Raw genomic sequence first — 54214 nt, forward strand, 5'->3', positions numbered from 1 at the left:
CATGGTTGGAAGGCGGAGTTTCCGGGGGCAGGATGTCGAAACCATCCTCGAGCGGATCTCCGGTCTGTCCGGCGCCGGGCAGCTTTGTGACCGATGAGGTCAGCGAGAAGTGCAGCGCTTTCTCGTTCCGGGCGATTTCGGCCTCGGTGACATGAAACGGCGTCAACTGCATCCGCAGCGCGGCGGCGCGGTTGGTTTCCGAGATCCGGGCAACGGCGCGGTGCACCAGCTCTTCCGACAGGGCCGCCGCGCGGCGGTGCTGAATGCGAAGGGCGCGACAGGCCTCCTGCCAGTCGGTGTAACGCATCCCGTCAAACCCGCGATGATTGCAGGTTGCGGCATGCCAGGCGGTGCCGACCTTGACCGCGATCCACCCCAGATCGAAGAGATCGGCGCGGATTTCGACGTCGCGCTCGGGCGAATGCAGGAAAGCCTCGCGCAGGGCATCGCAGCTATAGGACAGACCCGCGAAGAGAACGCCGTCACCGCGCAAACGCCGCTTCATCGGGCGGCCGAACGCCTTGCGCAGCGTCAGCCCGTCCGGCACCGGCAGCAGCCCCGGCTCAGTCGCCAGCCGTTTCCAGCAGTTCGCCGGGGTCTCGCCCTTCAGTGAGCCATGGAGCTCGTTGTGGTAGATGTCCACGACGAAGGTCAGCAGGATGCGGATCAGATCATCGTCATCCAGACAGGCCAGCTGTTCGGAGGGGTAATCGCCGCGCTCGACCGGGCTGAAGAAGGTGCGCCCCGACAGAAGCGGCATGAGTCTGTGCCCGACCGTGCGGAAGAAGCTCTCGATATTGCCGCGCATCTGCGGCACGCCCGCCGGTGGGAAATGCATCGTCAGGCCGAGCGACGTGGCAACCGCACGGAACTCCTCCGAGATAAAGGCCGATCCCTGATCGGTGACCAATGTGCCGATCCCCGCGACCTGATCCCAAGGGCTCTCGCATCCGGCGGCCAAGGCATATGCCGTCCGGTCGCGGAATACGTCCCGCAGGGTGCGGATTGCGTCCTGCGCGTTCGGGGTTTCCGCGAGCCGCATCGCCAGAATGCATTTGGTCGCGCAATCCTTGGCCACATAGAGCCAGCGCCGCCCTTTCAGCCGTTCGATTTGCTCGGGCGGAAGCAGATCGAGCAATCCGAAGATTGCCAGCAGCGAGATGACGTCGAGGCGGTTTTCGTCCATCTCGACGCGCTCGCCCGGGAACAGGGTCTCGACGCCGGTCTCGAACAGGTTGAATTTCCGGTTGGCCGCATCGATGCCCCATCGCCGCGCGTAGATGTAATAGGGATCTGCCAGGGACAGACGCCGCAGGAGGCTGCGCTCGGAGGGAAGGGCGAGCTCGGCCATACCCTCGCTGCGCCTGCGCTGGTTCTCGGCTTTGATCAGATTGCGGACTTCGACCACCGCCTGCCGTTTGGTGGGGCGTTGCGTGCTCGCGTAGAGCTCGATGACCTCGCACGCCATCGCCTCGGTCCGCGGGCACCAGCGCAATCCCCGATTGCCGCTGCGATGGGTGCGCGGCAGGAGCGCCAGCGGGTCATACCCGCCCTCCTCATAGGCCCGGAGCCAGCGCAGGATGGTTTTGGCGCATGGGAGCTTGCGCGAGACGAGTTTTGCGCCCGCCCGGCGCGCACCCCGCTCGGCGCTGTTCTGTCCTGACCTCCGGCGGACCTCGTAATCGAGCGTGGGGAGAATGGCATTGACCGAAGCATAGGTTCTGGCAACCCGGTCCTCCTGTTCGAGCTTCAGCACGCTGTCGCATATCGCCTGCCGCCAGAGAACGATGGATCGGGCTTCGTCCTCGAGGTCCATCACCATGTCGACCGGACGGTTTTTCCGGTCCCGGCTGCGGGCGAAGTCGAAATATCCGGCCTGATAGCGCGTGTCCGACGACCGCAGCAGGGCGTGAACTTCCGAGTGGGTAAAGCTCTGGGTGATCCCGGGCTGATCGGCGCGCTCAAGGGTGATCGCATCGGTCAGGACTTCGACGGGTCGGTAAGGAATGCCGCCGAGGGTCAGCAGGTCGGAGCGTGAAAGGCGAAGGCGCATGGTCATGCTGCAACCTCCGTCAGAACAGGGCGGTTACGCATGATCTGACGGGCCGCTTCGGCCGCTGCGCGACGGTCCAATTGCTCGTCGGTCACGAGCTTGATGCGGTTCGCGAAGTGTTTCGGCGTGGCGGCGGCGACATGGCGCAGCTCCGTGATGAAGTCGCGCTGGATCACCCGCTCCGCCGGCTTGATCGCAACGGCGATCCGCTCGCCACTGGTCAGCGTGACGAGGAAGTCAAAGACATGACTCGCTGTGGTGCCGTCGGCGCGGCGATAGCGGATCGCCGGCGGCTGTTCGAGGATGTCGTGGACATCGGGACGCAGCAGCATCAGGCACAGAAAAAGGAATTCCAGCAGGCTTTCGTACTGGATCATCCTCGGGCGTTCAAACGCCGGGAGCATTGCCATCACGCTGCCGCGCAGGCTTGCCTTCGAGCGGCGCACAACGTCCCGGCTCGCGCGGCTCGGTTCTGGCGCGCGGTAGATCAGGGAGTGGTTCATATGGGTATCGGAGCGCGTGATCTTCCATGCCGCGGCCTTCCGGCGCGGGGAAGAGGCGCTTCCGCCTCCTTTCAAGGGATGCAGGGATTGACCCCGCCGGAACCACTCCGGCGGGTTGACTTTTTCTGCGTCTCGGGGGAAGAAAGAAGGGTAGCCGCAAAACTACACCGAAGTTTCTATAGGCCCTCCTGTTGACGCAGGAGGGCCTTCCCTTTCGACGGGATGCTATTCGGCGGCGCGCCCCTCCTGTGCTGAATACCGTTCCGGGAAAAGCTCTTGCGGTGTGAGCCCGAGTGCCGCGGCGATCGCCGCCTCGATCCGCTTCGACCGCCGATAGCCCTGGCTCACCACGGTCACGGTCGATTGCAACACGCCGGTCTCATTGGCGATCTGGGCCAGCGAGCTGCCCCGTTCCCGCAATCTGAGCTTCACGTCGCTGTGGCGCAAAAGATCGACCGACATACCACTTGTCTCCATTTGACTTGGACCAAGGTTTCGTCGAGGAGCACTATATGTTGTGCCGCCTCGGCGCCTAGCGAATCATAAAACCGATTCGCGTGTCAAACGAAGAATCCTCAAAGAAACGCAATGTTATCAAAGTCAAAAAAGAGTTTTGTGAGCAATGAAGAGTATCGATTTCAATGAAGAGTATTGCACAAGATGTTGTGCCTCCTTTGTTCTAGAACCGAACGGCGTCAGGACAGCCAGGTTAGAAAGGCGCCCGTGGCAAGGCCGAGCAGAACAATCGCAACGCCAGCCAGCATAGGTTGCCAGATTGGCCGTTGGCGGAGGCGCGCAGTGTCATGAATGAGCGCGGCGATCTCAGCCCGCATCAGTTCGTCGGTTTGGTTCACGCTCGTCCCCGTCAATCTAGCCTGCGGTCTGATCGCCGAGCCCCTATCGTGCTTCAGTCCTCACCCCAGAGTTCATCCATGAAAGCCTTGTCGGCCTCGGGGGAGGCGGCACCTCTGACGCCGAAGCCAGCCCGTTCCACCCGCTTCTGGATCTCGTGCACACGCTCTTCGAGCCTCGTCGCGGAATGAGGGCAAGGGCCTCGGGTTGGTTGCTGGCGATCGTTTTCCATTGGGGGAAAGATAACACGGCCCGAGGTGCGGGGGAACGCAAGAGGAGGTTTAGGGTGCTGTGGGGTTGGTGGCCTGTTCGCGAAACCGCACAAAGGGCGGGAAGCGGCCCGATGCATGTGCGGCGTAGCATCCGCAGCAACCCGCAATAGCGGCCATTCGCGACTCCTCCGGGCGGCGACGCGATGCGCAACGGCGAACTCAGAGAACCCTGATCATAGTATTCCGATCAGCCCTGCTGACTGCGCTTGTAGAGTTCAATGATCCACGGCGAGGGATTGCCGCCCTGATAAACGATCGCCAGTTCCTTTCGAGGCCGTGTCACGCCGACATAGAAGAGCCGCCGCGCTTCTCGCAGCGCAGCTGGCGTCTTCTGGTCGCGTTGGCTTGGGATGGCCCCAGCGTTCATGCCAAAGAGGATTACCGCGTCGAACTCGCGACCCTTCGCGCTGTGCAGCGTGCTCAAGCTGACACGTCCCGTGCCCTCGACTCGGCCAGCAAAAATGTGAAGATCGATATCTTTACCTCGCGCCGGATCGGTCCGCGTGAGGATCTCGGAACAGACGTCCCATTCGTCCTGTGGGTTGCGCGCGACTGCGCGCCAAGGCGCAATCAGTTCACGCCCAAATCTCTGGATCCAGGTATGGGTAGTCTCGCCGCTATCGATCCCACTTCGCAAAAATGCGATCAGTTGGCCTGACAGCATCTGCTCTTCCGTGTTGCTGCATCGTCCGCCGAATACCAAAGCCTTGGCCTGTGAAAGCAAGCGCGAATAAGGGGGATCGGCCTCGCGCCAGCCGCCAGTGGTCCAACGGGCGCAACCTTCGATGAACCGTGCGAACCGCGAGCTGCGCTTGATCAATGCGTTGTTGTCGGTGCGGACATAGGGGATACTTTCGGCATCCAACTCGGTGGCGATCTTGTCGCCCAGCCACGCCGCGCGATAGAGAATGGCAACTTCTTCGGCGGGATGGCGCTCGAGAAGCGAAGGCAGGATCCGATTGCCGATCGCATGCGCTTGAGCATCGATGTCGCCATTGACCTTCGAAAAAAACAAGTCGCCGTCGGGCGCGCCGTCGCGACCAAGATAGTCGCGCTCCTCGCCGAGTGCGCCCAGCGAGGCGCGAATGATCTTGTTGCCGGACCGGTAGTTAAACCGCAAGCGAATGACGCGGACATCAGGACGCGCTACCAAGCTTTGCAGCAGTTCGGGATTAGCGCCGGTAAAGCCGTAGATCGATTGGTCCGCGTCCCCTACCGCGAACAGGCGCATTCCGCCGGCGAAACACAAGAGAAGCACCAGTTCGTGCAGCGCATGGCCGAGATCCTGATATTCGTCGACGAATAGCACCGGAAATCGCGCTCGCAGTGCGGCCCGAATCCAGGCATGCTGCTGAACCATGCGAAAGGCGATCAGCGGCATGTCGTCGAAGTCGATCAGATTGCGGCGGCGCAGTTCCGCTTCATAGGCTTCGATGAAATCTGCAAGCTCGGGATTTCGGCCGCGCCAATCAGGCAGCAATCGGTCGACGTTTTGCCGACGCTTCTCTTCGGCAAAGCCCCAGCGATAATGAGGGTCGAGCGGGTCATTAAAAATCTGCGCATAAGCTACTTCAACCGCAGCACGGCATTCCGCCCTGCTGGCAACGCGGAACTCATCTGGCAGCAGTCCGGAAAGACAGCGAGCATAGGGCAAGATTACCTGCGTGAGCGCAAAACTGTGGACGGTGCCGATGAAGGCGCGATCGTTGCTAGGAACACCGAGCGCGGCGAGACGCGTCTCAAGTTCAATCGCGCACTCATTATTGTAGGTAATGCATGCGACCCCGCGTGGGTCGACGACATCTTCTACGAGGCTGCGTGCCATCGCCGTAGTCAGGGTTTTGGTCTTGCCGCTGCCTGGTCCGGCCAAGACAACGCAATGGCCGCGCTCCTGAACAGCCATGGCCTGTTCGGCGTTTTCAGCAAGATCGGCCAGCGCTCGAGCCAGTGCGAGATGGTTAGACACGGTCGGCCACAAACTTAATGGCTGCGGTGATATATGCGGGTGGATGCTGGCCCGTCGGTAGTTTGCGCGCAAACTTGGCGCTCAACCTTCCCTTGCCTATATCCGCGATCATCGCGAGTAGCTGGGCAGGATCGACTGGCGTGCCGGAACGCCAATCCGCGATGCGCTTGGTGCGGATGGAGCCGAAACCCTGTTCTGACAAGATATCGAGTAGTGTGCCGAGCAAGGCAGGCGTGTTCGCGATCGAAACTTCGAATGTCTGATCGTTTAGAAAGACACCCCACTGCTTCCCGCTTTCGCTAAACCAAGCAAAATCGGAAGCGCTGTAATCAGCGCGCTGTTCGGCAGTAAGCACTTGTTGCCCCGACACCGACGCATAGGCATCCCAAATGTCCAACATGCGGGCCTTACCAAGCGGTGGCTTCGAGCCGTCCAAGGGATCCCAGTCGGTGACAACAGAGAAAGGCAGGCCAAGACCGGCGGCAAGCTTGACATAGGGCGTGAAATTGACGCCGGCGACGTTGCATACTGTGATCCCAAGCAGATCAAGCTTATACCCAAGTGCATCGGCGAATGCTGGCAGCAGCGTCTCCTCGGCATCGCCCTCGACGAAGATGACGCCGCGCGAGAACAGCAGCTCGGAGCGCGTGGCGGTCAAGTAGCGTTCGATGTCATCAAGTTCCTCGGGCGTAACAGGAAGGTTCGCAAGCGAATAGGCGTGCGTTTTTCCGCCTTGCGCTTTGAGATGCACAATCCCACGAAGTGGTGCGACAGCGGCGAGGGTTGGCGAGTGGCTTGTGACGATCAGCGCCTGGTTAGGATCACCAGATTTGAATAGCTTGTCGAATACCCCGCGTTGAAGTTGGGGGTGGAGATGGGCTTCAGGCTCCTCGATACACAGCAGCGAATAGTTGCGTTCATTTTTTGCCCGCCGCCACGCGAACTCAGCTAGTTTGAGCGCGATCAGCGCTACATTTGCTGAACCGAGGCTCGCCTCGGAGAGGCCTCGCTTGCCATTGTCGATGAACATAGAGATTGAACGAAACAAGCGGAGTGGGTCAGCTGGTGCAAAACGCAGACGTGCATCAATGTCGTGGACCTTACCAGCGAGTTCGAGAATGCCACCGCGCAATTCATCCTCGAGCGCTTTTACTGTGGGAAAGGCTTCGAGCGCTTTGGTGGCGCGGTCGAGGTCGGCGGCTACGGCGTCGAGTGATGCGCGATCAACGCCGGAAATCGCATCTTCGAGCAATGGACGCAGCGGTGAATTGCGCCATGATCCAAGTTGGCCTTCCGCATCGCGCAGGGCTTCAAGCATGTCGAGTGCGATCCGTCGCCGCAACCGACTGGGGATGGGGCGCGCTTCGTCGCCACCGCCGAAAACGACAAACTCGTAGTCTGCATCGGATTGTGGCGATCCAGCGACCTCTGGCTTTTTACGAAAGACATAACTGAGTCTGGCGATCCTGGGATCGCCTGCGATACGAAAATCCGTAAGCAGGGCCGCTTGCGCGTCATCGGCATCGAACTCGGCGAAATCGAGATGCACTTCGATCTGGGGGCTTTGTGCGAGATCGCATCCGTCCCAGAAATCCGAAAGTTTTAGCTGGCGCGCCGCGTCAGGGAGCGTCGGGTCAAGGACGAGGCGAATGGCGAAAAGGAGATTGCTTTTGCCGACGCGGTTCTCACCCAGCAGCACGACATTGCCAGCGAGCGCAATATCGATCGTCTCAAAATTGCGGAAATTCCGGATGTTCAACCTGGCTAGTCGCATCAAAACTCCTTTTTTTGCGATGAGGTTGTTCGTTGCCTGGAAGTGGTCATGCGGACGAACTGAAGTCAATTAATCTCTGGGTACCAACATGGAGGCAGCAGAGTGAACTGCAAAAACGGTAGTTTGAACTGATGCGGTGGATGCACCCACCCAACGGCATCAGTTCACAAAGCCGGCCTTGGCTCAAGCCTTGGTCGCGACCAAAGGCATCTGAAATAACAACGCGATTTTGAGAAAGGCCTTGCGATCTTATTTCAACGCCTTGAGATTTGCTACACAGTAGAGAATGGTTAGCTTGCACGTCCGGAGGTACTCGCATGGCCGCCTCAACACCGAGCTTCAGTGCAGCCCCATCCGCTGCGGGGTACCTCTATCAAGCCCGTTTGGCGTTGGCACTGTGCCTGAAATACGTGAACACTGAAGCTAGTGTCGAGGTGGGGATCGAGCGACTGGATGACGTCTCGTTCGCGACCAATGGAACGGCGCTGGAACTTCTTCAGGCAAAGCATCACATCAATCGGGTGGCTAGCCTCACCGACAAGAGTGTCGACCTCTGGAAGACACTGCGCGTCTGGAGCGAGGCCGCCGCAAAGGATCCGTCTCTCCCCGCGCGTACCCGCCTGGCCCTTGTGACCACAGGTTCCGCGCCCGATCACAGTGCAGCTGGGAAGCTGCGTCCGGCGAGAACCTATCCAGCCGGAGAAGTGCGAGACCCTAAAGCAGCGACCGTACTGCTTGAGGCGGTCGCGGAAGCGGGAGGCAATCAGGAACTGAAGGCAGCCTATGCGGCGTTCCTGGCACTCGGCCCCACCATGCGGATTTCGCTCCTAAGCTCGATCGAAATCTTGGATAATCAGCCGTTAGTCACTGACTTGGGCGAGGCAATCGAAAAGGAACTACGCCTGCTCGCGCCACGAGGCCAAGCCGCAGTCGCCCGCGAGCGATTGGAGGGCTGGTGGTGGCCGCGCGTATGCAAGGCGCTCATAGCCAGCCCAGCAGAGTCCATCGCGGTATTGGAGATCGAGGCAAAACTTGACGACATCCGTGACGGCCTGAAGCGCGACGCATTGGTTGCCGATCAAGAACATGTCGATCCTCCCATTGACGAGATCGCCGACTACGAAGGGCGCCCCTTCGTCAGACAACTGAAGGTGGTTGGCGTCGGTGGAAATCGCGTCGAGTATGCCAAGAGAGACTACTATCGGGCATTCACCCAGCGATCAAAATGGGTCCGTGAGCACTTAGTGTTCGACGGCGAGATCGCAAGATATGAGCAAGCCCTTATCGAGGAATGGCAGCCCCGGTTTCAGCAGATGCGCGACAAGATTGGGGATGGAGGAATCACCGATACGGCGCGCCGCCACGCCGGCCAGGAACTTTACAGTTGGGTAGAGGCAGATGCCCGTTTTCCGTTCCGGACAGTCAGCCACCGCTTCCTCACCGTCGGTTCATACCACATTCTAGCCAACGACATGCGTGTCGGATGGCATCCAGATTTCGAGACGGCTTGTTCCGACGAGGAGGTCTAGCAGTGGCTTCGCGCTGGAATTTAGCTTGGCGCGATCGGCCTGCTGAGGAAGCGGCCCTTCTTAACCCAGCTTTCTGCGGCGAACTGATTGCTCGCGCCACCAAGGATTACGAACGGATCCGCGCGGCGGCATTTCCGCTTCCTTTGGGCTTTGTGGTCCTCCCCCTGGTGTTGCACCCGCCAACCCTTTCAGCATTACCCGGTCGGGCGAACACAACCTTCGCCACCTGGTCGGCAAACAATGAGGCGCTGCTTGCCGAACTGCCGGAACGTACCCTGCGTCTTAGACCGATTAGCCGTGAAGCCCTGCTCTTCCTCACGCAGCATCGAGCCCTAACGGTAGACGGTGCGGGGCTACGGACGGGTGAGAAGCCCATAAGACTTACTGCGAAAGCCGAGACGACAACGCCAGCTGTCGACGACATCCGCCGCGCAGCCAGCCTGCTTGGCCGATGGTTCGCCAACCAAGGCGCGCCGGTCCAAATCCACCAGACTACAGTCCAAATCCTCCAGACTATGGGAGTGACGCCATGATCCTGCAGTTGCGAGCGATCGCAATGTACTCCCACGATGGCGAGCGGCGCGACATTGAGTTCGCTCTTGGGCGACTGAACATCGTCACCGGAGCCTCGAAGACGGGCAAGTCGGCCTTGCTCGATATCGTCGACTACTGCTGGGGCCGTGGCGAATGCACTATTCCAGAGGGCGAAATTCGGCGCAGCGTGTCTTGGTTCGCCATCCTGTTGGACCGCGACGGCGAAGGCATTCTTATAGCCCGACGCAATCCGGGGCCAGCCGGCAAGGCCAGCGATGAAATCTTCTTCGAACGTGGGGTTGCGGGATTTCCCGACTCCCCGCAACCCTTCACCAAGAATGTGACCGCCGATGGCCTGCGCACCCGGCTCTCGATGGTATTGGGCATCGCTGAGAACAAGCACATTCCCGAAGCCGGATCAACTCGGGCGCCGCTGGAGGCCTCGTCCAGCCAGGCGATCTTCTTTTGCCTTCAAGCTCAGGATGAAATCGCCAGCCGCCGCCTGCTTTTCCATCGCCAGGGCGAACAGTTTATACCCTCACACATCAAGGACACGCTGCCGTATTTCGTCGGCGCAATGGGCGAGGACCATTACCTGCAGCGCATGCGCTATGATGAGGCTCGGGCGCGCCTGCGTAAACTCGAACGCGACTACTCCGAAGCTCGCACGTTGGCAAATGAAGCATCCGGCACCGCCCAATCGCTTCTTCAGGAAGCAAAGCGAGTTGGCTTGTTGCCCTTCGATGTCTTCGCTGACACGCCGGCTGGACTGCGCGCACTTTTGACGACCGCTGCGTCCCCCCGCGAACTTGCCTACGCGCACAATGACGATCCGGCATCGGACCTAACAGACATGGAAAGTCGCCGTCGGCGCCTGCGCGGCGAAATGCAAGAGGTGCGTGAAGAGATCGCCGACGTCCAAAGGCTTGAACGAGAGGCATCGGAATTTCAGGTTGAGGCTCGGGAGCAGGAAGCTCGCCTAGCCTCGATCGGCTTGCTTACTGATGACAGCGGCGACGCCGAGACTTGCCCGCTTTGCGACAGCCACTTGGCAACCCCCATCCCATCGGTCAACGAAGTTCGCAGATCGCTCACCGCGCTTGAAGGCCAGCTACGATCAGTGCGTCGAGACAACCCACGCCTTCAGGCCCGACAAGCGCAGCTTGAAGCACGTCGGAACGCGCTCGATGAGCAGTTGAGAACTGTCCAGGCTGACATTCTCGCGCGAATATCGGAAAATGAACGGCTCAGGATCGAACAGGACCAGTTCACCGAACAAGCTCGCGTCGCCGGCCGCATCGGCTACTATCTCGAGAATGCTCGGGCTGTTACTTCCGATGAGGGCATTCGACTGGCGATCGCACGGGCAAGAGCTGAGGTGTCCGAACTCGAACAGCTCCTTGATCAGGAGGCGCTCGAAGAAAGGCTTACCACCGCATTGGGCCTCGTGGGTCGAGATCTCACCCGGTATGCGCGTATCTTAAACCTTGAGCATGGCGACAATGCGCTGCGGCTTGATCGGAAGAATCTCACCGTTGTCGCGGACACGATCGATGGCCCCTTGGCCCTCCCGCAGATAGGAAGCGGTGAAAACTGGGTCGGCTATCATGTCGCCGCCCACCTCGCGCTCCATGGGCTGTTTCGTGCCCGCAAGCGACCGGTCCCCGCATTCCTGATACTCGATCAGCCGTCTCAGGCGCATTACCCGCCCGAACGGGACGTCGGGGAGATTGACCGCAATGGTGACGAGGACCAAGCTGCCGTCGCTCAACTGTACAAGCTTCTCTACGACTATTGCACGGAGCACTATCCAAACATGCAGATCATCGTCATGGACCATGTCGAATTGCTAGAGGATTGGTTCCGAGAGGCCATGGTCCAGCGCTGGCGGGACGGTATCAAGCTGGTGCCTGTAAGCTGGCTACGGTCGTCGACCTAGCACCAACGGACGGGAACGCTTCATGGATGTGATCCCGAAGTTTACCAATAAGCGCGACGTCGAGTTCGCGCGGATCGATTTCCTGGCGCTCGCACCCGGAAAGCGCTTGGCTTTTCTTTCGGCCCAATCGCAGTCGCTGTTCAAGCTGCGGTCAATAGCAGCTTGCTCCCGCATCACGACTGTGCCGACGGGGACTTCGCTGCGCCGCGTCTGAGCGGCGGCTATTGGGAATACTGCCCCACAGAAGAGGTTACGCCTGACCGCCTGCAAAGGGCCGTTCTACACCCGAAGCAAACCTATTTGCATGAGTACGCATCCGCATGACTGACAGTACCATCTGCATCAGAAACGGTCTGCGTCAAGACAAAGGCATTCCCGCCGATTTCCGCCACCGAGTTTCGAACTTTATTAAGAGCGCTTCGCGCATCCCCAGCAACAGTAAGGCCGAAAAACTCTGACCCAGACACCGGACCAAGGAAACTGCAATTTTCCGCGCCTGCCAGTGAGATTTGCCGAACCGAGACAGCTTGGTTCGTGAGCTCTGTGCTGCAGGCGGATAGGAAAGCCACGGCAGTAATCATCGAATAGAAAGTCTTCATCACTGATGTCCAAAAAGTTCCTTTATGCGACTTTGCAGCACAAGCCTAGGTTCGGCAACCATAAGTCTTGTCGTTGAAATGCTCCACTTGGGCGGCGCCATTGGTCGCTGAACGTGGCGTCTCCGATGCGCCGCATATCTGATAGCGAAAGTCGGGTTTGACGTTCTGCAGTGCGGCAATGTGAAGAGGGGCCAAGGTCAGCAAAGGGCCGAACAGGTCGACGCGGCGGCGCTGCGAGAAAGGCTCGCAGCGCCGCCGCATGACGGCTCCGAGCCCATTGCGGTCTTTAGCATTCAAATGCAATGGTCCCGCCATGCCCAAGATGATCCTGCATATCCTCAATGGCCGCCATCAGCTCGCCGACATGGAAGAATGGCTCTCGGACCGGCTGAACGAGGCCTTCTCGGTGTCGGCGCTGCATTTGCCGCTGCAGGATACAGACGTGATCGTGAAGGCCGGACAGGCCGTCATCCCCGAGAAAGGGCACCTAGGCTATGCCCCGGAGAAGGGGCTGATCTTCGTCACCGTAGATCCGGGAAATTCTGTCTTGCGGGCAAATCCATCGCAGTCGTTGGAACGCATGCTGGCGCATGAGCTGCATCACGCCGCGCGTTGGGACGGGCCTGGCTATGGCAAGACGCTTGGCGAGGCGCTTGTGTCCGAGGGGTTGGCCGGGCACTTCGCGCAGGAAGCCTATGGCGGCGCGAGCGAGCCTTGGGAGCAACTGTCCGTCAGCGCCGTGCGTCGGTACGTTGCCAAGGCTCAAGCTGAATGGTCAAGCCCCGAGTATAACCACGCTGAATGGTTCTTCGGGTCAAAGGACGTCCCGACATGGGTCGGATACTCCCTTGGGTATCACGTGGTCGGGCGTTATCTTGCCGCGCATGGCGATGCTCGAGCTTCCAGGTTAGTCCACGCGGAGGCTGTTGATTTTCGTACCTTCCTCGAGGCGGTCTGACCGTCCGCTCTGCCGACGTGAGATCGTTGGAAATGCTGCGCCGGGGCCCGAACGGCCGATTTGGTGAAGCCGCGCCGCGGCGCCCACCAGAGCACCGAGTGTCCGTTCAGGGCCGGATTCGCTGAAGTCGCGCGATCAAAGTGACGGGATGAAGGGCGGCGAAGCGATCCTTTGGGGCTTACGCTGCCTGCACTCTCTTAGAGCAACAAAAAAAGCCAGCAGAGCGATCTCTACGGGCTTCGAACGCCTGACGCGCACAGATTTCCCAATAAAATGGACAATCTTCCGTCATTCATGGAAGATCTATCCGTCACTTTTCATTGGGAATTTGGTGGAGCCTAGGGGGATCGAACCCCTGACCTCTTGCATGCCATGCAAGCGCTCTCCCAGCTGAGCTAAGGCCCCGTCGCTGTTTCCAGCGTGCCGTTTCCGGCGGTGTGGGCGTCGTTTACGGAACGGCGCCGGGATGTTCAAGCGAAAAAATCATCTTTGTGACAGGATTTTTCGCGGGCTGTAAAACCGGCCTGAAATGCCGGGGGTCGGTCGGGGCGGATACCTGAATATCCGCCCTGAGCTGGTTACGCTTCGTCGTCGTCCGAAGACATGTCGGCGATATCGTCGAGCGAGACGTTGTCTTCGTCGTCGTCGTCGAGAACATCGTCCCCCAGGTCCATATCGACCGCGTCGTCCTCATCATCCAGAACGACATCGTCCTCGTCCATCGCGTGGGCTTTGGCCTTCACGGTTGCTGCGTCTTCGGCATCTGCGGCAATCATCCGGCTCTTGCCGATATCAAGTTCGACGATCTCGCCCGTGTAGGGGCTGACGATCGGATTCTTATTCAGGTCGTAGAACCGTTTGCCGGTGGTCGGGCAAACGCGTTTTACGCCCCATTCTTCCTTGGGCATGTGAAATCCCCTCGATTATCTGCTGAGTCGTGTCGACGATTCCGTGCACCTGCCATATGAGGTAGGTACTGTCAAAGCCTTTGCGACCTCGGATTTCGAACTGATGAGCGAGTATTTTCTGGATGGGGCGCCCCCCGTCCCCCTGACCTTGCGCCGATCCGCCCAGGCGAGGCGGATCAGCCTGCGGATTTCGCAGCTTGACGGGCGGGTGACGCTGACCCTGCCGGCCCGCATCCCCGAGGCCGAGGCGCTGGCTTTCGCACAGGAGAAAGAGGACTGGATTCGCCGGCATCTCGCCGCCCGGAGCGAAGACGTCGATATCGCGGCCGGAGCCATGATCCCGGTCGAGGGGGTGGCGCGGCGGATTGTCTTTTCGACGGGGCGGCGGGTGGTGCTGGAGGCCGAGCGCATCGCCGTGCCGGGGCCGGCGGTGGCGGCGCGGCTGCAGTCCTGGCTGAAGGAACTGGCGCGCGACCGGCTGGTGGGCGCCTCGGACAGCTATGCCCGGGTGCTGGGGCGGAGCTATACGCGGGTGTCGCTGCGCGATACCCGGTCGCGCTGGGGCTCGTGCTCCTCGCATGGGGCGCTGATGTATTCTTGGCGGTTGATTCTCGCGCCGCCCGAGGTGCTGCGCTATGTCGCCGCGCATGAGGTGGCGCATCTGGTCGAGATGAACCATTCGGCGGCCTTCTGGAGGCAGGTGGGGCGGCTTTACGGGCCCTATGAGGCGCCGCGACAGTGGTTGCGCGCCCATGGGGGGGAGTTGCATCGTTATCGCTTCACCAGGTGAGGCGCGCGGCGGGGTCCTTGACGGCGGCGGCCTTTGTGATCACATGAGGCCCATGTTGATCCAGTCCCGCACCTCAGACCCGCTGCTTGCCGCTCATGATCGGGTGTACCGCACCTTGAGATCGCGAATCATGCATGGGGAAATCGCCCCGGGCACGGCGCTGACGCTGCGTGGCATCGGCAAGGAGTTCGAAGTGTCGATGACGCCGGCGCGCGAGGCGGTGCGGCGGCTGGTGGCCGAAGGCGCGCTGCTGCTGTCGAGTTCGGGACGCGTCTCCACCCCCGATCTCAGCCCCGAGCGGATCGAGGAACTGGCGGCGCTAAGGGCGCTTCTTGAGGTGGAATTGGCCAGCCGGGCGTTGCCGCGGGCGCATATCGCGCTGATCGACCGGCTGACCAGCATCAATACGGTGATCGCCGAGCGGGTGCAGAAGCGCGATGCGGTGGGCTATATCCGCTCGAATCTGGAGTTTCACCGCACGCTCTATCTGCGGGCCCAGGCGCCGGCGATGCTGGCCATCGCGGAAACCGTCTGGCTGCAGCTCGGGCCCACCATGCGGTCGCTCTACGGCCGGCTGAACCGGACCGAGCCGCCGCATTTCCATCGCTTGATCATCGCCGCGCTGAAGGCGGGGGACGAGCCGGGGCTGCGGCTGGCGGTGCGCTCGGACGTGACCCAGGGGTTGCGGCTGCTGGCGCGCTGAGATCGCGCCCCTGACGGGGCGTGAGCCTCCGGCGGGGATATTTGCAGCTAGAAAAAGGGCAGGTCGGTCGGGCCGGCGCCTTGTCGCGCAGCCGGAGCGGGGGCGGGGGCATCGGCTTGGGGCCCCTGCGGATTTGCGCTAGCTTGCGTCAAAATCACGTGAGGAGTTGGGCAGATGATGAGGATGACGCGGCGGATGTTCGGCCTGACGGCGGCGGCGGGGGCGCTTGCGGCCTGTTCGGGCGGGGTGCCGCGGGCGACGGCGCCGGTGACGATGCGGCCGGTGCCCAATGCGGGTTACGATGCCTGGGTTGCTGGGTTTCGTGGCCGCGCGGCGGCGAAGGGCATTTCCCCCGAGGTGATGGCGCGCGCCTTTCGCGGCGCCGGTTATCTGCCCGGGGTGGTCGAGCGCGATCGCAACCAGACCGAATTCACCCGTTCGCTCGAGGATTACCTGGCGATCGCCGCCTCCGACGAGCGGGTGTCGACCGGTCGGGCGATGCTGCAGCGGCATGGGGCGGTTCTGCGGCAGATCGAGGATCGCTATGGTGTCGAGTCGCGGGTGGTCTGTGCCATCTGGGGGCTGGAGAGCCGATATGGCGAGCGACGCGGCGATGTGCCGGCGGTCTCGGCCCTGTCGACGCTGGCCTATGACGGGCGGCGCGGCGCGTTTTTCGAAAGCCAGCTGGTGGCGGCACTGAAGATCCTGCAGGCGGGCGACGTGAGCCCCGAGCGGATGACCGGAAGCTGGGCCGGGGCGATGGGGCACACCCAGTTCATTCCCACGACCTATCTGGCCTATGCGGTGGATTTCGCCGGTGACGGGCGGCGCGACATCTGGTCGGACGACCCGAGTGATGCGCTGGCCTCGACGGCGGCCTATCTGTCGCGCTCGGGCTGGCGGCATGGTCAGCCCTGGGGGCTGGAGGTGGCGCTGCCCGCGGGCTTCGACGCCGGGCTGACCGGGCGCGGGAGCACGCGCAGCGTTGCCGCCTGGCAGGCGCTGGGGGTGCGGCCGGCGGCGGGGGGCGTTCTGCCCGATCACGGCGAGGCGGCGGTGCTGGCGCCGGCCGGGACCGGGGCGCCGGCCTTTCTGGTCTATCGCAACTACTGGGTGATCCTGCGCTATAACAATTCCGAGAAATACGGGCTGGGGATCGGGCATCTGTCGGATCGGATCGGTGGGGCAGGGCCGCTGCGCGGGACTTTCCCGCCGGATGCGACCGGTCTGACCCTGGCCGACCGGAAAGAGCTTCAGCAGCGGCTGACCCGGGCGGGATTCGATACCGAGGGCGCCGACGGGGTGATTGGCGACAAGACGCGGGTGGCGGTCGCGGGCTATCAGCGCAAGTACGGCCTGTCGGAGACCGGAGAGCCTTCGGCGGCGCTGTTGCGCCATCTGCGGGGGTAACTCGCCGCAGCCCTCCCCCCGCAAGGGGGGGGAGGGCGATGCGTCAGGCGGGGCGGTTTAGGCCGCTAGCCCCTGCTTGCCCATGTCGAGGAATTTCTGCCGCCGATCCTTGATCAGGGTGGCGGGTTTCTTGCCGTCCAGCTCGGCCAGCATGGCGCGCAATGTCCTGCCAACCGCCGCGATCGCCTCTTCCCGGTGACGGTGGGCACCGCCCATCGGTTCGGGGATCACCCGGTCCACCACCTTGAGCTTGAACAGATCTTGCGCGGTCAGTCGCATCGCCTCGGCGGCCTCGCGCATCTTCTCGGCGTTCTTCCACAGGATCGAGGCGCAGCCTTCCGGCGTGATCACCGAATAGACGGAATGTTCCAGCATCGCCACGCGGTCGGCGGTGGCCAGCGCCACGGCGCCGCCCGAGCCGCCTTCGCCGATGATGACCGAGACCAGCGGCACGCCGATCTGCAGGCATTTCTCGGTCGAACGCGCGATCGCCTCGGACTGGCCGCGTTCCTCGGCCCCCTTGCCGGGATAGGCGCCGGGGGTGTCGACCAGGGTAATCACCGGCAAGCCGAACTTATTGGCCATCTCCATCAGCCGAACCGCCTTGCGATAGCCTTCGGGCCGGGCCATGCCGAAGTTGTGCAGGATGCGCCCCTTGGTGTCGTCGCCCTTCTCCTGGCCGATCACCATCACCGGCTTGTCGTCGAAGCGCGCGAGCCCCCCCATCACCGCATGGTCGTCGGCGAAGTTGCGGTCGCCGGCCAGCGGGGTGAATTCGGTGAACAACGCCTCGATGTAATCGCGGCAATGCGGCCGCTGCGGGTGGCGCGCCACCTGGCATTTCCGCCAGGGCGTCAGCGTCTGATAGAGCTCGGCCAGCATCTTGTCGGCCTTGGCGTCAAGCGCTGCCGCCTCGTCCTCGACGTCCATCTCCTCATTGGCGCGGGCCAATGCGCGCAGCTCCTCGGCCTTGCCTTCGATCTCGGCCAGGGGTTTTTCGAAATCCAGATATTGGGTCATCGGGCCTCTCGCTGCGGAACCAAATGCGCTGTGTTGTCAGGCGCTATATGACCTTGCGACAGCGCAGATGCAACTCAGCAAGATTTATTGAGGGGTCGCGGGCGATGACATCTTGGCGAAACCAAGGTGGGTCAGCGATGCCGGAGCGCCATGAGGGCAGGATGTTGCAGGGGGCTGAAGCATCGTCGCCGACCGGGGGCGACCTGTCTGGGAAGGCACGGGGGCGGTGTCGCGACGATGAGCCGGTTTTGCCGGCGCTGCCTGGCCTCAGACGGCCCTGAGCACCGGATAGAGCGAAGCGACCAGCATGGCCGCCATGGTCCAGTTGAAGGCCGTCAACCGGCGCGGGTTGGTCAGGAGGCGGGCCATCTGTTGGCCGAGAACGGTCCAGGTGCTGATCGAGGGCAGGTTGATCGCGCCGAAGACCAGCGCCACCAGCAGCGTCGCGCCGATCGAATGGTCGGGGGTATAGGCGCTGATCGCGGTCAGGGCCATCGCCCAGGCCTTGGGGTTGACCCATTGGAAGGCGGCGGCCTGCAGGAAGCTGAAGGGGCGGCCGTTGCTCTCTCCGGTCTGGATCGGGGCGGCATGGGCGATTTTCCACGCCAGCCACAGCAGATAGGCGACCGAGACGATCTTCAGGCCCGCATAGCTGTAGGGCACGGCGTCGAAGACCTGCGCCAGCCCGGCGCCGACCATCAACACCATGAAGGTGAAGCCCAGCCCGATCCCCAGCATATGGGGCAGCGTGCGGCGAAAGCCGAAATTGGCGCCCGAGGCCATCAGCATCAGGTTGTTCGGCCCCGGGGTGATCGAGGAGACGAGGGCAAAGAGCGCGAGCGCGAGGAAGAGATCGTAGGTCATGGCGTGGAATCTTGCGCATCAGCGCCGGAATTAAATTGCGTTTTGTTGTTCCGCAGCGAAAGATGCGCAACAAATGACGAAGATGGATCAAATAAACCACTGGATATTGCGAGAGCTGACGCGCGACGGGCGGATCAGCAATCTCGATCTGGCCGAACGGGTGGGGCTGTCGCCCTCCGCCTGCCTGCGTCGGGTGCAGGAGCTGGAACGCGCGGGGGTGATCGCCGGCTATCGGGCGGTGCTGAACCCTGCGGCCATGGGGATCGGTTTCACCGCCTATCTGGGGGTGGGGCTGGGCGAACACACCAAGGCGGCGCAGGAGGCCTTTGAGCGCGCGGTGGCGCGGGCGCCTGAGGTGGTGGAATGCCATAATGTCACCGGCACCATCGAATATCTGCTGCGCGTCGAATGCGCCGATCTGCCGTCCTACAAGCGGTTTCATACCGATGTGTTGGGCACGCTGCCGCATGTCACCTCGATCACCTCCTATGTGGTGATGGATTCGCCCAAGGATGCCCGGGCCTGATCCGCGCAAGGGGCTTGCCCGGGAACGCCGGCCTGCCTAGGCTCAGGATATGGTCAGGACCGGCCGGGCCGGTCGCGAAAAGGGATGCCTAGCATGAAGATCGCAAGTGTCGCGGCCTTGGCCGCCTGGGCCTTGGGGGCTGTTGCGGCCGTCGCAGCGCCGCTGAAATTGACCCCGGCCGAGCCGCAGCCCTCCGGGCTGAAACCGGGGCTGGCGGTGAAATACGCCTATCTCGGCCCGCCGCCGCAGAAGATCCAGAGCATGTCGATGGCGCTGCAGATGCTGAATTCTGCCAAGCCTGGCCAGCCGTTGAAGGGGCTCGACTATCGCGACACCAACGAAGGTGATCCGGTTCTGACCCACAGCCAGGCCTTCAACGTCGCGGCGGCGATCACCGGCTTCATCCGTTTCGACGCGCCGGGTGTCTATGAGATCGAGACCTGGTCGAACGATGGCGTCGCGGCGCGGATCGGCGGTGCGGTGGTCGGCGATTTCGACGGCCGCCAGGGCTGCGAGGCCAATCAGCGGGTCGAGGTCGAGGTGCCCAAGGCTGGCTGGTATCCGCTGGATTTCGCCTATTTCCAGAAATACGGCAGCGCTTGCCTGATGATGAAATGGGGCAAGTCCGGGGAAAAGCTGAAATGGGTGCCGGACGAGGTCTTCGGCTGGAAGTAAGCCGGGCTATTCCAGCTCGAGCGCGGCGCGCAGGGCGGTTTCGGGCGAGCTGAGCACCGGGACCGCCGTTTTCAGATGGGCCGCCGCCCCGGCCATCGAGGCCTGCGCCAGCACCACGCAGGCGATTTCCGGGGCTGTCCGCAGCGCCTCGGCGATCCCTGCGGCCAAGGTGGCGGCAAAGCTTTCGGTTTGCCCCGTCTCGAACAGGCGCCAGGCCGCGCTGAGGTCGAGCAGGCGCAGATCGGAGGCCTTTCCGGCGGCCGCAAAGGCGGCCTCCAGCAGCGTCCGCGACGGCGTGCGGGTGCTCTCCAGGCAAAAGGCCATCAGGACCGGCCCGCCGATCCGCGCGGCCTGCGCCATCATTGGCGCGTCGATGCGAATCGCGCCTGCCTCGGCCGCCAGCGGCCCCAGCGTGGTGCAGGTGCAAAGCACCCGGCCCGGCGCGGTGCGGATGGTTTCGGTGATCTCTGCCGCCAGATCGGCGCCGATGCCGCCCTGCGCGCGCGCCAGCCAGTCGGGCCGCACGACATGGGCAAGGTGCGCCCCGGGGGCGACGCGGGCCGCAAGCCGGTCGAAGGTGGCGCGATGCACCTCAGCGGTATGGATCAGGGTGAGATCGGCCATGTGATCCTCAATGAAAAAGGGGGCGCCGGTCGGACGCCCCCCGAAATCGCTTGCGGCCTGGTCGGGCTCACTTGCCGGCGATCAGCTCGGCCTGGGCGACGATCACCTCGGCCTGCTTGATGCTGGCGATATCGACCAGACGGCCCTTGTAGACGGTGGCGCCTTCGCCGCGCGCCTTGGCGTCTTCCATCGCGGCGAGGATTTCGCGCGCCTCGGCCACGGCGGCCTCGGACGGGGTGAAGACCTCGTTGGCCAGGGCCACCTGTTTCGGGTGGATCGCCCATTTTCCGACCATGCCCAGCGTCGCGGACCGCAGCGCCTGGGCGCGGAAGCCGTCATCGTCCGAGAAATCGCCGAACGGCCCGTCGACCGGCAGCACCCCATGGGTGCGGCAGGCGGCGACGATGGCAGCCTGGGCCCAATGCCAGGGATCCGACCAGTACTTTGCGCCCTCGCGCAGCATGTAATAGTTTTCCTGGGTGCCGCCGATGCCGGTGGTCTGCATCCCCATCGAGGCGGCAAAGTCGGCGGCGCCGAGGCTCATGGCGACGAGGCGGGGCGAGCTGGCGGCGATCTCTTCCACATGGGCGATGCCGGCGGCCGATTCGATGATCACCTCGAAGTTGATCTTCTTGCTGCGGCCCTTGGCGGTTTCCACTGCGGTGGCCAGCGCGTCGACCGCATAGACGTCGGCGGCGCAGCCGACTTTCGGGATCATGATCTGATCGAGCCGCTCGCCCGCCTGCTCCAGCAGGTCGACCACATCACGATACCAATAGGGGGTGTCGAGCCCGTTGATCCGCACCGAGAGGGTCTTGGTGCCCCAGTCGATCTCGGAAATCGCCTGGATGATATTGGCGCGGGCGGAAGCCTTGTCGGAGGGGGCCACCGAATCTTCGAGGTCGAGGTTGATCACATCGGCGGCGCTGGCCGCCATCTTGGGAAACAGTGCCGGGCGCGAGCCGGGGCCGAACAACTGGCAGCGATTGGGGCGCGCCGGGGCGGCGGGCTGGATGCGAAAGCTCATGGACGGAACCCTCCGGGTAATGATGTTGCTATTTTTCTGGCTCTGGGCGTATTAAATTGCGTCTCTTCCTGCAAGGAGATTGTGCGGATGCAGAAATTTCCGCACGGGCGAAAGGCTGGAGGAGATTCGCGGCTTTCTGGCGGACTTGCGTAAATATTCTTCATTTTTGTCGAACTGGTGAAGAATCTTGCGCATATTCGCGAATGCATCGTGGAAAACGCGATACATTCCGGCTTTTATTTCGCTAGCGTAATCGGGAATAACGATGGAGACATGCGCAATGATCGAGACCCCGTATCTGCTGTTCCTGGGCGACGCTCCCGACCAACTCGCCGCCAAGGTGGCGCAGGGCATCAAGGACTGGCGCCCGGAGAATGCTGTGGGCCAGTTCCGCATGGAAGGCTGCAAGGCCGATCTGGGCCTGGCCGACATGAGCCTCGCCGAAGCCAAGGCCGCCGGAGCCAAGACGCTGGTGATCGGCGTCGCCAACCGTGGCGGCATCATCAGCCAGGAATGGAAAAAAGTGCTGGTCGCGGCGCTGGAAGAGGGCTTCGATCTCGCCTCCGGCCTGCACAACCTGCTGCGCAACGAACCTGACCTGGTCGCCGTGGCCGAAGCCACCGGCCGGAAGTTGCACGATGTGCGCATCCCGACCGTGCAATATCCGATCGCCAATGGCGTGAAACGGACCGGCAAACGCTGCCTGGCCGTCGGCACCGACTGTTCGGTGGGCAAGATGTACACCGCGCTGGCGATGGATGCCGAAATGCGCGCCCGCGGCATGCAGTCGACCTTCCGCGCCACCGGCCAGACCGGCATCCTGATCACCGGCGGCGGCGTGCCGCTCGATGCGGTGATCGCCGATTTCATGGCCGGGTCGATCGAATATCTGACCCCGAACAACGACCCCGAGCATTGGGATCTGATCGAAGGCCAGGGCTCGCTGTTCCACGTTTCCTATTCCGGCGTGACGCTGGCGCTGGTGCATGGCGGTCAGCCGGATGCGCTGGTCCTCTGCCACGAGCCGACCCGCCCGCATATGCGCGGCCTGCCGGGCTATACCCTGCCGTCGCTGGAAGATCTGCGCGACGTGGCGCTGAAGCTGGCGCAGGTTGCCAACCCCGCCTGCGTGGTGGCCGGGATCTCGGTCAATACCCAGCACATGGGCGAGGACGAGGCACAGGCCTATCTCGCCAAGCTCGAGGCCGAGATGGGCCTGCCGGCGACCGACCCGTTCCGCTATGGTGCGGGCAAGCTGGTGGATGCGCTGGCCGCGATCTGACCTTCGGGCCGAGAAGAAGACAGGGGGCGTGCCGCGATCGGCGGCGCGTCCGCGCCCCTTCGGGGGATTGACGTTTCAAGTGAAGAGGGGGCGCCCGCAGGTGTCCCGACAGGGGGACCGGATGACCATCGACGTGACGCGCGACGTCTTCAAGCTGGCGCAGGTATTCACCATCAGCCGCGGGTCGCGCACCGAAGCCAAGGTGCTGACGGTGCGGGTGACCCGGAACGGCATCACCGGCTGGGGCGAATGCGTGCCCTATGCCCGTTATGACGAGACGCTGGACAGCGTCGAAGAGGAAATCCGCGGACTGCCGTCGGATGTGACCCGCGCGGCGCTTTACGACCTGCTGCCGGCGGGGGCCGCCCGCAACGCCGTCGATTGCGCGCTGTGGGACTGGGAAGCCAAGAGTGCCGGCAAACGGGTCTGGGAATTGGCGGGGCTGGCCGCGCCGGGGCCGGAGATCACCGCCTATACGCTGTCGCTGGACACCCCCGAGGCGATGCAGGCGCAGGCCGCCAAGAACGCCTTCCGCCCGCTTCTGAAGATCAAGCTCGGCACGCCGGACGACATGCCGCGGCTGGAAGCGGTACGCGCCGGCGCGCCGAAGTCCCGGATCATCGTCGACGCCAACGAGGGCTGGTCGGCCGAGGTCTATGCCGATCTGGCGCCGCATCTGGTGCGGCTGGGGGTGCAGCTGGTCGAACAGCCGCTGCCGGCCTCGCAGGACGAGGCGCTGATCGGAATGGAACGCCCGGTGCCGGTCTGCGCCGATGAGAGCTGCCATGACCGCGCCTCGCTGCCCGGGCTGAAGGGCAAGTACGATGTGATCAACATCAAGCTCGACAAGACCGGCGGGCTGACCGAGGCGCTGGCCCTGCGTCAGGCGGCGTTGGCCGAGGGCTACAAGGTCATGGTGGGCTGCATGGTGGGCAGCTCGCTCGCCATGGCGCCGGCGACGCTGGTGGCACAGGGCGCGGCGGTGGTGGACCTTGACGGGCCGCTTCTGTTGGCAGAAGACCGCGACCATGCGCTGTGCTTCGACGACAAGGGTGTGCATCCGCCGGATGCGGCGCTTTGGGGCTGAGAGACCCCTTTCGGAATTCATCATATCACCCGCCCTTGGCCAGACCCCGGGGGAGGGCGCGAAGGACAAAGGTTAGGAACGCGAAATGAGCCGGACTGTCTATCTGAACGGAACCTATCTGCCCGAGGAAGAGGCCCAGGTGTCGATCTTCGACCGCGGCTTTGTCATGGGCGATGCGGTCTATGAGGTCACCTGTGTGCTCGATGGCAAGCTGACCGAGTTCGACGGCCATATGGCGCGTCTGCAACGGTCGCTGAAAGAGCTGGAGATGGTCTGCGACATCACCCGCGACGAATGGCTGGAGATTCACCGCAAGCTGATCGAGCTGAACGGTGTCGAAGAGGGCGGCGTCTATCTGCAGGTGACCCGGGGCAATGCCGGCGATCGCGATTTCCATTACCCGCCGGCCGGCACCCCGCCGACCGTGGTGCTCTATACCCAGTCCAAGCCGGGTCTGGTCGAGGATCCCAAGGCCGACAAGGGCATCAAGGTGATCTCGGTTCCCGATCTGCGTTGGCATCGCCGCGACATCAAGACCGTGCAGCTGCTCTATGCCTCGATGGCGAAGATGGCGGCCGAGAAGGAAGGCAAGGACGATGCCTGGTTCGTCGAGGACGGCTATGTCACCGAAGGCTCGTCGAACAATTGCTATATCGTGAAGGGCGGCAAGATCATCACCCGCGACCTGTCGCATGACATCCTGCACGGGATCACCCGCGGCTCGGTGCTGCGGATGGCGCGGGAGGCGCAGATGGTGATCGAGGAGCGCCCCTTCACCATCGCCGAGGCGCAATCGGCGGACGAGGCCTTCTATACCTCGGCCTCGGCCTTCGTGATGCCGATCGTCGAAGTCGACGGCGTGGCGCTGGGCGACGGCAAGCCGGGCAAGGTGGCCAAGCGGCTGCGCGAAATCTATATCGAGGAAAGCCGCAACTCGGCGATCTGATCCGATTTGATCGGGACCGGGAAGGGGCGGGCATTGATCCGCCCCTTTTTGTTGTGTCTTCGGGGGGGCGTCAGGCAACCGATGCTTTCTCGGCGTCATGGCCGATGTGCCGATCGGCGACGAAGGCCTTGTCGTTCTTCAGGTGGCGCGCCGTCAGCTGGCGGGCCTGCCGCCCGGAGATCAGCGGCCGGGCCGGTGGGGGCATGCGGCCCTGCTCTCGAAAGGTGGGGAACAGGCGGAAGATTTCGGCCTGCGCCTTCGGTGAGAGCGCCTGCAGCGCCATGGGGCCGGTATAGAGAGATTCCGCCGCGGTTCCGTTTGCGATCAGCACCTCATGCCGGTCGAAGAGGATATGGAAATACCAGACCTCCTCCAGCTCCTGCACGATTTCGATGCCGTCGGCGCGCAAGAGCGTTTTGGCCGACAGCAACACCTCGGGTTCCCCGAACATCCTCTGGGCGATTGGGGAGCGGATCAGGAGGCGATGTTGCGGGGACACCACGAGATCGGTCTGCGGCACCCCCCTGCCAAGGGCTCCGGCCTGGATGCGGATCGGGCGGATTTTCTCGGACAGTTGCAGCTGGTCTGAGGTGATCTTGACCGAGCCGATCCAGCGGATTGGCTGCGGGCCGTGATCCAGGGTGTGGACCAGTTCGCCCTCCGTCAGCTCTTCGATCGGGATGCTGCCACGGGGGGTCTCAAGCCGAGTGCCGCGGGTGAAGCAGATGACGTTCGTGGAAGGGAAGGTGAATGTATCGGCGGTGATCAGGTCGTTCGAGGGATCGCTATCATTGAGTGAGGCGGTTATTGCCGCGTAATCCTCAGGGGTTACACCCGAAACGTCGACCCAGACGCTCTGCACCAGAAGGCCGGTGTAGCTGCCGTAATGCAGTGTCAGAGTTTGGTTGTTCTGATCATAGCTTGATATCGACAGGTTGTTGGAGATGCCGGTGATGCTTAAGCTGTCGCCAGCGGCCATGCCGGAAACATTGAAGACGACGGTGGACAGCAGGCTGACAGAGGGATCATAGACGAAATTCCCGGCCTCGGAGCCGGAGTAGACCACATTATAGGCATTCAGGAGGCTGGCGACCGTAGTGACGGTACTGGCGTCAATAACAACGGTCGATGTGTCGCCGACGCCGAAGGTGAAGGAGGACAGGGCACTGATATCGAGAACCCCGAGCCTGACGGTCAGCTCAGCCCCGTTTATGGTATTGAATGTCGGGTTCGAAAGGGCGGTGACATTGGCAATGGATTGGAGCTCTACATTGGCCCCGTCGATCGTCAGCGTGTGCGATCCCAGTGCCGAGATATCAACAAATGTCGTCTCGGCGCCGTCCGTATCTGTGATAACCTGATCGGAAGTTCCAAGATCTACAGAAATAATTGCCATGTTTACCTCACTATACCCGAGGACGATGGCTCAACTAAAACTGGTATACTGAGAAACGAATAACGCCACCGCGATGGTTCAACTCTTGAGGAGATGCTTCTCTATGGTTGTGTAGTGATCCATCAGAATCTGACACGCGTAAAGTTTTATTTAAATATTGATGCATAATTGATGCATAAATGTGCGAACTAACCATCCGCTTGTGTTGGAGGGCCGCAAATCTGGATAATGGTCTCTGTACTTTTCACCTTTTGCTCGTATCGGCAGCCGGAGGTGAGCGACGCCAGGCGCGACGACCGAGGTGTCAGAGGATCGCATGGGCAATCGCCCTGGACACCACTCGATTGGCGCCGATATGGGCGGGTCTCCGCCTCAGTCATGGGGCCGGCTGTCAGCCTGTCAGGGCGATGGTTCGGTGCGGCTCCAGCGCCTGCAGAAACGCCTTGTCGTGACTGATCACCAGCAGCGCCCCGTCATAGGCCGAGAGCGCGGCTTCGAGCGCCGCGATGCCGTCGAGATCGAGGTGGTTGGTGGGTTCGTCCAGGATCAGCAGCATCGGCGGCGGGGTCGCGCCGAGGGTGCAGGCGAGGCCCGCGCGCAGGCGTTCGCCTCCGCTCAGATCGGCGGCCCGACGCAGGGCGTCGCCAGCGCGAAAGCCGAACCGGGCGAGCGCTGGGCCATCCGCTGTGGGCGACCCTGGTGTCGCTGGCGATCAGCGTGCTTTGCATCATTCCCGCGTTGATTGCCCTGCGGGTTCCGCTGCCAAGCATCGGCGCGTTGGCCGAACAGCCCAAATGGGTCTGGCTCGGCGGTGTCGCGGGGGTGATCTATGTGACGGCGGCCATCCTGCTGGTGCCGCGGCTGGGGGCGGCGGGCTTCATGACGGCGGTGATCGCCGGGCAGGTCATCGCCTCGGTGGCCATCGACCATTTCGGCGGCGTCGGCCTCCCGGTTCGTCCGGTCGAGACGGCGCGGCTCGTCGGGGTCGGTCTGGTGACGGCGGGCGTCGTGCTGGTGCAATGGCCGGCGCTCGCCAGGTTTGTGGCGCTCTTAGGCGCCCCGGGGGTGGCAAGGGGCCTTGCCGCCCCTTGCTTGTCTCTTGCGTCGGTGCCTGCCGTATCACCCCGTTGGTATGGCCGGATCAGCCGAACCTGAAGCTCGAGGCGGTGACGCCGCCGAAGATATTGGTCTGGTGATAGGTGCGGCTGACCGGGGCGTCCTCTGCCGCGCCGAGGGCTGCAAAGAGGGGGACCAGATGATCTTCACGCGCATGGCACTTGCGGGCATAGGGCGCCTGTTCCCAGTTCAGGATCGCCTCGGTCCGCTCGGTCGGGGGCAGGGCCAGGGTCTGGTTCAGCCAGCTGTCGAACTCGGCCGAGGGGATGCGGGCGCGCGGCCCGAATTCCCGCAGGTTGTGATAGCTGAGGCCAGAGCCCACGATCAGCACGCCCTCTTCCCGCAGCGGCGCCAGCGCGCGTCCCAGCGCGACATGCTTGGCGGGGTCGAAATCGTGCCGGATCGAGACCTGGAACAGCGGCATGTCGGCCTCGGGGTACATCAGCGCCATCGGCACGAAGGTGCCGTGATCATATCCCATCTGGTCATCCAGATGGGTGGGCAGGCCGGCGCCGGCGATTAGACCCGCGACCTTTTCCGCCAGCGCCGGGGCGCCGGGGGCCGAATACTTGATCTCGTAGGTATGCGGCGGGAAGTTGTAATAGTCATAGACCATCGGCGGATGCGCCGAGTGCATCACGGCGAAATCGTCTGCCTCCCAATGGCCGGAGATCATCAGGACCGCCTTGGGCTTGCTCGGCAGCTCGGCCGGCATATGGGCCAGCGATTGCGCCAGCGGCGCCAGATGCGCGGCCATGTCCGGAATCCAGGGCCAGGGGCCGCCGCCGTGCGAAATGAAATAGGTAGGCATCAGGGTCGTCATCTCAGGCCTCTCCTCAAGGGGCTGCGTTGCCCCAGATGTAGCGCGCCGGGCGCCTGTGGATAAGGCGCCTGCGCGAACAGACCCTGTGCAGCGCTTCGCAGAAGCTGGGCTGCGACGGCCTCGCTGCCTCAGGGCACCAGCACCGCGGCCCCCTGCAACCGGCCGGCGCGCAGATCGTCGAGCGCGGCATTGGCCTGGTCCAGCGGATAGGACACGGTCTCCGTCTTCACCTGCGCCTCTGCCGCGAGCGGAAAGAACTCCTCGCCGTCGGCCCGCGTCAGATTGGCGACCGAGACGATCTCGCGTTCTTCCCAGAGATCGTCATAGGGAAAGGCCGGGATATCGCTCATGTGGATGCCGCCGCAGACCACGCGACCGCCCTTGCGCAGCGATTTCAGCGCCGCCGGCACCAGCGCGCCGACCGGGGCGAAGATGATCGCGGCATCCAGCGGTTCGGGCGAGGGGGCAGAGGAATCGCCGGCCCAGACCGCGCCCAGACGGCGGGCGAAGTCCTGCGCCGCCTGATCGCCGTCGCGGGTGAAGGCCAGCACCCGGCGGCCCTGGTGGATGGCGATCTGGCAGAGGATATGCGCCGCCGCCCCGAAGCCATAAAGCCCCAGCACCTTCGCCGCACCCGCCTTCGACAGGCTGCGATAGCCGATCAGCCCGGCGCAGAGCAGCGGCGCCAGCGCCACCGGGTCGGCATCCTCGGGCAGGGGAAAGGTGAAATCGGTGTGCGCCAGGCAATATTCGGCATAGCCGCCGTCAAAGGTGTAGCCGGTGAAGAGCGGCTCGTCGCAGAGGTTTTCCCGCCCCATGTCGCAATAGGGGCAATGGCCGCAGGCATGGCCCAGCCAGGGCACGCCGACGCGCTGGCCTTCGGCAAACCCCTCGACCCCGGGGCCGAGCGCGGCGACGCGGCCGACGACCTCATGCCCCGGCACCAGCGGCAGTTTCGGATGGGTCAACTCGCCATCGACGATATGCAGGTCGGTGCGGCAGACACCGCAGGCCTCGACCCGGATCAGGATCTGTCCGGGTCCCGGCTCGGGGCGGGGAATGTCCTTGAGGGTCAGGGGCTGACCGACCCGTTCGAAAACCATCGCGCGCATTGCGGACCTCCGTTCCTCTGCGGAGCCAGCTTAGCACAGGCGGACGCAGGACACGATGTCAGTTCGATGTCGGTTTGGGGCCGGTTCGGGCGGCTTGATGTCTCAGTCCTTGGGCGCGCCCACATTGTCCGCGAAGGCCTGTTTGAAGGCCGCCTGCTTGCCGGCGTCGGCCTCGGTCTGGTTCTGCGCCTTCCAGTCGTCATAGGGCATGCCGTAGAAGATCTCGCGCGCCTCGTCCTTGGTCATCTCGACGCCGCGTGCGTTGGCGGCCTCCTGATACCAGCGGCTCAGGCAGTTGCGGCAGAAGCCCGCCATGTTCATCAGGTCGATGTTCTGCACATCCGGTCGTTTCACCATCAGATGCTCGCGCAGCGCGCGGAAGGCGGCGGCCTGAAGTTCGATCTCGGTCTGGTGGTCCATGGTTCCGGGCTCCCCTGTTGCTGACTTCCGATCTAGGCGCTCCGGGGGCCTCTGTCACCTGTCCGGCGGGCGGGGGGCGTTTTCGTGCAAAGAAAACGGTGCGGAATTTTTGCAAAATTCCGGACCCGGCGTCGCTGTCAGAGCCCGGCCTCCTCCAGCGCGCGGGTCAGGATCGGGGCCAGCCGCTCGGCCCAGTCCTGTTGACCCAGCTCATCGGCGATCAGGTCGTTGCGGATCTCGATCAGCACATTGGGCCGGCCCTGCCTGAGCGCATGCTGATCGATCGAATCGCCGGGCAGATGGCCGCCATAGGGCTGGTTCTCGCCCACCACCAGATCGGTCTCGGCCCGCAACAGCCGCAGCAGCGGCCCCGCCAGCCGGGTTTCGCCCGCGTGCAGGATGCCGATGTGCCAGGGCCGGGGATCGCGGCCGCGCAATTGCCGGGTGAAGGAATGCATCGCCAGGATCACCGTATGGGGCAGGGCGGCCAATCGGGCGACCGCGCGGTGATAGGGGCGATAGCAGAGGTCGAGCCGGCGTTCGACTTCTGCCGCATCGGCGTCGCGGTTGGCCGGGATCACCGAGCCGTCGTAAAGTTTCATCACCAGCGTCGGGTCGTCCTCGCCCCGGTTGGGGTCGATCACCAGGCGGGAGAAATTGGTGCCGATCACCGGACCGTCCAGCAGGGTGCCCAGATGCCGCGATACGCCCCAGGCGCCGACGTCATAGGCAATGTGACGCTCCATATCCGTGCGCGGCAGCCCTAGGTCGCCGCCGCCCACCTGCGGTGGCACGGTATTGGCGGCGTGATCACAAGTGATCAGCCAACGGCCGGGACGGGTTTCGCCTTCTAGGAAATAGGGGATATATGTCATTGGCCTGTCATCGCTTTGTCCCCATCTTTAGGTGAGTTGTGCCCGAATGGGAATTGGGCAAAGAGAGTAGGGCACGGGAACGCGCGGCCCGTCGTCGATGATGGCGGATCACTGCGCAAGACTGCAAGGAGAGGCAGATGAGACGGCAGCGCAACGTGAAGATCGTGGCCACCCTGGGACCGGCATCCGATACTTACGACACCATCCGCGCCCTGCATGAGGCCGGCGCCGACGTCTTCCGGCTGAACATGAGCCATGGCAGTCACGACGACATCCGGGCCAAACATTACATCATCCGCGAGGTGGAGCGCGATCTGGGCAGCCCGATCGCCATCCTGGCCGATCTGCAGGGGCCGAAGCTGCGTGTCGGCACCTTTGCCGACGGTCCCCATGCGCTGCAGGACGGCGCCGCCTTTCGCTTCGATCTGGACCCGGCCGAAGGCGACATCACCCGCGTCTGCCTGCCGCATCCAGAGATTTTCCAGGCGCTGGAGCCCGGCGCCACACTGCTGGTCAACGATGGCAAGATCCGCCTGAAGGTCGAGGCCTGCGGTGACGATTTCGCCGATTGCACGGTGATCGCGGGGGGCGAGATTTCCAATCGCAAGGGGGTGAACGTTCCGGATGTGGTGTTGCCGCTGGCGGCGCTGTCGGAAAAGGACCGGGCGGATCTGGAATTCGTCTGCGCGCTGGGCGTCGACTGGTTGGCGCTCTCCTTCGTGCAGCGGGCCGAGGATGTGGCCGAGGCGCGGGCGCTCGCCAAGGGGCGGGCGGCGATCCTCGCCAAGATCGAGAAACCCACTGCGGTGGAACGCTTCGGTGAAATCCTCGCTGTTTCCGACGGGATCATGGTGGCGCGCGGCGATCTTGGGGTGGAACTGCCGGTGCAGAAGGTGCCGCCGATCCAGAAACGCCTGATCCGCCAATGCCGCGCCGCCGCCAAGCCGGTGATCGTGGCGACCCAGATGTTGGAAAGCATGATCGAAAGCCCGATGCCCACCCGGGCCGAGGTCTCGGACGTGGCCGCCGCCATCTACGAGGGCACCGACGCCATCATGCTCAGCGCTGAATCCGCCGCCGGCCATTATCCGGTCGAGGCGGTGCAGACGATGGACAATGTCGCCACCGAGGTGGAGGCCGATCCCAATTACCCCTCGATCCTGGCCGCCTCGCGCCGGAGCGACGGGCATTCGATCGCCGATGCCATCGTCGCCGCCGCCCGCGAGATCGCCGAGACCACCGATATCAAGGCGATCTGCTGTTTCACCCAGTCGGGGGCCACCGCGCTCTTGACCGCGCGGGAACGCCCCGGCGTGCCGATCATCGCCATGACCAGCCTGCTTGGCACCGCCCGGCGGCTGTGCCTGAGCTGGGGCTGCAATTGTGTGATCACCGAAGAGTTGGAGCGATTCCGTGGCGCGGTGATCAGCGCGGTGCGCGCCACCCGCAGCGGTGGCTTTGCCACGCCTGAGGATCAGATCGTGGTCGTCGCCGGGGTTCCCTTCAACATGGCGGGCACGACGAACATTCTGCGGATCGCCCCCTGCGACGAAAGGTTGATCTATACCACCGATCCCGGCTAGGGCTTGGAGAAGCAGGGAGCGCGGCATGGACACCGATCTTATTCTCGTTCTGGGGCTGGTCGTCGTCTTCTTTGCGATACCGGCGTTGGTCTCGGCCTTCAGCGATGAGCGGCGCTTGCGCGCGCCGACGGTGGCCCTGCTGATCGGGGGCGGGGCGATGGTCTATGCCTATGTCGCCCATCCGGGCGGCTATACGCTGGAGCAACTGCCGGATGTGTTTTTCGGAGTGATCGGCAGGTATTTTCGCTGAACCGGGCCCCTGTGGTCGAGAATTGGCGAAAAACCCGATAAAACCGCGCTCCGGCCTCTTGTCAGACCGGCAGGATTTGCCTAAACGGCCCTCCTGACCGCGCGACCGGCCCAAGCGGCATGCCGAGTCGCGTTTGTAACCGACCCGAAAAATACAGGAGACGGAAATGCCCAAGATGAAGACGAAGTCGAGCGCCAAAAAGCGCTTCAAGGTGAGCGCGACCGGCAAGGTCATCACCGCTCAGGCCGGTAAGCGCCACGGGATGATCAAACGTACCAAGAAATTCATCCGCAACGCCCGCGGCACCACCGCAATGTCCGCCCCCGACGCCAAGATCGTCAAGGGCTACATGCCCTACGACCGCTAATAGGAGGTTCGAGAGATGTCCCGCGTTAAAGGTGGTACCACGACCCACGCCCGCCACAAGAAAGTCATCCAGGCTGCGAAAGGCTATTATGGCCGCCGCAAGAGCACCTATAAGGTTGCGCGTCAGGCCGTTGACAAGGCGAACCAATATGCAACCCGCGACCGGAAGGCGCGCAAGCGCAACTTCCGCGCTCTGTGGATCCAGCGCATCAACGCCGCCGTGCGTGCCTATGATGAATCGCTGACCTATTCGAGCTTCATCAACGGTCTGGCGAAAGCCGGGATCGAGGTGGACCGGAAGGTTCTGGCTGATCTGGCCGTACACGAGCCCGCCGCTTTCGGTGCGATCGTCGAGCAAGCCAAGGGTGCCCTGGCCGCCTGAGCCAGCGCCTGAGAGGTTACGGAAAGGCCGCCCTGTGGGCGGCCTTTTTCGTTTGGGCAAAGGTGTGGCGCATCAGATCGGATCGTCGCCGATCCGCCGTTGCGCCAGCGCCACCAGGGCGCCCGTGCTCAGCACTCCGGCGGCCCAGAGCAGCCCGTTGCCGATGTCGCCGGTCGCGTCCCCCAGCCAGCCCGCCGCCACCGGCCCGATGGTCTGCGACACCGCAAAGACCACGGTGTAAAGGCTGATCGCAGCGCCCCAGCTTGCCGGCGTCAGGTTCTGGCGGGTGAAGTTGGTCACCGCCCCGGGCGCCATGAAGACCGAGAGCCCGAAGACCACCGCCGAGACAGCCAGCCCGGGGCCGGCGGGAAACACCACCGCCAGGGCCGAACCCACGGCGATGCAGATCAGGATCAGCGCCAGCGGCACGCCGGTGGCAAACCGGGCGAAGATCGGCCGCCAGACGAAGGGCGACAGGCACAGGCACAGGCCCAAGAGCGCCCAGACCGAAGCAATCAGCCCGGCGCCCGATCCCTGTTCGGTCATCCAGGCGCTGAGGAAGGTCATATAGACGATATAGCCCATGCCGAAGGCGGCGTAGCCGGCGATCTCGGGCAGCATGCGCAGGACCGGCAGCGATGCCTTGGCCGGTCGGGTTGCTGTCTTGGGGGGCCGCAGGCTCTCTCCGGCCCAGAGCGACAGTGGCACGAAGACGACGCAGGCCAGACCGACCAGAATCCAGCCCATGGGCCAGCTCTCGGGGCCGTACCAGCCCAGCATCAGGGGCAGCGCCACCCCCGCCAGCATGATCCCGGAACCGCCGCCGAAGCCGAACAGAAAGGCGATCGCCAGCGCGTTCTTGCGCGGGTTGTCGGGAAAGAGCTGCGCCGCCAGCGCCCCGCCGGTCGAGAAGGACAGCGCGCCGAAAACCCCCGCCAGCACCCGCCACAGCGTTTGCCACCAGAGCGCCGGATCCAGCCCGGTCGCCAGCAGGGCCAGGGTGGTGGTGACCAGGCCGATGCTGAACAGCCGGGCGGCGCTGATCCGGCCGATCAGGATCATCGTCGCCACCGCGCCGGCGAGATATCCCAGCGCATTGGCGGTATTGAGCCAACCGGCCTGGGCATAGCTCCAGCCCATCTCGGCCTTCATCGCCGGCAGCAGGAGGCCATAGGCGAACCGTGCGAAGCCGTTGGTGATGCAAAGCCCGAGCGCCAACCCCAGCAAGACCAGCCAGGGGTGACGCTCGGCCGCGCTGCTGCGTCGCTCAGTGGCCGGCATAGACCGCCCGTTCGAAGGCCTCGTAGGTCGCGGCCATCGCCGGATCGAGGAAGGGCAGGGATTGCGTCATCAGCACCGCGCAAGTGTCGCGGGCCGGGTCGATCCAGTAATGGGTGTTGCAGACTCCCGCCCAGGATAGCGAACCGGCGCTGCGGCGGCCGGGGATATCGGCCTCGTTGCGCAGGAAGGCCATCGAATGGGTTACCCTGGTGTCGGGGAAAAGATCGACATCGGCGCTGACCGGCGGCGCCGCCGTGGTCATCCTCTCGAAGCTCAGCCCTCGCATCTGGTCCTGCATCATCAGCGCCATGGTCTCGGGCGACAGGAGGCGGGCGCCGTCCAGCTCTCCGCCGTTCAGAACCATGCGCAGAAAGCGCATGTAGTCGGGCGCGGTGGAATAGAGCGCGTGGCCCATGCCATAGACCTCGGGCTGCGCCGGCGGCGACAGGCGGGTGGGGCGGAAGGCGCCGTCCTCGGTGCGCATCTTCACGTCGGCAAGCCGATGCTCGCGCCCTTCGGGTTCGAAAACCGTGTCGGTCATGCCGAGCGGCTCGAAAATCTCCTCGCGGCAGAAGGTGTCGATGCGGCGGCCGTCGGCGGCCTCGACCATGCGGCCCAGCCAGTCGATGGACAGCCCATAGCCCCAGCGGGTGCCGGGATCGGAGGTCAGCGGATAACGCAGCCCGTCCGCGAGCCCAGACAGGGCCGGCGGCCGGTCGCGGGTGGCGAGGTAATTCGCCACATCGGCGTTCCAGAATTCGTATTCGATGCCACTGGTATGGGTTGCCAGATGCCTGAGCGTTGCGACGCTGCGCTGTGGCCGCAGGATCGGCTCGTCGCCATCCCAGCCGTCCAGCACCGGCAGATCGGCCCAGTCGGGCAGCAGATCGGCCACCGGGGTTTCGGGGCTCAGCACACCACGGTCGATCAGGATCAGCGCGGCAAGCGATCCGATCGCCTTCGACATCGAGAAGATGCGGAAGACGGTATCCTCGGCTGCCGGGCGGCCCTCGGTGGCCTCGCCTGCGCTGGTGCTGAGGGTGATCCCGTTCGAGCTGCCGACCATCGCCACCGCAAAGGGCAGCGCGCCCGCCTCTACCGCGTGACGTAACACGCGTTTTGCCTCTTCCATGCGCTCCTCCTTCGCATTCCCTTGTGGCGGACCCTATGCGCTGGACCTGCCCGCTGTCCATGGGGGCGTCGCGTGACTTGCATTCGCGGGGCGGCGGGGCTAGCAGGGCGTAAGCAAGCAGCAGAGGGCGCCATGGACGATCTTAAGGCAAATTATCTGACGCAGATTGCCGCGGCCGGCGATGAGGCCGCGCTTGAGGCGATCCGTCTCGCCGCCGTCGGCAAGAAGGGTGAGATCAGCCTGAAGATGCGCGAGCTGGGCAAGATGACGCCGGAGGAACGGCAGATCGCGGGCCCGGCGCTGAACGCGCTGAAGGACGAGATCAACAGCGCGCTTGCCGCCAAGAAGGCGGGGCTGGCCGATAAGGCGCTGGACGAACGTCTGCGCAGCGAATGGCTGGATGTTACCCTGCCGTCGCGGCCGCGGCGTCAGGGCACGCTTCACCCGGTCAGTCAGGTCACCGAAGAGGTCACCGCGATCTTCGCCGAAATGGGCTTTGCCGTCGCCGAAGGCCCGCGGGTGGAAACCGACTGGCACAATTTCGATGCGCTGAACATTCCCGGCCATCACCCCGCGCGGGCCGAGATGGACACCTTCTACATGCACCGCGCGCCGGGCGACAACCGGCCGCCGCATGTGCTGCGTACCCATACCTCTCCGGTGCAGATCCGGTCGATGGAGGCGCAGGGTGCGCCGCTGCGGATCATCTGCCCGGGCGGCGTCTATCGCGCCGACTATGACCAGACCCATACGCCGATGTTCCATCAGGTCGAGGGGCTGGCGATCGACACCGATATCTCCATGGCCAACCTCAAGTGGGTGCTGGAGGAATTCGTGAAGGCCTTCTTCGAGGTCGACGATGTGGAGCTGCGGTTCCGCGCCTCGCACTTCCCCTTCACCGAACCCTCGGCCGAGGTCGATATCCGCTGCTCCTGGGAGGGCGGCACGCTGAAGGTGGGCGAGGGAGACGACTGGCTGGAAATCCTCGGTTCCGGCATGGTGCACCCGAAGGTTCTGCAGGCCGGCGGCATCGACCCCGAGCGCTATCAGGGCTTTGCCTTCGGCATGGGGATCGACCGCATCGCGATGCTGAAATACGGCATCCCCGATCTGCGCGCCTTCTTCGACAGCGATCTGCGCTGGCTGCGGCACTATGGCTTTGCCAGCCTCGATGTGCCGACGCTGCACGGCGGTCTCAGCCGCTGAGGCAAATGAAAACCCCCTCCCGGCGAGCCGGAAGGGGGCGAAATCTCAAGCTTGCGAGGCGAGGGCCTCGACGGCTTACACCAGTTCCAGGTTGATCGCGGATTCGCGGCCGTCACGGCCGGATTGCAGATCGTAGGTGACCTTCTGGTTGTCGGCGAGGCCGGTCAGGCCAGAACGTTCAACAGCCGAGATGTGCACGAACACGTCTTTGCCGCCATCGTCGGGCGCAATAAAGCCGTAGCCTTTGGTGGAATTGAACCATTTGACGGTGCCGTTGGCCATCGTCGTTTCTCCTGTTTTACAAGTCTGCCCGCGGGATGCGGCAGCTAGGCTCGGTCGTAGCAAGATCGAAGACTGAGCCTGTTTGTAGCAGCAGCAGAGTCGATAGCGTAACGTTGCGGGAGATTAAATGGAACGACCTCGGCCACTTGGCAAGAGGGCAAAATATTGAATTTTTCTGACGTGCTCATTCCGCCGCAGTGCCGCCAGGTCCTGACCGGAGGGGCTTGGACGACCGGTCACAGCACGGTTACCATCGTGCCCAACGGCACCCGATCGTAAAGGTCGATGACGTTGTCGTTCAGCATCCGGATACAGCCGTTCGACCAGCTTTGACCGATGCTGGCGGGCTGGTTGGTGCCGTGAATGCGGAAATAGGTGTCAACGCCGTTCTGGTAGAGATAGAGCGCCCGGGCCCCCAGCGGGTTGTCGGGGCCGCCGGGCTGGACATAGCTGTTGCCCTTGAAGCGGGCGAAGGTGCCGGGGCTGCGGGTGATCATCTCGTTGGTGGGGCGCCAGCTCGGCCATTTCTGCTTGCGGTCGATGGTGGCCGCGCCGGTGAATTCCAGCCCGGCCTTGCCGACGCCGACGCCATAGCGGATCGCCTGTTTCGGTTCGGTCACCCAATAGAGGTAATAGGCGCGCGGCACGATCAGCATCTGCCCGGGCAGGAACTCTCGGCGGACAGAGACATATTGCGGGGTGGGATCGTATGTCTGTTCCTGGGCCGGGGCGGTTTCGGGCCAGAGCAAGGCGCTGCCCGCCGTGGCGGCGGAGGAGGCGAGAAAGGAGCGGCGTGTCAGCATGTGAACCATCGCGAATAGGGGCAGTTCCTCCATTTTGGCCTCCAGGTGCGAGAGGTCAATGGGGGAAGCGGGGCCTGCGTTCACAATCGAGGGGGGCGTTGTTTCGGGATGGCTTGTCGCGCGGGCGGCGCTTTCCTATATCGTTTCCTGAATGTGATTTCTTCTGAAAGGAATGAATGATGGCCGGCAAGAAACTGACCTGTCTGGAATGCGGCCAGCTGAACCGGGTGCCCGAGGACAAGCTGATGGCGGGCGCCAAATGCGGCACCTGCGGCGCAGCCCTGTTGCCCTCGAAACCTGTTGAGGTCGATCCCGCGATGCTTGCCAAGGCGGCGCAGAATGACGATCTGCCGCTGGTGGCGGATTTCTGGGCGCCGTGGTGCGGCCCGTGCCGGATGATGGCACCGGAATTCACCAAGGCGGCGGCGACGCTGCAGGGCAAGGTGCGGCTGGTGAAGCTGAACACCGAGGACCACCAGGCGGCGGGGATGAAATACGGCATCCGTGGCATCCCGACGATGGTGGAATTCTCGGGCGGGCGCGAGGTCAAGCGCCAGTCGGGCGCCATGCAGGAACGCCAGATCCTGAGCTGGATCGGGGCCTAAGCGCCTTTTCCTTCTCTTCCCGATCGGCGGCTGCGCGGTCTCGGCCGGGGGAGGGGATCAGAAGCTGAGGGTGGTGATGATCCGCGCGGGCGCCAGCGGCGCCCCCTTGGCATCGGTCATCGCCCGCAGCTGACGCTGACCCGCGCCGGGGATCGCGGCCTCGGCCTGGGCGCGATGCGCCGCGGTCACCTGATCGGCGGGGCAGGCGCCCTTCACCGTCCAGCGATTGTAGGAGATCGGCCCGGCCACGGCGCCCGAGATCACCTGTGGCGCCACGTCGTTCGTGGCCACCTGGCCCGAGGCGATCAGCGCCTTGATCGCCTCGCCGATGATCTCGGCGCTTTCGTGGAAATCCATGTCCTTGATAGCGAGCTTCGCCTCGGAGAGTGGAATGCCGGGATCGGTCGCGGCATCGGTCAGGCAATGGTGCGCCACGAACAGCCAGTCGTGGATCATATAGGCCGGCGCATAGCCCCAGGGCGAGAACCCCTTGAACATTTGCCCAGGTTTCGGGATCGAGCCACCGTCGGTATAGATCATCTCGGGCCGGATCTCGGCCGGGGTCGCGCCCTCGCCCCGCTCCAGCCGCAGGGGATCGCGCGGATTGGGGACATAGACGAATTTCCCCGCCCCCTCGGTCGATGACCCTTCGCCCACCCACATGACGAAGACGGTTCCCTTGATCCTGCCCTCGGGCAGGGCGTCGTAATCCACCCAGCCGCAGGCGGCGAGGAGGAGGGGGAGAAGGAGGGCGAGGCGCGGCATGGGATCACTCGTTTGCGGGCGTGGAACGAGTGTGGCCGATCGAGGTGGGTTTGTGAAGGTTTGCCGCGTGAGGTTCTGTTTCTGTCGGTTTTCTTTATTTCACAGAATCTTAGTGGCGGTCGATGTGCAATTTTGGAATGCAGCCAGGGATTAGGCTGCGGATGTCATTAAGTTTTTGGACGACCTTCGGTGCGTCCATGGATTGGCTTGAAGTACTTATTATCATTAGCTGTTCGTGAAGTTCTTCAAGCAAATAAAGAAGCTTGGTTTCATAGTTATAAGCGGAAGGATCTAAGCCTGAACGTCGATATGCGTGGTCAAGTTCTTGTCTGATATGGCGGGAGTACTGAGAGTTGCTGAGGCTGTGAAGAATTCTCGTGACAATATCAATTCGTACGGGTTGGCCATTTTTTAGTTTAGCGAAAGTCGTTGGGCTTATTTGAACAAGCTCACAAAAGCGCCGCCCTGTTAGGCCCGTGCCGACTTGTAGGGATGAGATGTCGAGGGTGCGGTTGTCATACTGAGTCATGCATGAACGGTTATCGCAAATTTATGACGCTAATCAGCGTCAACTTTGGCGCGATTATGGCAAAAATTTTTGAATTTCATGTTCATAGTTGTTCGCGGGGATTTGAGTGGCCTAGCCTCATCGGGCATACTTTGTAGTGCTTAATCTAACAAAGGACCGCACAGGATGACGCTAGACCACATGGTAGTCTTGCTGATGATCCTCCAAATCGCAATAGCGATTTGCTGGAGAAAATAGTGAGTAAGGGGCCTTCGAGGCCCCTTACTTTACCGCGTAAACTTCTTGTACTTCAGCCGCTTGGGTTCCAGCGCATCCGGTCCCAGGCGGCGCTTCTTGTCCTCTTCGTAAGAGGTGAAGTCGCCTTCGAACCATTCCACATGGGCCTCGCCCTCGAAGGCGAGGATATGGGTACAGATGCGGTCGAGGAAGAAGCGGTCGTGCGAGATCACCACGGCGCAGCCGGCGAAATCGACCAGCGCGTCTTCCAGCGCCCGCAGGGTTTCGACGTCGAGGTCGTTGGTCGGTTCGTCGAGCAGCAGGACGTTGCCGCCCTCTTTCAGCAGCCGCGCCATATGGACCCGGTTGCGTTCACCGCCCGACAGCAGGCCCACCTTCTTCTGCTGGTCGCCGCCCTTGAAGTTGAAGGCCGAGCAATAGGCGCGGGAGTTCATCTGGGCGTCGCCCAGCTGGATCACCTCGGCGCCGCCGGTGATCGCCTCCCAGACGTTGTCGTCGGGGTTCAGATCGTCGCGCGACTGGTCGACATAGGACAGTTGCACGGTGTCGCCATATTCGATGTTGCCGGCATCGGGGGCCAACTGGCCGGTCAGCATGCGGAACAGCGTCGATTTCCCGGCGCCGTTGGGGCCGATGACGCCGACGATGCCGCCGGGCGGCAGGCTGAAGCTCAGATCCTCGATCAGTTGCTTGTCGCCCATGTGCTTCGACAGATGTTCGACCTCGATCACCTTCGACCCCAGGCGCGGGCCGTTCGGGATGACGATCTGGGCACGGGCGATCTTTTCGCGTTCGGACTGGCCGGCCATCTCGTTATAGGCCTGGATCCGCGCCTTGGATTTCGCCTGCCGGGCCTTGGCGCCCTGCCGCATCCATTCGAGTTCGCGCTCAAGCGTCTTCTGCCGCGCCTTGTCTTCCTTGGCCTCATGCGCCAGCCGCTTGGTCTTCTGTTCCAGCCAGGCGGAATAGTTGCCCTCGTAGGGGATGCCGCGACCACGGTCGAGTTCGAGGATCCAGCCGGTGATATCGTCAAGGAAGTAGCGGTCGTGGGTGACGATCAGGATGGTGCCCTTGTAGTCGATCAGGTGCTGCTGCAGCCAGGCGATGGTCTCGGCGTCGAGGTGGTTGGTCGGTTCGTCGAGGAGCAGCATCTCCGGCGCTTCGAGCAGCAGCTTGCAGAGCGCGACGCGGCGACGTTCGCCGCCCGAGAGGGTGGTGACATCGGCATCGTCCGGCGGGCAGCGCAGCGCCTCGAGCGAGACATCGACCTGGCTGTCCAGATCCCAGAGGTTCTGGCTGTCGATCTCGTCCTGCAGCCGGGCCATCTCGTCCGCGGTCTCGTCCGAGTAGTTCATGGCGAGTTCGTTGTAGCGGTCGAGGATGTCCTTCTTGGCCTTTACCCCCAGCATGACGTTCTCGCGCACGGTCAGCGTCGGGTCGAGCTGCGGCTCCTGCGGCAGATAGCCGACCTTGGCGCCCTCGGCGACCCAGGCCTCGCCGGTGAAATCCTTGTCGATACCGGCCATGATCCGCATCAGGGTGGACTTACCGGCGCCGTTGACGCCGACCACACCGATCTTCACCCCGGGCAGGAAGTTGAGATTGATGTTCTCAAAGCACTTCTTGCCCCCGGGGTAGGTCTTGGAGACACCCTGCATGTGATAGACGTATTGATAGGCGGCCATTCTGGTCAGCTCCGGCTTAGGGACATCGGCGTCGGGTTGACCTAGGTCTGTAGCCAAGCCGGGCCGCGAGGGCAATATCGCAAGGGCATTATCGGCGGATCCGCGGTGGATCCCGGGGCGATGTGGTGGTCGGGGCAGGGGGCCCTCTGCCTCCTCTTGACCTGCGGCCCATTCACCCCGGAGAGGATCCCGGCAGGGAAGAGCGGCGTCATGGCGCATTTTGGCGCAGGTCGGGGAAGGCTGGGGTTCTCCCTTGTATCTTGAGTGAAATAATCGGAAATAAAGGGCGGCACCGTCGCAGAGAAGGAGACCGTGATGTCCGCAACGCCCCTGCCGCCCATTCTCGATCTGAAGCGTCCGGCGCAGCGGCGCCCGGGCGCGCGCGTGGTGACGGTGATCGCCAAGCGCCGGATCAGCCCCAACATGATCCGTCTGACGGTGACCGCACCGGAACTGGCCAATGTTCCGGCGGGCTGTGAGGGGGCCAATTGCAAGATCCTCCTGCCGGAGCGCGGTGAATCCCGGGATGCCTTCGCGGCGCGGCTGAGCGCGGGGCAACGGCCGGTGACGCGGACCTATACGGTGCGGCATTGGCGGCCCGAGGTGCTGGAGATGGATGTCGACTTTGTCGATCATGGCGACGGCGGCCCGGCAAGCGCCTTTGCCCTGCGCGCAGAGCCGGGCGATTTCTGCGGCCTGGCGGGGCCGGGCCCGGTGAAGATGAGCGATTTCTATGCCGACTGGTATCTGGTGGCGGCCGATATGTCGGCGCTGCCGGTGGCGGCGGCGGCGCTGGAGGCGATGCCGCGCGATGCGAAGGGCGTCGCGATCTTCGAGGTGACCGAGCCCGGGGATCGGCAGGAGATCGACGCGCCCGAGGGGATCGAGCAGCATTGGCTGATCCAGCCCGATCCGCATCAGCCCTCGACCGCGCAAGAGGCGCTGATCCGGTCTCTGCCCTGGCCCGAGGGGCGGGTGCAGACCTGCATCGCCGGCGAAAGCGGGGTGATCAAGGCGCTCCGGGCCTTCCTGCATCAGGAAAAGGGGCTGGATCGGGGTGATACCTATATCTCCGGCTATTGGAAGATCGGCATGGTCGAGGATGAACACCAGCAGATGAAGCGGCGCGAGAACGCCTGAGGCGAGGCCGCCCGTTTCGGCTGGACCCTGTCGAGCGGCGGCCTTAGGGTCGCGCGCCAGAGGAGTTGGGGCATGAGATGCGGATTTCCCCCCGCCGGGCGCGGGCAGTCTGTCGGCTTGTTGGGGGGATCTTTCGATCCGCCCCATGAGGGACATGTGCATATCACGCTGGAGGCGTTGAAGCGGTTCGGGTTGGATCGCGTCTGGTGGCTGGTCAGCCCCGGCAATCCGTTGAAGACGCGCGGGCCGGCGCCCTTGCCCGAGCGGATGGCGCGGGCCAAGGCGATCATGCGGCACCCGCGCGTCAGCATCACCGATATCGAGGCGCGGCTCGGCACCCGGGCGACGGCGGACACCCTGGCGGCGCTGAGGGCGCGCTATCCGGGCGTGCGCTTTGTCTGGTTGATGGGGGCGGACAATCTGGCGCAGTTGCACCGCTGGCAGAATTGGCGCGACATCGCCGATACGGTGCCCGTGGGGGTATTGGCGCGGCCGGGCGATCGGATTTCGGCGCGGATGTCGCCGGCTGCGCGGATTTACCGGCATTATCGAGTCCCGGGAGGGGCGAGCCATCTTCTGGGGCTGGCGCAGCCGCCGGCCTGGTGTTTCGTCAATGTGCCCATGGTCGACATCAGTTCGACCCAGCTTCGCGCCGGCGAGGAGTGAATTCGGCATCCCGGCGCCGGAAGGATTGCGGATTCGCAAATCTCCGGCTTGTCTGCGGCGGGGAGCTGCGATTTTATGCAGCCGTGGGGAACCGATTTTACGATGTGATGTGAAATGACCAAGGGACTGTCGCGGCGCTGGGTTCTGGGGACACTGGCGGGGGTGATCGGTGCGCCGGGCGCCGCTTTGGCCGGGGCGCCGGCGGTGTCGATCCGGCCGCATCTGCGCGGGGTCGCCGCGACGAAGGGCGCGGTCGCGGCCGTTACCGATGGTGGTGCGCAGGGGCTGATCGCCCGCTTCGGTCTGCCGGGCGAGGTGGTCTGTGCGGTGGCCGATGTGAAATCGGGCCGACCGCTGGAGGCGGTGCAGGATCAGGAAGGTCTGCCGCCGGCGAGTGTGGCGAAGGTCATGACCACGCTCTATGCGCTGGACCGGTTGGGGCCGGGGTATCGGTTCCGCACCCGGTTGATCGGGACCGGATCGTTGGAGGGCGGAGTCCTCAAGGGCGATCTGGTGCTGGCGGGGGGCGGTGATCCGACGCTGGAGACGAATGATCTGGCGGCGCTGGCGGCCGAGCTGAAACAGAAGGGCGTGCGCGAGGTGCGCGGGCGGTTCCTGGTCTATGACGGGGCCTTGCCCTATGTCCGCAGCATCGACGAGGCACAGCACGAACATCTGGGCTATAGCCCGGCGGTGTCGGGCATCGCGTTGAACTTCAACCGGGTGCACTTCCAGTGGACACGTGGAGCCAACGGCTATGCCGTGGCGATGGATGCGCGCAGCGATCGCTATCGTCCCGATGTGACGATGGCGCGGATGCGGGTGGTGAACCGTGAGGTGCCGATCTTTACCTATTCCGACCGCAAGGGCGTCGACGACTGGACGGTGGCGAGCGGGGCGCTGGGCAAGGACGGCTCGCGCTGGTTGCCGGTGCGCCGGCCGGCGGATTATGCCGGTGATGTCTTCCGCACCATGGCCGCCGCCTATGGCATCGCGCTGAAGCCGGCCGAGGCGACCCGCAGTCTGCCGGGCGGCACGGTTCTGGTCAGCCATGACAGCGAGCCGCTGCAGGAGGTCCTGCACGACATGCTGAAGTTCTCGAACAACCTGACCGCCGAGATGGTGGGGATGACCGCCACGGCGAGCAGCGGGCAGATGCCGGGAAGCCTGCGCGAGTCCGCCGCGGCGATGAACGGCTGGGCGGCGGCGCGGCTGGGGATGGGGCATACCCGGATGGTGGACCATTCCGGGTTGGGCGATGCCTCGCGCATGACGGCGGGGGATCTGGTGACCGCGCTGGTGCAGGCGCGGCAGAACGGGGCGCTGCGGCCGCTGCTGAAACCCTTTCCGATGCGCGATGCCAAGGGCCGCGTGGTCAAGGATCACCCGATCAAGGTCGATGCCAAGACCGGCACGCTGAACTTCGTCTCCGGGCTGGGTGGGTTCCTGACGGCGCCCAACGGCAAGGAACTGGCATTTGCCATCTTCGCCACCGATCCGGGCAAGCGGGAACGTTCCAAGGGGGTCGAGGGGGATATTCCCGAAGGGGCGCGCGCCTGGAACCGCAAGGCCAAGCAATTGCAGCAGAAGCTGATCGAACATTGGGGCGCGGTCTATAGCTGAGACCGCGCCGCGATTGTCAGGTCAGGTGACGGGCGCGGGCGCCGCGTTCGATGGCGGCGGCGTGCAGCCGGTCGATATTCAACTCATAGCGGATTTCTTCCAGCAATCGCAGTTCGGGCTCGGCCAGGGTGCCATCGGCGGCGGCCACGTCGCAGGCCAGCGCATAGGCGGTCTCAAACAGCCGTTCCGGCAGGTCACCGCGGATCAGGCCGAACAGCGCATCCAGCCCGTCCTCCTGTTCGAACAGGTCGAACACGGTTTGTGAAATATGCTTGATCCGGTCGATGTCGTAATCGGCGAAGATCGGCAGGTGGTTCACGGCGGATTGAATCTTGACCAGTTCCACGGTGCGGATGTTCTCGTCCGAGGCGGAAACGGCGACCATCAGCGCAACCAGGCAGTCCTGGGCGCTGAGCACATGCTGTTCGGGGGTGGGCACTGGCGGTTCCTCAGGTTTTTAAGGCGTAGAAGCTCAAAATATTGACGCCGCAGCGTGAGCACAATAGGTAGCGGCCTCAGGCCGCGCGGGGTGCGCGTCCTTTCTTTCTCGGAGTTTGAAATGTCCCATCTGCGCGAAGCCGCCCTGGAGTCGAAAGCCTGGCCTTTTGAAGAAGCGCGCCGGGTCCTCAAACGCTATGAAAAGAAGCCGCCGGAGAAGGGATATGTGCTGTTCGAGACCGGCTATGGCCCCTCGGGTCTGCCGCATATCGGCACCTTTGGCGAAGTTCTGCGCACCACGATGATCCGCCGCGCCTTCGAGGTGATTTCGGACATTCCGACCCGGCTGATCTGCTTTTCCGACGATATGGACGGGATGCGCAAGGTGCCGGGCAATGTGCCCAATCAGGAGATGCTGCGCGAGCATCTGCAAAAGCCGCTGACCAGCGTGCCCGATCCCTTCGGCGAATTCGACAGCTTCGGCCATCACAACAACGCCATGCTGCGCCGGTTCCTCGACACCTTCGGGTTCGAGTATGAATTCTATTCGGCCACCGAGTTCTACAAGTCGGGCCAGTTCGACCAGACGCTGCTGCTGGCGGCCGAACGCTATGACGAACTGATGAAGATCATGCTGCAGTCGCTGCGCGAGGAGCGTCAGAAGACCTATTCGATCTTCCTGCCCATCCATCCCGAGACCGGCCGGGTGCTTTATGTCCCGATGAAGGAGGTGAACGCCAAGGACGGCACCATCACCTTCGACGACGATGACGGCAAGGAATGGACGCTGCCGGTGACCGGCGGTCAGGTCAAGCTGCAGTGGAAGCCCGACTTCGGTGCCCGCTGGGCGGCGCTGGGCGTCGATTTCGAGATGTACGGCAAGGACCATTCGACCAATACGCCGATCTATGACGGCATCTGCCGCGCGCTCAGCGCGCCGGCGCCGGAGCATTTCACCTATGAGCTGTTCCTCGACGACAAGGGCCAGAAGATCTCGAAATCCTCGGGCAACGGGATTTCGATCGACGAATGGCTGACCTATGCGTCCACCGAGTCGTTGTCCTATTTCATGTATCTCAAGCCGAAGACCGCCAAGCGGCTGTATTTCGACGTGATCCCCAAGGCGGTGGACGAATATCACCAGCAGCTGCGTGCCTATCCGACCCAGGATTTGAAGACGCAGTTGAACAACCCGGTCTATCATATCCACAACGGGAATGTGCCGGTTTCGACCCTGGTGGTGCCTTTCGCGATGCTGCTCAACCTCGCCTCGGTCTCCGGGGCGGAGGACAAGGCGCAGCTTTGGGGCTTCATCAACCGCTATGCGCCCGAGGCCTCGGCCGAAACCCATCCCGACCTGGATCAGGCGGCGGGCTTCGCGGTGCGCTACTTCAACGACTTCGTCAAACCGCACCGGGTCTATCGTGCCCCGACCGAGGCCGAGCGCGAGGCGCTGGTGCTGCTGCGCGACGCGCTGGCCAGCTATGACGGCCCGATCGAAGACGAGGCGCTGCAGGCGGTGGTCTATGATGTGGGCCGCGACCGCTTCGATCCGCTGCGCGACTGGTTCAAGGCGCTTTACGAAGTGCTGCTGGGCGCCAGCCAGGGGCCGCGCTTCGGCGGCTTCATCGCGCTCTATGGCGTGCAGGAGACCATCGCGCTGATCGACAAGGCGCTGGCGGGCGAGCTGGCCTGAGGTCAGCCGGAAATCCGCGACATTGGCGCGCGTCGGCTGAAGGGCCGGCGCGCGTTTTTCTTTGCGGTGCCTTTTGTCTCGCGGGCGGAAATCCCCTTCGTTAACCCCAACGCGCGCTGGTCTGAGCCGCTGTTAACCCGGCCTGCCTATCCCTTTCGCCGGCGTTCGGGCGGCGATCCCGGACATTGACGGATCTGGGAAAGGGATTTCGATGAACGTGGCAATCACCGAGGGTCTGGTTCTGATGCCGACCCCTTTCGCCGAGGGGCTGGATGTCTGGTCGAGTGGCGACGGCACGGCAGGCTCGGACAGCTACGACGGGGCGCTCAATGCGGTCTATGTGGCGGCGGATCAGGACTTTGGCGGCTGCCTGGAGCTGCAGAAGACCGATGCCACGCAGAAGCTGCGGTACATGGGCAAGACGCCGGTTGAACCCGGCGTCTATCTGCAAATCTCCGTGCGGATCAAGGCGATCAGCGGCAACCTGCCCAAGGTGCGGATTGCCGGCTGGGCCGGCTATAGCAGCGACACCCATGTCAGCGGGCTGACCGAGGTGGCGGCCGAGACCGCACTGACCACCTATGGCGAGATCGTCGAGCTGACCGCCATCGTCGGCACCGGCAATCGTGGCGGCGTCGACATGGTCTGGGGGATGCAGCCGACCTTTGGCCATTTCGGCATCGACCTGACCGGCGCCAATGGCGGCGTGGTGCGCATCGACGATATCGAGATCGTCGATATCACCGGTGTTTTCCTGCGCGACATGCTGGGGCAGGTGGACGTGCGCGACTATGGGGCGGTGGGGGATGGCACCACCGACGACAGTGCCGCCTTCGATGCCGCTGATGCTGCCGCCGACGGTCGCCGCGTTTTCGTGCCGGAGGGCAGCTATTACCTGGGCGACAGCGTGACGATGGAGTCCGAGGTGTTGTTCGAAGGCACCGTCAGCATGCCGGTCGACAAGATGCTGGTGCTGACCAAGGGGTTCGACCTGCCGCATTACATCGAGGCTTTCGGCGACGAGGCGCTGGCCTTCCGCAAGGCGTTTCAGGCGCTGCTGAACAACGCCGATCACGAAAGCCTCGATCTGGGCGGGCGCAAGATTACCGTCGTCGGGCCGATCGACATGGCGGCGGCAGTGCCCAACAAGACCAGCTATTCCACCCGGCGGGTGATCCGCAACGGCCAGTTCGAGGCGGTCGACGGCGCCGCCTGGGAGACCGAGGTGGTAACCTCTCAGGCGACCTATAGCACCAGTTCGCCCAAGAAGCTGACCAATGTCGCCAATGTGGCCAATATCCCGATCGGCGCCCTGGTCGAACGGAATGGCGTCGGTCGCGAGGTCTATGTGACCGACAAGAAGATCGGCGCCCAGGAGCTGACGCTGAGCGGCGCGCTTTACGATGCCGCCGGCACCCACGGCTTCACCTTCCGCAGCTTCAAGTACATGCTGGATTTCAGCGGTTTCGAGAGCTTCAGCAAATTCGCCATCTCGGACGTCGAGTTCCAGTGCGGGGGGGTGTGCAGCGGCATCCGGCTGGCGCCGAGCGGGTCGATTTTCCAGTTGCGCGACTGTTTCATCACACGCCCCAAGGATCGCGGCATCACCTCGATCGGCAACGGTTGTCAGGGGATGCTGATCGACCGCTGTCAGTTCCTCTCCTCCGAGGCGCCGCTGAGTGTCGAGGATCGCAGTTCCATCGTGCTGAACGCCAATGCCAACGATGTGAAACTGCGCAACAACCGGGCCGAGAAGTTTCGCCATTTCGCCTTTCTCGCCGGCAACAACAGCATGGTGATCGGCAACCACTTCTTTCAGGGCGACAGCGAGACCAAGGGCGTGCGCTCGGCCGGGATCATCTTCGCCCAGAGCTATTGCAGCGCGACGGTGACCGGGAATTACATCGACAATTGCCATATCGAATGGACCAACGAGCTGGACCCGGTGCCGGACTACAGCAGCGGGTTCTCGTTCAGCGCGATGAGCATCACCAACAACATCTTCCTGTCGGGCAATGTTGCCGATTGGGTCAGCTATATCGTGGTGAAACCCTATGGCAGCGGCCACTACCTGAACGGGGTGACGGTGACCGGCAATGTGTTCCGCACCATCAACGGCACCATCGACCGGGTGGATCGGGTGGACACCACCTTTGCCGAACTCGATTTCAGCAAGACCAAGAACGTGACCTTCCTGGGCAATACCTATCATTCGGTGACCGCGCAGGTGATGAATCCGCTCAGGGTGCGGCACAATCAGTCGACCTTCGCAAGCACCTGGACGGTCGATCCGGCGGGAGAGCTGCCCTTCGGCGCCCAGGCGCGCGGGGTCGACGGGATCGTGGCGCTGGATCACATCCGGGCCACCGGCGGGGTGGAGGTGTTCGAAATGCCTTATGTGCTGGTGCAGCAGGGCAGCGGGCAGGGCAAGGTCAAGCTCTTGTGGTCGCAGGAGATGCGCGGCGAGGTGGCGGTGAGCATCCGCATCGACACCTAGACCGGAAGGCCCATGTCGGCGGGCGTCAGCCGGAAGGCGCGACCGAAGCCACCGTTCAACAGGCCTTGGCTGACGGAGAAGCGGGCGAAGCTGAAGTCGGCGAAGCCGATATAGAGTTTGGCCTTGGGGTGGTCGCGCAGGTAATGCGCGGCCATTTTTTCATAATCTGGGTGATCATGGGCGATGAAGCTGGCCTGCGCCAGCAGGGTCAGGCGCGGATGGGTCAGCGGATCGCCCTTCGCCCCGGGCTCGCCCACCAGCAGCGACGCGGCGGGATTGGCCTGGAGCGCCGTGGTATGGGCGGCGAGGCTTGATATCAGCGTCAGCGGCGCCCGCTCGGGCGAGAGGCCGAAGGCCACCCGCGTCACCATCGGCCCGCCCTCAGGCAGGATCACCGCAAGCGCGGCCGAACGGGCGCTTGCCAGCAGATCGCGGGCGAGCGCGCGGGCCTGGTCATCGGTGGGGCGGATCGGGTCGGGCTTTGCGGTCATGGGCTATGTCTAACGTCGGCGGTGACGGGGGGCCAGCCCCCCGAGCCCCCCGGGATATTTGCAGCTAGAAAAAGGCAGGGTGGGGGCTTCGGGGGGGGTCGTCAGTGATCGCCCTCGGCAGGGGAGCCGGCGCGGGGCCTAGAACCGCAGCCAGAGGCCGAGCTTGAGGCCGAGGGTGTCGCGGCTGGCCGATTTGCGTTCGAGACCGAGATGCCAGGTGCGGTTGTGGCCCCCCTCGATCAACAGGCCGGGGGTTACCGTCCAGAAGACCGGCTGCCCCGGGCTATAGGCGGTCTCGATCTGCAGGATCGGGCGCAGGCGCGCAGGACCGGAGAGGCCGATGGTTCCGTCGAGCTTGTAGGCGGGATCGGTATCGCCCAGCCGGCGTTCATAGCTGGCATCGAGCGCGATCCAGCCATGCGCCCCTTTGCGCGTGGTGAACCCGCGTCCGGCAGAGAAGGTGACGCGGTACATCGGCGACCAGTCGCCCATCCAGTGATGGCCGCCGAGCGCGGTCTCGAGCGCGAATTTACTGCGGGCCTCGGGCGCGCTGAGGGGCAGGCGGGCGAACAGGAGGGCGTGGCCGGAGACCCCTGGACGTTGGTTGACGTCGACGCCGAGCGTCAGCCGGGGCGAGAGCCCATAGTCGCCGTAGAGCGAGAGTTCGCGCGCCGCCTGCGGATCGCCCTGGCGCAGGATCGCCCCCGTCGACAGAAAGCCGGTGCCCTCGTCACGCATCCAGGCGCCGGCACCGGCGGGGCGGGCGGGACAGATCGCAAACCAGACCATCATCAACCAAACCAGGCAGCGCATCGCGGACTCCTTCCTGCGAAGCGTGGCGGTGAGTGGTTAATGAATAGTTTACTATCTTGCGGGGCCGGCGATTTTCCCGGCGGTCGATTTCCGTTGCGCTCGCAGGGCAGCCGACTAAGCTTTGGCCGGTATCATCGCGGGGACCAGCATGGGTTATGTGATCACTGTCGCGCAGCAGAAGGGCGGCTCGGGCAAGACCACGTTGGCGGTCAATCTGGCGGTGGGCTTCGCCAAGGCCGGCAAGTCGGTGGCGCTGATGGACACCGATCCGCAGGGCAGCGCCGGGCGCTGGTTCATGGCGCGGCTGGAGGCCGAGGGCGGCATGTCCGATATCGACTTTTCCACCGCCTCGGCCTGGGGGGTGACCTATGAGGTGCGCAAGCTGGCCGATGCCCATGACATCGTGATCATCGACACGCCGCCCAAGGCCGACAGCGATCTGCGCCCGGCGCTGCGGGCGTCCGATCTGGTGCTGGTGCCGGTGGCGACCTCGCATCTCGATCTCTGGGCGGTGGAGGTGGTGCTCTATCTGGCCGGACGGGAACGCAAACCGGCGCTGATCGTGATGACCCGCAATCGCCCCGGCACCCGGCTGGCGGCGGAAGTGGCGGAGAAGGCGTCTGAGCTGGAGGCGGAGGTGGCCGCGGGATCATTGGCGAACCGCGTCGTCTATGCCGAGACCCTGGGGCAGGGGCGCGCGGCGCTCGAGGCGCCGAAGGGCCCGGCCCATGCCGAGGTGAAGGCACTGGTCGATGAAGTGCAGGCGCTGCTCGACCGGCTGTGATAGGCTGAAGGTGATCCGCTTCAGGAGGAGGAGCCGATGCCGAGGATTGCCAAGGAGAGCGGCCTGCAGACCGTTCTGACCACTTTCGAGACCACGCCGGGCACCTGTCAGGATTTGCTGGAGGCGCTGACCGAGGCCTATGCCGAGTTCATCTCGAAACAGCCCGGATTCATCGCGGCGGGGTTGCATGTCAATGACGCCCAGACCCGGATCGCCAACTATTCGCAATGGGCGCGGCGGGAGGATTTCCAGGCGATGCTGCGCACGCCGGAAATGCGGCGGCGCAACCGGGCGATCAATGATCTGTGCAAGAGTTTCGAGCCGGTGATGTACGAGGTCGCTGCCACCTTCGGCTAGGGTCGTGGCCGGGCGACGGAGCTGCAGGGGCCTGTGCCTCCGGCGGGAATATTCGGGCGGAGAAGACGGGCGGGGGCGCAGGCGGCCCGGGAAAAGGCCGTTTCCTTTTGGTGGCGGCAGGATAAGCTGCGATCGCCCGAGCAGATCGGGCTGATATGGATCAAGGCCGCCGCCGCGAGCGGCGCGGCAAAGTGGCGAGATGATCAAGAGGAGGGTTCCGATGTATCACAATATTCTCATCCCCATCGCCTTTGATGCGGAGCGCGATATCACCGCGCCGCTGAAGCTGGCGGAAATTCTGGGCACACCCGGCGGCAAGGTGACGCTCTTGCACGTGATGGAGCATGTGCCCTCCTATGCGATTTCCTACATGCCGACCGATTATCTGATCGCCGCGCGCCAGGCGATCCAGGGCGAGCTGGATGATATGGCGGCGAAGCTGCCCAATGCCACCGGCGTGGTGATCGAGGGGCATTCCGGGCGATCGATCCTCGACTGGGCCGAGACCAACAAGCCCGATCTGATCATCATCGCCTCGCACCGGCCGGGGATGCAGGATCTGCTGTTGGGCTCGACCGCGGCACAGGTGGTGCGCCATGCCCGCTGCGCGGTGCATGTGGTGCGCTGAGGCAAGTAAAAGGGGCGCGCATCGCAGCGCGCCCCCCGGTTCCCGAAGCACTTGTGGAGGGGATTCCGTGCCTCAGAAGAACCCCAGCTTGTTGGGGTTGTAGCTGACCAGCATGTTCTTGGTCTGCTGGTAGTGGTCGAGCATCATCTTGTGGGTTTCGCGCCCGATGCCGGACTGCTTGTAGCCGCCGAAGGCCGCGTGGGCCGGATAGGCGTGGTAGTTGTTGATCCAGACGCGGCCGGCCTCGATGTTGCGGCCGAAGCGATAGGCGCGGGTGCCGTCACGGGTCCAGACCCCGGCGCCGAGCCCGTACATGGTGTCATTGGCGATCGCCAGCGCCTCGGCTTCGTCCTTGAAGGTGGTGACCGAGACCACCGGGCCGAAGATCTCCTCCTGGAAGACACGCATCTTGTTGTGTCCCTTCAGGATCGTCGGCTGGATGTAGAAGCCGTTCGCGATGTCGCCGTTGAACCGGGCCGCATCGCCGCCGACCAGCACTTCCGCGCCTTCTTCGACGCCGATGGTCAGATAGGACATGATCTTGTCCTGCTGTTCCTGGCTGGCCTGGGCGCCGACCATGGTCTCGATGTCGCGCGGGTCGCCCTGCTTGATCGCCTTCACCCGGGCGATGCAACGTTCGATGAACTCCTCATAGATGTCTTCCTGGATCAGCGCGCGCGACGGGCAGGTGCAGACCTCGCCCTGGTTGAAGGCGAAGAGCACAAAGCCCTCGACCGCCTTGTCGAGGAAGGCGTCGTCCTCGGCCATCACGTCCGAGAAGAAGATGTTCGGCGACTTGCCCCCCAGTTCCAGCGTGACCGGGATCAGGTTCACGGTCGCCGCTTCCATGATCTTGCGTCCGGTCGCGGTGGAGCCGGTGAAGGCGATCTTGGCGATGCGGGGCGAGCGGGCCAGCGGCGCGCCCACCTCGGCGCCATAACCGTTGACGATGTTCAGAACGCCTGCCGGCAGCAGATCGGCGATGCATTCCATCAGCACCATGATCGCCGCAGGGGTCTGTTCGGCGGGCTTCAGCACGATGCAGTTGCCGGCGGCCAGTGCCGGGGCCAGCTTCCAGGCCGCCATCAGGATCGAGAAGTTCCAGGGAATGATCTGGCCGACCACGCCGAGGGGCTCGTGGAAGTGATAGGCGACGGTGTCGGCGTCGATCTCCGACATGGTGCCTTCCTGGCTGCGCAGGACGCCCGCGAAATAGCGGAAGTGATCGACGGAAAGGGGGATGTCGGCGGCCATCGTCTCGCGGATCGGCTTGCCGTTGTCCCAGGTTTCGGCCTGGGCGATCAGTGCGAGGTTTTCCTCGATCCGGTCGGCGATCTTCAGCAGGATGTTCGACCGTTCGGCGGCCGAGGTCTTGCCCCAGGCGTCCTTGGC

At 63.7% G+C, this 54214-nt stretch carries 55 protein-coding genes, 1 tRNA gene and 1 pseudogene (2 of these 57 cut by a window edge); 28 read left to right on the forward strand and 29 right to left on the reverse strand.

Annotated features, from left to right (window positions below; translation table 11 throughout):
• The 5 genes from ACN0V4_RS17770 to ACN0V4_RS17790 all read right to left on the reverse strand — a co-directional run.
• A protein-coding gene (locus tag ACN0V4_RS17770; RefSeq protein ID WP_417678566.1) for a hypothetical protein crosses the window boundary here: on the reverse strand, positions 1–2059 show its 5' portion. 80 nt of this gene lie to the left of the window's left edge; 2059 of the gene's 2139 nt are visible here — the first part of the coding sequence; it begins with the start codon at positions 2057–2059; its stop codon lies beyond the left edge, outside the window.
• A complete protein-coding gene (locus tag ACN0V4_RS17775) occupies positions 2056–2556 on the reverse strand; it encodes a Tn7 transposase TnsA N-terminal domain-containing protein (protein WP_417678568.1) in 501 nt (166 codons plus the stop codon). Before ACN0V4_RS17775 ends, ACN0V4_RS17770 begins: the two co-directional genes overlap by 4 nt.
• Before the next feature lie 225 nt (positions 2557–2781).
• A complete protein-coding gene (locus tag ACN0V4_RS17780) occupies positions 2782–3018 on the reverse strand; it encodes a helix-turn-helix domain-containing protein (protein ID WP_417678570.1) in 237 nt (78 codons plus the stop codon).
• 849 nt (positions 3019–3867) lie between these two features.
• Positions 3868–5646 carry an ATP-dependent helicase gene (locus tag ACN0V4_RS17785; protein WP_417678572.1) on the reverse strand — a complete coding sequence of 593 codons (1779 nt, stop codon included), beginning with the start codon at positions 5644–5646 and terminating at the stop codon, positions 3868–3870.
• The gene (locus tag ACN0V4_RS17790; protein WP_417678574.1) at positions 5639–7420 is read right to left on the reverse strand and encodes an ATP-dependent nuclease; all 1782 of its coding nucleotides are present in this window, start codon (positions 7418–7420) and stop codon (positions 5639–5641) included. The genes ACN0V4_RS17785 and ACN0V4_RS17790 overlap by 8 nt, the downstream gene beginning before the upstream one ends.
• Before the next feature lie 317 nt (positions 7421–7737).
• On the opposite strand from ACN0V4_RS17790, the gene ACN0V4_RS17795 reads away from it, so the two are divergent.
• The 4 genes from ACN0V4_RS17795 to ACN0V4_RS17810 are packed head-to-tail and all read left to right on the forward strand — an operon-like array spanning position 7738 to position 11636.
• A complete protein-coding gene (locus tag ACN0V4_RS17795; protein WP_417678576.1) occupies positions 7738–8949 on the forward strand; it encodes an ABC-three component system protein in 1212 nt (403 codons plus the stop codon).
• A 2-nt stretch (positions 8950–8951) separates the two neighbouring features.
• A complete protein-coding gene (locus ACN0V4_RS17800) occupies positions 8952–9482 on the forward strand; it encodes a three component ABC system middle component (protein WP_417678578.1) in 531 nt (176 codons plus the stop codon).
• A complete protein-coding gene (locus ACN0V4_RS17805) occupies positions 9479–11422 on the forward strand; it encodes a DUF3732 domain-containing protein (RefSeq protein ID WP_417678580.1) in 1944 nt (647 codons plus the stop codon). The genes ACN0V4_RS17800 and ACN0V4_RS17805 overlap by 4 nt, the downstream gene beginning before the upstream one ends.
• Positions 11423–11444: 22 nt before the next feature.
• Positions 11445–11636 (forward strand): hypothetical protein, encoded by a 192-nt coding sequence (locus tag ACN0V4_RS17810; RefSeq protein WP_417678582.1) that lies wholly within the window; start codon positions 11445–11447, stop codon positions 11634–11636.
• Between the two features lie 82 nt (positions 11637–11718).
• Here the strand turns inward: ACN0V4_RS17810 and ACN0V4_RS17815 are convergent, their stop codons facing one another.
• On the reverse strand, positions 11719–12021 hold the full coding sequence (locus ACN0V4_RS17815; protein WP_417678584.1) for a DUF4156 domain-containing protein: 303 nt from the start codon (positions 12019–12021) through the stop codon (positions 11719–11721).
• A 45-nt stretch (positions 12022–12066) separates the two neighbouring features.
• Positions 12067–12336, reverse strand: coding sequence for a hypothetical protein (locus ACN0V4_RS17820; RefSeq protein ID WP_417678585.1), 270 nt, complete (start codon positions 12334–12336; stop codon positions 12067–12069).
• Between ACN0V4_RS17820 and ACN0V4_RS17825 the strand changes: the two genes are divergently transcribed.
• Positions 12335–12979 (forward strand): DUF2268 domain-containing protein, encoded by a 645-nt coding sequence (locus ACN0V4_RS17825; RefSeq protein WP_417678587.1) that lies wholly within the window; start codon positions 12335–12337, stop codon positions 12977–12979. The genes ACN0V4_RS17820 and ACN0V4_RS17825 overlap by 2 nt on opposite strands.
• Before the next feature lie 329 nt (positions 12980–13308).
• Here the strand turns inward: ACN0V4_RS17825 and ACN0V4_RS17830 are convergent.
• A tRNA-Ala gene (locus ACN0V4_RS17830) sits at positions 13309–13384 on the reverse strand.
• Between the two features lie 173 nt (positions 13385–13557).
• Positions 13558–13887, reverse strand: coding sequence for a TIGR02300 family protein (locus ACN0V4_RS17835; RefSeq protein ID WP_417678589.1), 330 nt, complete (start codon positions 13885–13887; stop codon positions 13558–13560).
• Between the two features lie 103 nt (positions 13888–13990).
• Between ACN0V4_RS17835 and ACN0V4_RS17840 the strand changes: the two genes are divergently transcribed.
• From ACN0V4_RS17840 to ACN0V4_RS17850, 3 genes are all read left to right on the forward strand, one after another.
• Positions 13991–14677, forward strand: a complete 687-nt coding sequence (locus tag ACN0V4_RS17840) for a M48 family metallopeptidase (RefSeq protein WP_417678591.1) — start codon at positions 13991–13993, stop codon at positions 14675–14677.
• A gap of 52 nt (positions 14678–14729) precedes the next feature.
• Positions 14730–15380: a GntR family transcriptional regulator gene (locus ACN0V4_RS17845; RefSeq protein ID WP_417678593.1), complete on the forward strand. Its 651-nt coding sequence runs from the start codon at positions 14730–14732 to the stop codon at positions 15378–15380.
• 177 nt (positions 15381–15557) lie between these two features.
• The gene (locus ACN0V4_RS17850) at positions 15558–16790 is read left to right on the forward strand and encodes a lytic murein transglycosylase (RefSeq protein WP_417678687.1); all 1233 of its coding nucleotides are present in this window, start codon (positions 15558–15560) and stop codon (positions 16788–16790) included.
• Between the two features lie 57 nt (positions 16791–16847).
• Here the strand turns inward: ACN0V4_RS17850 and ACN0V4_RS17855 are convergent, their stop codons facing one another.
• Together ACN0V4_RS17855 and ACN0V4_RS17860 are read right to left on the reverse strand one after the other, a co-directional pair.
• Positions 16848–17810: an acetyl-CoA carboxylase carboxyltransferase subunit alpha gene (locus ACN0V4_RS17855; RefSeq protein ID WP_417678595.1), complete on the reverse strand. Its 963-nt coding sequence runs from the start codon at positions 17808–17810 to the stop codon at positions 16848–16850.
• A 267-nt stretch (positions 17811–18077) separates the two neighbouring features.
• A complete protein-coding gene (locus ACN0V4_RS17860; protein WP_417678597.1) occupies positions 18078–18674 on the reverse strand; it encodes a LysE family translocator in 597 nt (198 codons plus the stop codon).
• Positions 18675–18747: 73 nt separating this feature from the next.
• On the opposite strand from ACN0V4_RS17860, the gene ACN0V4_RS17865 reads away from it, so the two are divergent.
• Both ACN0V4_RS17865 and ACN0V4_RS17870 read left to right on the forward strand, forming a co-directional pair.
• Positions 18748–19200 (forward strand): Lrp/AsnC family transcriptional regulator, encoded by a 453-nt coding sequence (locus ACN0V4_RS17865; protein WP_417678599.1) that lies wholly within the window; start codon positions 18748–18750, stop codon positions 19198–19200.
• Between the two features lie 93 nt (positions 19201–19293).
• A complete protein-coding gene (locus tag ACN0V4_RS17870) occupies positions 19294–19875 on the forward strand; it encodes a PA14 domain-containing protein (RefSeq protein ID WP_417678601.1) in 582 nt (193 codons plus the stop codon).
• Positions 19876–19881: 6 nt separating this feature from the next.
• Here the strand turns inward: ACN0V4_RS17870 and ACN0V4_RS17875 are convergent, their stop codons facing one another.
• A complete protein-coding gene (locus ACN0V4_RS17875) occupies positions 19882–20499 on the reverse strand; it encodes a hypothetical protein (protein WP_417678603.1) in 618 nt (205 codons plus the stop codon).
• A gap of 67 nt (positions 20500–20566) precedes the next feature.
• Positions 20567–21526: an L-malyl-CoA/beta-methylmalyl-CoA lyase gene (locus ACN0V4_RS17880; RefSeq protein ID WP_417678605.1), complete on the reverse strand. Its 960-nt coding sequence runs from the start codon at positions 21524–21526 to the stop codon at positions 20567–20569.
• 280 nt (positions 21527–21806) lie between these two features.
• Between ACN0V4_RS17880 and dgcN the strand changes: the two genes are divergently transcribed.
• The 3 genes from dgcN (at position 21807) to ACN0V4_RS17895 (ending at position 24841) form a co-directional block, all read left to right on the forward strand.
• A complete protein-coding gene (gene dgcN, locus ACN0V4_RS17885; protein WP_417678607.1) occupies positions 21807–22808 on the forward strand; it encodes an N-acetyltransferase DgcN in 1002 nt (333 codons plus the stop codon).
• A 121-nt stretch (positions 22809–22929) separates the two neighbouring features.
• Positions 22930–23895 (forward strand): N-acetyl-D-Glu racemase DgcA, encoded by a 966-nt coding sequence (dgcA, locus tag ACN0V4_RS17890; protein ID WP_417678609.1) that lies wholly within the window; start codon positions 22930–22932, stop codon positions 23893–23895.
• A gap of 85 nt (positions 23896–23980) precedes the next feature.
• Positions 23981–24841: a D-amino-acid transaminase gene (locus ACN0V4_RS17895; RefSeq protein ID WP_417678611.1), complete on the forward strand. Its 861-nt coding sequence runs from the start codon at positions 23981–23983 to the stop codon at positions 24839–24841.
• A gap of 70 nt (positions 24842–24911) precedes the next feature.
• On the opposite strand, the gene ACN0V4_RS17900 is transcribed toward ACN0V4_RS17895, so the two are convergent.
• Together ACN0V4_RS17900 and ACN0V4_RS17905 are read right to left on the reverse strand one after the other, a co-directional pair.
• Positions 24912–26237, reverse strand: a complete 1326-nt coding sequence (locus ACN0V4_RS17900; protein WP_417678613.1) for a Hint domain-containing protein — start codon at positions 26235–26237, stop codon at positions 24912–24914.
• 391 nt (positions 26238–26628) lie between these two features.
• A pseudogene (locus tag ACN0V4_RS17905) lies at positions 26629–26910 on the reverse strand (ABC transporter ATP-binding protein); the annotation flags it as partial.
• Between the two features lie 26 nt (positions 26911–26936).
• Between ACN0V4_RS17905 and ACN0V4_RS17910 the strand changes: the two are divergent.
• A complete protein-coding gene (locus ACN0V4_RS17910; RefSeq protein ID WP_417678615.1) occupies positions 26937–27392 on the forward strand; it encodes a DMT family transporter in 456 nt (151 codons plus the stop codon).
• Here the strand turns inward: ACN0V4_RS17910 and ACN0V4_RS17915 are convergent.
• From ACN0V4_RS17915 to ACN0V4_RS17930, 4 genes are all read right to left on the reverse strand, one after another.
• Positions 27379–28176 carry a DODA-type extradiol aromatic ring-opening family dioxygenase gene (locus ACN0V4_RS17915; protein ID WP_417678617.1) on the reverse strand — a complete coding sequence of 266 codons (798 nt, stop codon included), beginning with the start codon at positions 28174–28176 and terminating at the stop codon, positions 27379–27381. The two genes, ACN0V4_RS17910 and ACN0V4_RS17915, sit on opposite strands and share 14 nt — an antisense overlap.
• A 128-nt stretch (positions 28177–28304) precedes the next feature.
• Complete coding sequence (locus ACN0V4_RS17920) at positions 28305–29288, reverse strand: zinc-dependent alcohol dehydrogenase family protein (RefSeq protein WP_417678619.1); 984 nt, start codon at positions 29286–29288, stop codon at positions 28305–28307.
• 102 nt (positions 29289–29390) lie between these two features.
• A complete protein-coding gene (locus ACN0V4_RS17925) occupies positions 29391–29708 on the reverse strand; it encodes a DUF1244 domain-containing protein (protein WP_417678621.1) in 318 nt (105 codons plus the stop codon).
• Between the two features lie 137 nt (positions 29709–29845).
• Positions 29846–30583 (reverse strand): N-formylglutamate amidohydrolase, encoded by a 738-nt coding sequence (locus ACN0V4_RS17930; RefSeq protein WP_417678623.1) that lies wholly within the window; start codon positions 30581–30583, stop codon positions 29846–29848.
• Between the two features lie 137 nt (positions 30584–30720).
• Between ACN0V4_RS17930 and pyk the strand changes: the two genes are divergently transcribed.
• From pyk to rplT, 4 genes are all read left to right on the forward strand, one after another.
• The gene (gene pyk, locus ACN0V4_RS17935; protein WP_417678625.1) at positions 30721–32166 is read left to right on the forward strand and encodes a pyruvate kinase; all 1446 of its coding nucleotides are present in this window, start codon (positions 30721–30723) and stop codon (positions 32164–32166) included.
• A 25-nt stretch (positions 32167–32191) separates the two neighbouring features.
• Complete coding sequence (locus ACN0V4_RS17940; protein ID WP_417678627.1) at positions 32192–32416, forward strand: hypothetical protein; 225 nt, start codon at positions 32192–32194, stop codon at positions 32414–32416.
• A gap of 166 nt (positions 32417–32582) precedes the next feature.
• Complete coding sequence (rpmI, locus tag ACN0V4_RS17945) at positions 32583–32783, forward strand: 50S ribosomal protein L35 (protein ID WP_417678629.1); 201 nt, start codon at positions 32583–32585, stop codon at positions 32781–32783.
• 15 nt (positions 32784–32798) lie between these two features.
• Positions 32799–33164 (forward strand): 50S ribosomal protein L20, encoded by a 366-nt coding sequence (gene rplT, locus ACN0V4_RS17950; protein ID WP_417678631.1) that lies wholly within the window; start codon positions 32799–32801, stop codon positions 33162–33164.
• 72 nt (positions 33165–33236) lie between these two features.
• Here rplT and ACN0V4_RS17955 read toward each other — a convergent pair whose 3' ends face one another.
• Both ACN0V4_RS17955 and ACN0V4_RS17960 read right to left on the reverse strand, forming a co-directional pair.
• The gene (locus ACN0V4_RS17955) at positions 33237–34445 is read right to left on the reverse strand and encodes a YbfB/YjiJ family MFS transporter (RefSeq protein WP_417678633.1); all 1209 of its coding nucleotides are present in this window, start codon (positions 34443–34445) and stop codon (positions 33237–33239) included.
• Positions 34432–35577, reverse strand: a complete 1146-nt coding sequence (locus ACN0V4_RS17960) for a serine hydrolase domain-containing protein (protein WP_417678635.1) — start codon at positions 35575–35577, stop codon at positions 34432–34434. Before ACN0V4_RS17960 ends, ACN0V4_RS17955 begins: the two co-directional genes overlap by 14 nt.
• Positions 35578–35709: 132 nt before the next feature.
• Here ACN0V4_RS17960 and pheS point away from each other — a divergent pair, with 132 nt between their 5' ends.
• Positions 35710–36783: a phenylalanine--tRNA ligase subunit alpha gene (pheS, locus tag ACN0V4_RS17965; protein WP_417678637.1), complete on the forward strand. Its 1074-nt coding sequence runs from the start codon at positions 35710–35712 to the stop codon at positions 36781–36783.
• Between the two features lie 75 nt (positions 36784–36858).
• Here pheS and ACN0V4_RS17970 read toward each other — a convergent pair whose 3' ends face one another.
• A complete protein-coding gene (locus tag ACN0V4_RS17970) occupies positions 36859–37065 on the reverse strand; it encodes a cold-shock protein (RefSeq protein WP_417678639.1) in 207 nt (68 codons plus the stop codon).
• A 236-nt stretch (positions 37066–37301) separates the two neighbouring features.
• Positions 37302–37868, reverse strand: coding sequence for a L,D-transpeptidase (locus tag ACN0V4_RS17975; protein ID WP_417678689.1), 567 nt, complete (start codon positions 37866–37868; stop codon positions 37302–37304).
• Between the two features lie 179 nt (positions 37869–38047).
• On the opposite strand from ACN0V4_RS17975, the gene trxC reads away from it, so the two are divergent.
• On the forward strand, positions 38048–38473 hold the full coding sequence (trxC, locus tag ACN0V4_RS17980) for a thioredoxin TrxC (RefSeq protein ID WP_417678641.1): 426 nt from the start codon (positions 38048–38050) through the stop codon (positions 38471–38473).
• A gap of 57 nt (positions 38474–38530) precedes the next feature.
• Here trxC and ACN0V4_RS17985 read toward each other — a convergent pair whose 3' ends face one another.
• Both ACN0V4_RS17985 and ettA read right to left on the reverse strand, forming a co-directional pair.
• A complete protein-coding gene (locus ACN0V4_RS17985; protein ID WP_417678643.1) occupies positions 38531–39238 on the reverse strand; it encodes a hypothetical protein in 708 nt (235 codons plus the stop codon).
• A 795-nt stretch (positions 39239–40033) separates the two neighbouring features.
• Positions 40034–41689: an energy-dependent translational throttle protein EttA gene (gene ettA / locus ACN0V4_RS17990; protein WP_417678645.1), complete on the reverse strand. Its 1656-nt coding sequence runs from the start codon at positions 41687–41689 to the stop codon at positions 40034–40036.
• Positions 41690–42004: 315 nt separating this feature from the next.
• On the opposite strand from ettA, the gene ACN0V4_RS17995 reads away from it, so the two are divergent.
• From ACN0V4_RS17995 to dacB, 3 genes are all read left to right on the forward strand, one after another.
• Entirely contained in the window at positions 42005–42829 is an 825-nt protein-coding gene (locus ACN0V4_RS17995; protein ID WP_417678647.1) for a siderophore-interacting protein, read from the forward strand.
• Positions 42830–42901: 72 nt separating this feature from the next.
• Positions 42902–43495: a nicotinate-nucleotide adenylyltransferase gene (locus ACN0V4_RS18000; RefSeq protein ID WP_417678649.1), complete on the forward strand. Its 594-nt coding sequence runs from the start codon at positions 42902–42904 to the stop codon at positions 43493–43495.
• Between the two features lie 114 nt (positions 43496–43609).
• Positions 43610–45118, forward strand: coding sequence for a D-alanyl-D-alanine carboxypeptidase/D-alanyl-D-alanine-endopeptidase (gene dacB, locus ACN0V4_RS18005; protein WP_417678651.1), 1509 nt, complete (start codon positions 43610–43612; stop codon positions 45116–45118).
• 16 nt (positions 45119–45134) lie between these two features.
• On the opposite strand, the gene ACN0V4_RS18010 is transcribed toward dacB, so the two are convergent.
• Entirely contained in the window at positions 45135–45503 is a 369-nt protein-coding gene (locus tag ACN0V4_RS18010; RefSeq protein ID WP_417678691.1) for a tellurite resistance TerB family protein, read from the reverse strand.
• A 174-nt stretch (positions 45504–45677) separates the two neighbouring features.
• Here ACN0V4_RS18010 and ACN0V4_RS18015 point away from each other — a divergent pair, with 174 nt between their 5' ends.
• Positions 45678–47252 carry a lysine--tRNA ligase gene (locus tag ACN0V4_RS18015; protein ID WP_417678653.1) on the forward strand — a complete coding sequence of 525 codons (1575 nt, stop codon included), beginning with the start codon at positions 45678–45680 and terminating at the stop codon, positions 47250–47252.
• Positions 47253–47463: 211 nt separating this feature from the next.
• Positions 47464–49749: a glycosyl hydrolase family 28-related protein gene (locus ACN0V4_RS18020; protein ID WP_417678655.1), complete on the forward strand. Its 2286-nt coding sequence runs from the start codon at positions 47464–47466 to the stop codon at positions 49747–49749.
• Here the strand turns inward: ACN0V4_RS18020 and ACN0V4_RS18025 are convergent.
• Positions 49746–50240 (reverse strand): HugZ family protein, encoded by a 495-nt coding sequence (locus ACN0V4_RS18025; RefSeq protein ID WP_417678657.1) that lies wholly within the window; start codon positions 50238–50240, stop codon positions 49746–49748. The two genes, ACN0V4_RS18020 and ACN0V4_RS18025, sit on opposite strands and share 4 nt — an antisense overlap.
• Positions 50241–50378: 138 nt before the next feature.
• Positions 50379–51053, reverse strand: coding sequence for a hypothetical protein (locus tag ACN0V4_RS18030; RefSeq protein WP_417678659.1), 675 nt, complete (start codon positions 51051–51053; stop codon positions 50379–50381).
• A 148-nt stretch (positions 51054–51201) separates the two neighbouring features.
• Here ACN0V4_RS18030 and parA point away from each other — a divergent pair, with 148 nt between their 5' ends.
• From parA to ACN0V4_RS18045, 3 genes are all read left to right on the forward strand, one after another.
• Positions 51202–51837 (forward strand): ParA family partition ATPase, encoded by a 636-nt coding sequence (gene parA / locus ACN0V4_RS18035; RefSeq protein WP_417678661.1) that lies wholly within the window; start codon positions 51202–51204, stop codon positions 51835–51837.
• A 36-nt stretch (positions 51838–51873) separates the two neighbouring features.
• Positions 51874–52194, forward strand: a complete 321-nt coding sequence (locus ACN0V4_RS18040; RefSeq protein ID WP_417678663.1) for an antibiotic biosynthesis monooxygenase family protein — start codon at positions 51874–51876, stop codon at positions 52192–52194.
• A 220-nt stretch (positions 52195–52414) separates the two neighbouring features.
• Positions 52415–52822: a universal stress protein gene (locus ACN0V4_RS18045; protein WP_417678665.1), complete on the forward strand. Its 408-nt coding sequence runs from the start codon at positions 52415–52417 to the stop codon at positions 52820–52822.
• A gap of 72 nt (positions 52823–52894) precedes the next feature.
• On the opposite strand, the gene adh is transcribed toward ACN0V4_RS18045, so the two are convergent.
• Positions 52895–54214 carry the 3' portion of an aldehyde dehydrogenase gene (gene adh / locus ACN0V4_RS18050; protein WP_417678667.1) on the reverse strand. Its footprint extends 201 nt past the window's final position, so the window shows 1320 of its 1521 coding nt (coding positions 202–1521); its start codon lies beyond the right edge, outside the window — the gene reads right to left on this strand; it ends in the stop codon at positions 52895–52897.

Origin of the sequence: Pseudodonghicola sp. (assembly GCF_048268305.1) — a bacterium.
Classification (GTDB): domain Bacteria; phylum Pseudomonadota; class Alphaproteobacteria; order Rhodobacterales; family Rhodobacteraceae; genus Pseudodonghicola.

What these genes read in the sequence shown, in the direction of transcription:
- ACN0V4_RS17775 (WP_417678568.1), bottom strand. Translation starts at nt 2,556, where the DNA reads ATGAACCACTCCCTGATCTACCGCGCGCCAGAACCGAGCCGCGCGAGC.
- ACN0V4_RS17780 (WP_417678570.1), bottom strand. Translation starts at nt 3,018, where the DNA reads ATGTCGGTCGATCTTTTGCGCCACAGCGACGTGAAGCTCAGATTGCGG.
- ACN0V4_RS17790 (WP_417678574.1), bottom strand. Translation starts at nt 7,420, where the DNA reads ATGCGACTAGCCAGGTTGAACATCCGGAATTTCCGCAATTTTGAGACG.
- ACN0V4_RS17795 (WP_417678576.1), top strand. Translation starts at nt 7,738, where the DNA reads ATGGCCGCCTCAACACCGAGCTTCAGTGCAGCCCCATCCGCTGCGGGG.
- ACN0V4_RS17805 (WP_417678580.1), top strand. Translation starts at nt 9,479, where the DNA reads ATGATCCTGCAGTTGCGAGCGATCGCAATGTACTCCCACGATGGCGAG.
- ACN0V4_RS17810 (WP_417678582.1), top strand. Translation starts at nt 11,445, where the DNA reads ATGGATGTGATCCCGAAGTTTACCAATAAGCGCGACGTCGAGTTCGCG.
- ACN0V4_RS17815 (WP_417678584.1), bottom strand. Translation starts at nt 12,021, where the DNA reads ATGAAGACTTTCTATTCGATGATTACTGCCGTGGCTTTCCTATCCGCC.
- ACN0V4_RS17825 (WP_417678587.1), top strand. Translation starts at nt 12,335, where the DNA reads ATGCCCAAGATGATCCTGCATATCCTCAATGGCCGCCATCAGCTCGCC.
- ACN0V4_RS17820 (WP_417678585.1), bottom strand. Translation starts at nt 12,336, where the DNA reads ATGGCGGGACCATTGCATTTGAATGCTAAAGACCGCAATGGGCTCGGA.
- ACN0V4_RS17835 (WP_417678589.1), bottom strand. Translation starts at nt 13,887, where the DNA reads ATGCCCAAGGAAGAATGGGGCGTAAAACGCGTTTGCCCGACCACCGGC.
- ACN0V4_RS17840 (WP_417678591.1), top strand. Translation starts at nt 13,991, where the DNA reads ATGAGCGAGTATTTTCTGGATGGGGCGCCCCCCGTCCCCCTGACCTTG.
- ACN0V4_RS17845 (WP_417678593.1), top strand. Translation starts at nt 14,730, where the DNA reads ATGTTGATCCAGTCCCGCACCTCAGACCCGCTGCTTGCCGCTCATGAT.
- ACN0V4_RS17850 (WP_417678687.1), top strand. Translation starts at nt 15,558, where the DNA reads ATGAGGATGACGCGGCGGATGTTCGGCCTGACGGCGGCGGCGGGGGCG.
- ACN0V4_RS17855 (WP_417678595.1), bottom strand. Translation starts at nt 17,810, where the DNA reads ATGACCCAATATCTGGATTTCGAAAAACCCCTGGCCGAGATCGAAGGC.
- ACN0V4_RS17860 (WP_417678597.1), bottom strand. Translation starts at nt 18,674, where the DNA reads ATGACCTACGATCTCTTCCTCGCGCTCGCGCTCTTTGCCCTCGTCTCC.
- ACN0V4_RS17865 (WP_417678599.1), top strand. Translation starts at nt 18,748, where the DNA reads ATGACGAAGATGGATCAAATAAACCACTGGATATTGCGAGAGCTGACG.
- ACN0V4_RS17870 (WP_417678601.1), top strand. Translation starts at nt 19,294, where the DNA reads ATGAAGATCGCAAGTGTCGCGGCCTTGGCCGCCTGGGCCTTGGGGGCT.
- ACN0V4_RS17875 (WP_417678603.1), bottom strand. Translation starts at nt 20,499, where the DNA reads ATGGCCGATCTCACCCTGATCCATACCGCTGAGGTGCATCGCGCCACC.
- ACN0V4_RS17880 (WP_417678605.1), bottom strand. Translation starts at nt 21,526, where the DNA reads ATGAGCTTTCGCATCCAGCCCGCCGCCCCGGCGCGCCCCAATCGCTGC.
- dgcN (WP_417678607.1), top strand. Translation starts at nt 21,807, where the DNA reads ATGATCGAGACCCCGTATCTGCTGTTCCTGGGCGACGCTCCCGACCAA.
- dgcA (WP_417678609.1), top strand. Translation starts at nt 22,930, where the DNA reads ATGACCATCGACGTGACGCGCGACGTCTTCAAGCTGGCGCAGGTATTC.
- ACN0V4_RS17895 (WP_417678611.1), top strand. Translation starts at nt 23,981, where the DNA reads ATGAGCCGGACTGTCTATCTGAACGGAACCTATCTGCCCGAGGAAGAG.
- ACN0V4_RS17900 (WP_417678613.1), bottom strand. Translation starts at nt 26,237, where the DNA reads ATGGCAATTATTTCTGTAGATCTTGGAACTTCCGATCAGGTTATCACA.
- ACN0V4_RS17915 (WP_417678617.1), bottom strand. Translation starts at nt 28,176, where the DNA reads ATGACGACCCTGATGCCTACCTATTTCATTTCGCACGGCGGCGGCCCC.
- ACN0V4_RS17920 (WP_417678619.1), bottom strand. Translation starts at nt 29,288, where the DNA reads ATGCGCGCGATGGTTTTCGAACGGGTCGGTCAGCCCCTGACCCTCAAG.
- ACN0V4_RS17925 (WP_417678621.1), bottom strand. Translation starts at nt 29,708, where the DNA reads ATGGACCACCAGACCGAGATCGAACTTCAGGCCGCCGCCTTCCGCGCG.
- ACN0V4_RS17930 (WP_417678623.1), bottom strand. Translation starts at nt 30,583, where the DNA reads ATGACATATATCCCCTATTTCCTAGAAGGCGAAACCCGTCCCGGCCGT.
- pyk (WP_417678625.1), top strand. Translation starts at nt 30,721, where the DNA reads ATGAGACGGCAGCGCAACGTGAAGATCGTGGCCACCCTGGGACCGGCA.
- ACN0V4_RS17940 (WP_417678627.1), top strand. Translation starts at nt 32,192, where the DNA reads ATGGACACCGATCTTATTCTCGTTCTGGGGCTGGTCGTCGTCTTCTTT.
- rpmI (WP_417678629.1), top strand. Translation starts at nt 32,583, where the DNA reads ATGCCCAAGATGAAGACGAAGTCGAGCGCCAAAAAGCGCTTCAAGGTG.
- rplT (WP_417678631.1), top strand. Translation starts at nt 32,799, where the DNA reads ATGTCCCGCGTTAAAGGTGGTACCACGACCCACGCCCGCCACAAGAAA.
- ACN0V4_RS17955 (WP_417678633.1), bottom strand. Translation starts at nt 34,445, where the DNA reads ATGCCGGCCACTGAGCGACGCAGCAGCGCGGCCGAGCGTCACCCCTGG.
- ACN0V4_RS17960 (WP_417678635.1), bottom strand. Translation starts at nt 35,577, where the DNA reads ATGGAAGAGGCAAAACGCGTGTTACGTCACGCGGTAGAGGCGGGCGCG.
- pheS (WP_417678637.1), top strand. Translation starts at nt 35,710, where the DNA reads ATGGACGATCTTAAGGCAAATTATCTGACGCAGATTGCCGCGGCCGGC.
- ACN0V4_RS17970 (WP_417678639.1), bottom strand. Translation starts at nt 37,065, where the DNA reads ATGGCCAACGGCACCGTCAAATGGTTCAATTCCACCAAAGGCTACGGC.
- ACN0V4_RS17975 (WP_417678689.1), bottom strand. Translation starts at nt 37,868, where the DNA reads ATGCTGACACGCCGCTCCTTTCTCGCCTCCTCCGCCGCCACGGCGGGC.
- trxC (WP_417678641.1), top strand. Translation starts at nt 38,048, where the DNA reads ATGGCCGGCAAGAAACTGACCTGTCTGGAATGCGGCCAGCTGAACCGG.
- ACN0V4_RS17985 (WP_417678643.1), bottom strand. Translation starts at nt 39,238, where the DNA reads ATGCCGCGCCTCGCCCTCCTTCTCCCCCTCCTCCTCGCCGCCTGCGGC.
- ettA (WP_417678645.1), bottom strand. Translation starts at nt 41,689, where the DNA reads ATGGCCGCCTATCAATACGTCTATCACATGCAGGGTGTCTCCAAGACC.
- ACN0V4_RS17995 (WP_417678647.1), top strand. Translation starts at nt 42,005, where the DNA reads ATGTCCGCAACGCCCCTGCCGCCCATTCTCGATCTGAAGCGTCCGGCG.
- ACN0V4_RS18000 (WP_417678649.1), top strand. Translation starts at nt 42,902, where the DNA reads ATGAGATGCGGATTTCCCCCCGCCGGGCGCGGGCAGTCTGTCGGCTTG.
- dacB (WP_417678651.1), top strand. Translation starts at nt 43,610, where the DNA reads ATGACCAAGGGACTGTCGCGGCGCTGGGTTCTGGGGACACTGGCGGGG.
- ACN0V4_RS18010 (WP_417678691.1), bottom strand. Translation starts at nt 45,503, where the DNA reads ATGGTCGCCGTTTCCGCCTCGGACGAGAACATCCGCACCGTGGAACTG.
- ACN0V4_RS18015 (WP_417678653.1), top strand. Translation starts at nt 45,678, where the DNA reads ATGTCCCATCTGCGCGAAGCCGCCCTGGAGTCGAAAGCCTGGCCTTTT.
- ACN0V4_RS18020 (WP_417678655.1), top strand. Translation starts at nt 47,464, where the DNA reads ATGAACGTGGCAATCACCGAGGGTCTGGTTCTGATGCCGACCCCTTTC.
- ACN0V4_RS18025 (WP_417678657.1), bottom strand. Translation starts at nt 50,240, where the DNA reads ATGACCGCAAAGCCCGACCCGATCCGCCCCACCGATGACCAGGCCCGC.
- ACN0V4_RS18030 (WP_417678659.1), bottom strand. Translation starts at nt 51,053, where the DNA reads ATGCGCTGCCTGGTTTGGTTGATGATGGTCTGGTTTGCGATCTGTCCC.
- parA (WP_417678661.1), top strand. Translation starts at nt 51,202, where the DNA reads ATGGGTTATGTGATCACTGTCGCGCAGCAGAAGGGCGGCTCGGGCAAG.
- ACN0V4_RS18040 (WP_417678663.1), top strand. Translation starts at nt 51,874, where the DNA reads ATGCCGAGGATTGCCAAGGAGAGCGGCCTGCAGACCGTTCTGACCACT.
- ACN0V4_RS18045 (WP_417678665.1), top strand. Translation starts at nt 52,415, where the DNA reads ATGTATCACAATATTCTCATCCCCATCGCCTTTGATGCGGAGCGCGAT.